Origin of the sequence: Agrobacterium sp. SORGH_AS 787 (genome assembly GCF_030819035.1) — a bacterium.
In the GTDB taxonomy this organism is placed as follows: Bacteria; Pseudomonadota; Alphaproteobacteria; order Rhizobiales; family Rhizobiaceae; genus Agrobacterium; species Agrobacterium larrymoorei_B.
Genome location: NZ_JAUTBG010000001.1, coordinates 590,001 through 647,671, shown reverse-complemented (window position 1 = coordinate 647,671; position 57,671 = coordinate 590,001). Strand labels below are relative to the sequence as shown.

Genomic DNA, 57,671 nt, shown 5'->3' with positions numbered 1-57,671 from the left:
AGGAGATTTAATGTCTGTAGCTACCCCCACGCGCGACGATTTCGCAGCCCTGCTCGAAGAGTCCTTTGCTTCCAACGATCTGGCCGAAGGCTACGTTGCCAAGGGCATCGTAACCGCCATCGAAAAGGATGTCGCGATCGTTGACGTTGGCCTCAAGGTCGAAGGCCGCGTTCCGCTCAAGGAATTCGGTGCGAAGTCCAAGGACGGCACGCTGAAAGTCGGCGACGAAGTCGAAGTTTATGTCGAGCGCATCGAAAACGCTCTGGGCGAAGCCGTTCTGTCGCGCGAGAAGGCTCGCCGCGAAGAGAGCTGGGTCAAGCTCGAAGCCAAGTTCGAAGCTGGCGAGCGCGTTGAAGGCGTTATCTTCAACCAGGTCAAGGGCGGCTTCACGGTCGATCTCGACGGCGCTGTTGCCTTCCTTCCGCGTTCGCAGGTCGACATTCGTCCGATCCGCGACGTCACCCCTCTGATGCACAATCCGCAGCCCTTCGAAATCCTCAAGATGGACAAGCGTCGCGGCAACATCGTTGTTTCGCGCCGTACGGTTCTCGAAGAGTCCCGTGCCGAGCAGCGTTCTGAAATCGTTCAGAACCTCGAAGAAGGCCAGGTTGTTGACGGCGTCGTCAAGAACATCACCGATTACGGTGCGTTCGTTGACCTCGGCGGCATCGACGGCCTGCTGCACGTCACCGACATGGCATGGCGCCGCGTCAACCATCCTTCGGAAATCCTCAACATTGGCCAGCAGGTCAAGGTTCAGATCATCCGCATCAACCAGGAAACCCACCGTATCTCGCTCGGCATGAAGCAGCTCGAGTCCGATCCGTGGGATGGCATCTCCGCCAAGTACCCGGTTGGCAAGAAGATCTCCGGTACGGTCACGAACATCACCGACTACGGTGCATTCGTCGAGCTGGAGCCGGGCATCGAAGGCCTGATCCACATTTCCGAAATGTCCTGGACCAAGAAGAACGTACATCCCGGCAAGATCCTGTCTACGAGCCAGGAAGTCGACGTTGTCGTTCTCGAAGTCGATCCGTCCAAGCGCCGTATTTCGCTCGGCCTCAAGCAGACGCTGGAAAACCCATGGCAGGCATTTGCCTACAGCCATCCGGCCGGCACTGAAGTTGAAGGCGAAGTCAAGAACAAGACCGAATTCGGCCTGTTCATCGGCCTCGAAGGCGATGTCGACGGCATGGTTCACCTGTCGGATCTCGACTGGAACCGTCCGGGCGAGCAGGTCATCGAAGAGTTCAACAAGGGCGACGTCGTCAAGGCTGTCGTTCTGGACGTTGACGTCGAGAAGGAGCGTATCTCTCTCGGTATCAAGCAGCTCGGCAAGGATTCCGTCGGCGAAGCTGCAACGTCTGGCGAACTGCGCAAGAACGCTGTCGTTTCCGCTGAAGTCATCGGCGTCAACGAAGGCGGCATCGAAGTGAAGCTCGTCAACCACGAAGACATCACTTCCTTCATCCGCCGCAACGACCTGGCACGCGATCGTGACGATCAGCGTCCTGAGCGTTTCTCGGTTGGTCAGGTTCTCGACGCCCGCGTCGTCAACTTCTCCAAGAAGGATCGCAAGGTCATGCTTTCGATCAAGGCTCTGGAAATCGCAGAAGAGAAGGAAGCCGTCGCTCAGTTCGGTTCGTCCGACTCCGGCGCTTCGCTCGGCGATATCCTTGGCGCGGCTCTGAAGAACCGCGGCGAGTAATCGTCAGCCTCTAAAGCTTAAAAGAACCCGCTGGAGCGATCCGGCGGGTTTTTTGTTGCCGTTCTTTCGGGCGAGAGAGGACAAGGCACGATCAATGCAATGCCTGCCAGCAGATCAGGCGAAGTTGCCCATGCGCAGATAGTAGGATTCGGCGTCACCAACCCGGCCATCTTCTCGCGCGCCATCCGAGACCGAATGATCGACCGGCTCATCATTGGCAGCCACGCGCTCTTCCTGGCCGGATGGATCGTCTGGATTGTTACGGCTCGCATCGTTCTGGTCGGCCTGGCCATTCCCGGCCTCTTCGCCAGCTTCGCCTTCGCTTCCCCCGTCAGAGGAGGGCCAGCGACCGCGCGGCGGTGCATCCTCATCACGCCTCTGCTCTTCAATCGGATAGTTGATGAACGGGAGCGGTGTGCCCGGCTTTGTCGCCAGCGAGGCGACGGCGGATTGAAGTGCCGCTTGCTCGAAGACAATGGTCTTTCCGTCGGTAGCGGCCAAGGCGCGTGCGGCTGCTTGCGCTTCCGGGCGCACAATCCCGTTTGGCGTCTCTTCATTTGGTAACCCGGCGGAATCGTCCTGCGTCTGTCTGGATGTTGTGGCCTGCTGCTTTTTTGTGGCCTCGGCATCGGAGGCTTCTTCGTGCGGTGGAATTGGCAGAGCGGACAATGTGCCCACGAGCGGATCGGCACGCTCAGGCACTCTACCCAAGAGGACGGCCAATAGCAGTTTCTCCATCTCCTGTGGGCTCGCACCATGAAGCTGCGCCGCGATCGTTGCCGCATCCGCTTTCGAGAACGGAGCAAGAGCAGCGTCATCCATTGCATCATTTGACATCATCATCGGTAGCTCTGCATTCGGAGGAGGAGCGATGGATGATCCGGCGTTGCCGGAGAAAGCGGCCTGCGCTTGGGTTGCGGGCGGCGAAGCTTGGGGGGCACCAGGGGCTGCGGGAATGGAGGCTGTGGCTGGCGTTGTACCTTGGGGACGGAGCGGTGTCTGCGCCGTTATTCTTGCTGACGCCTCTGTTGAGGTTTGAGCCGCGGTGGACGCCGGAGAGGACGTATCGTCGATGAGCTCCCCTGTCGGCGCCGGAGTGGTGGGCAACGGTTTGCCTGGTGGAGAGACGCTTTGGTCCGCTGTGAGCGGCGCTCGGGGGACTTGAAAGGCGGGTGGTGGCGCCTTGCTCGGCAGAAGAGTAAGGGCAGGGCTGTCCGGCAGGAGATCCTGAAGATAGGGCGGCAGTGTCACCTTCACGCCATCCTTCGATTGCCCGACACGGGCAAGCTCCAGCATCACGGCCAGCCTTGCGGCATTGGGTCCCGCGTTGTTTTTCAGAATGTCCAGCATGAGCGCAATCGTCATGCCCTTCAGCAACTTTCCGAGTTGCTGTTCCAGTGCAGCTTTCTGCGCCAACGGGAGAGATTGAAGCGCCGAGGTAAGACGGGTCACATAGGCTTCTGCATCTTCCCCTTCCAAACGCTCCATTCGCAGAAGCGAGCCCAGCACCTCTGTCAACACAGTCCCAGTGCGATGAAGTTCGGCTTCACCCGAGACAGCGCGCGCGGCGACGACCGGGGAGTTGGGCGAGGTATCAGAGATGGCCTGCGGGGCGGTTCGCTGACTGACTGGCGAACTGACCGCATCCTGCTTCTGCCCCGCAGTCTGCGAGGAAAGCTCTCCTGCTGTGACGGCACTGACGGGCGGCAACATGGCGCGCTCTTCCTTCGGTCCGAAGCGCGTTGATCCGCTGTCATCGCGTCGCAGCTTTGATGCTCAGGGATGCGCTCGAGCCTGTGCTCGTCATCCGCACCACCAGGGGATGATATCCGGAGCCCGTCTATCGAAGGGAACGGAGGAATCATGAGAGCAATCATGACCGCAAATTATTAATCGACCGCTAACCATAAGTGCGTCCTAATCAAAGCACTCAGTGTCGATACGAATGATCCTCAGCTATGGGCGAAGATGTCGGTATCGTCCCAGCCGAGAAGATCGAGCTTTGCGCGCGTGGGCAGGAAGGCGAAGCAGGCGGTTGCGTGGTCATAGCGGCCGTCACGGATCAGCCGGTAGGTCAGCTTGTCACGCAGGGCATGCAGGTGAAGAACATCGGACGCGGCATATTCGAGCTGTGCCGGGGAGAGCGTTTCGGCTGCCCAGTCGGAGGACTGCTGTGCCTTGGAGATGTCGATCTCCAGCATCTCTTTCAGATTGTCCTTCAGTCCGTGCCGATCCGTATAGGTGCGGCAGAGTCTGGAAGCGATCTTGGTGCAGAAGACCGGCGTTGTCGTCACGCCGAAGGTGTGGAACAGCACGGCGATATCGAAGCGGCCGTAATGGAATATTTTCTCGCGGCTTGGATCTTCCAGCATGGCGACGAGGTTTGGTGCCTCCTTCTGACCTGCGGCAATGCGCACCACGTCGGCCGTACCATCGCCAGGGGAGAGCTGAACGACGCAGAGGCGATCGCGACGCGGCACCAGACCCAGCGTTTCCGTATCTACAGCGATCGCACCCGTATAGCGGGCGGCATCGCTCGCAGAAATATCGCCCTCATGATAACGGATTTTGGCAGCCATTTGGTACTCCGGTGACGCGTCTTACAGTTCCGGCTATAGCGCAAAGCGCTGGCGGGCGATACCGCTTTTGGGTCCGGCGGTCTTGCCTCTTTGATGAGAGCCGGTTTAGGTTGCCCTTTCACATCCTTCCAGAGACGAAATTTCCCATATCCATGACCAAGAAAATCTACCTCGCCGGACCTGAGGTCTTTCTCTCCAACGCGCGCGACATGTTGGATGCCAAGGCAAAGCTTGCCCGCGAAGCCGGCTTCACGCCGCTGTCTCCCGGCGATCTGGAGATCCCGCCAGCCGAGACCAAAACCGGCCACGGCTGCAACATCAATGCCATCGACGAGCATATGATGCTCAAGGCAGACGCCATCATTGCCAACCTGACGCCCTTCCGGGGGATTGCCGCCGATGTCGGCACGAGCTTCGAGCTCGGCTTCATGTGCGCGCTCGGGAAGCCGGTATTCGCCTATACCAATATGGCGAAGAACCATTTTACCCGCATCCAGGATCATTACGATGGCGATGTCTCGTTGGGCGATGATGGACGTTACAGAGGACCCGACGGGCTTTCAGTCGAGAACTTCGACATGGTGGACAACCTCATGCTTCACGGCAGTATCCTGCGCCGCGGCGGCGCCGTTGTCGTCGGCGACGCGACGCCTGGGGACCTCTACACCGATCTTACAGCATTCAAAGAGTGCCTGAAGCTTGCTGCGGCAAAGCTTCTCTAAAACAGCACCATGACTCGGAGAGCAGATATGACAGCTACGATTCTCATCACAGGAGCGACCTCCGGCTTCGGCCTTTCCACCGCCCGCCTCTTTGCAAGCCATGGCTGGAAGGTCATTGGCACGGGCCGCCGGGCTGAGCGCCTGCAATCATTGAAAGATGATCTTGGATCGTCCTTCCACGGTTTGGCTTTCGACATCACGGATCAGGAGGCAATGCAATCGGCTTTTGCCGACCTGCCCCCGCAGTTTTCCGCAATCGACGTCCTCGTCAACAATGCCGGTCTGGCGCTTGGAACGGCACCTGCGCCGCAAGTGCCACTTCAGGATTGGCACACGATGGTCAACACCAATATCACAGGCCTGTTGAACATCACCCACCACCTGCTGCCAACCCTGATCGAGCGCAGGGGCATCGTCGTCAACCTCTCGTCGGTCGCCGCGAGCTGGCCCTATGCCGGTGGCAATGTCTATGCTGGCACCAAGGCATTCCTGCGCCAGTTTTCCCTCGGTCTCCGTTCCGACCTGCATGGCAAGGGTGTGCGTGTTACATCCATCGAGCCTGGTATGTGCGAAACCGAGTTCACGCTGGTGCGCACCGGCGGCAACCAGCAGGCGTCCGACACGCTGTATAAGGGCGTCAACCCACTTTTGCCGGAGGATATCGCCAATACCATTCACTGGGTGGTCTCCCAGCCGAAGCACGTCAACATCAACGCCATCGAGTTGATGCCGGTGAACCAATCCTTTGCAGGCTTCCAGGTCCATCGAGACGCGCAGTGATCAAAAAAACGTCATATTAATAGCAGTTATGCAATTCATGCATTGCTGCCCTGCGAGGGTCGCGCTTTTCAGTCCGGTATGACCAGAGTATATATTGATCATCGAAACGACGCACTCCTCCTCCCAGCGTCGCTCGATGTGGATTGGCGATACTCCTCCTCCCAATTGCCAATCAAGTTTAAAGCCTGCCGCACCTCCTCCCGCGGCAGGCTTTTTCTTTTCTGGATACCTCTCCTACATTTTGCTTTGCCTGCGGCGCGCGCGATCGCCGTCTCACAAGAGATGGTTTGCCGCATCTCGTGCTCACGGCGTCCCATCTCGTTGCCTATCGAAAATGTCACTCGGCTGCGGTTTTCAGGCACCCATCGATGATGGTGCGGATTTCCGCGCGGCAGGAGCCGCAATTGGTGCCAGCGTTAACTCGGGCGCCGACTGCCTCAACCGTGTGGCAACCTTCGCGGATCGCGCTGGTGATGTGGTTGATGCCCACATTGAAGCAGGAGCAGACGGTGGCACCGGGATCGGGTCGTCCGGCACCGGGCCTGCCAGCGACAAGCGCGAACCGGTTGCCCATATCCTCATGCCGCTCGTTCAACTGCGCGACAGCCCAGTTTCGCGCAACCGCGACCGGTTCGGCCGCGATGAAAAGCGCCGCCAGCAATTTGTCGCCATCGAAAAAGGCCAGCCGAATGTCACCGGTTCGATTGTCGGCATAACCAAGCGGCTCGATATGGGCATCGATCGCGAAGATGTCTCTGCTCCAGAAAATCCAGTCTTCCGGCACGGTGTCGAAGGCAAGCTCCAGACGATAACCGCCTTCGGCCTTGGCGAGAGCCCAATAGGCGCAATCCGGCTTTCGGGGAGCCATGGCACTCACCGCAAAGGCGTATGCCTTCGCAGGAAAGCGTCGCGCCGCAGCCGCGACGTTTTTCGATGCCGGCTGACCGGAATATGGATCGGTGGATGGCGGCACCAGCCTGTCGATCCGGGCATTGGCGGCGAACTGGTCATTCCAATGCATCGGTACGAAGAGGCTGCCGCGTGCCTGTCTGTCGGTGACGAGTGCGCGCAGGACCACCGCGCCGAGCGGGCTTTCAACCTGCACCAGATCGGCGCTCGCAATTCCAGCTGCCATGGCATCGCGTGGATGAAGCTCGACGAAGGGCTCGGCGAGGTGCGAAGACAGGCGGGCGCTTTTGCCTGTGCGTGTCATGGTGTGCCACTGGTCGCGAATCCGCCCGGTGTTCAAGGTCAGCGGGTAGTCGGCGGTGGTGCGGTTGGTCTGCGGCAGAGCCGTCGGGACGAAGCGTGCCTTTCCATCCACATGGAAAAATTTGCCATCTGAGAAGAAGCGCGTCGTGTTTAGTGTTTCGCCGGAAGGCTGAGGCCAGTTGAAAGGCGCCATGTCGTCATAGGCTTGTGGTTCCACATCGGAATAAGCGCCGATATCGAAGTCGCGCGTGCCATTGTTCTCGAAGGCCGAAAGACTTGCGTGCTCGGCGAAAATCTCTGCGGGACTGGAATAGGTAAAGGCCTCCGGCTGGCCCATGCGCTTGCCGACTTCGGCAAACTGCCACCAATCCGCCTTCGCTTCTCCGGGCGCGGCCAGATATCCGCGCTGGCGGGAAATCCGTCTTTCCGAATTGGTGACGGTGCCATCCTTCTCGCCCCAGCCGAGTGAAGGAAGCAATACATGGGCCTGGCGCGCGGTATCGGTCGTTGCCATAATGTCGGAGACGACGACGAAGGGACATTGCTTCAGCGCCGCTTCCACGGCCCCGGCATCGGGCATCGACACCACCGGGTTGGTCGCCATGATCCAGAGCGCCTTGATGCGACCATCGGCCACCGCCTGAAATAGATCGACGGCTTTGAGGCCGGGCTTATCGGCGATCGTCGGCGCTTGCCAGAAGCGCTGCACCCGGTCGCGATCCTCCGCGCTTTCGATCGCCATATGGGCGGCCAGCATATTGGCGAGACCACCCACCTCGCGCCCGCCCATGGCATTGGGCTGACCGGTCAGCGAAAACGGCCCCGCGCCGGGCTTGCCGATGCGGCCCGTCGCCAGATGACAGTTAATAATGGCGTTGACTTTGTCCGTACCACTGGACGACTGGTTGACGCCCTGGCTGTAGCAGGTGACGACTTTTTCGGTGCGCTCGAAAAGCTCATAGAAGCGGATGAGCTCCGCAAGGCTCAACCCCGTCGCTTCGACGATGCTCGCCAAGCTGACGTCAGACGCGGTTCGGACGGCTTCTTCGAAACCGAGCGTGTGGCTTTCGATATAGGCGGTGTCGAGCGTCGCGCCCTTGGCCAGATGCGCCAGCAGTCCGGTAAAAAGAGCCACATCGCCATCCGGTCTGATGGCAAGATGCATGTCCGCAATATCGCAGGTCATGGTGCGGCGAGGATCGATCACCACCACCTTCATCTCAGGCCGTTCGGCTTTGGCCGCTGCAAGGCGCTGATAGATGACCGGGTGGCACCAGGCGAGATTGGAACCGGTCAGGATGACGAGATCGGCGAGGAAGAGGTCTTCATAGAGGCCGGGAACGGTATCCGAGCCAAAGGCGCGGCGATGGCCTGCGACGGAGGACGACATGCAGAGCCGCGAATTGGTGTCGATATTGGCCGACCCGATAAAGCCCTTCATCAGCTTGTTGGCGAGATAATAGTCTTCGGTCAGCAATTGTCCGGACACGTAGAAGGCAACCGAATCCGATCCGTGCATTGCGATCGCTTCGGAAAATTTCGAGGCCACGAGGTCAAGCGCCTCATCCCAGTCCGCCCGTGCGCCATCGATCTGCGGATAAAGCAGCCGGTCTTCGAGATCGAGTGTTTCGCCAAGGGCCGATCCCTTGGAGCAGAGCCTGCCGTAATTGGCCGGATGCTCAGGATCGCCCTTCACCGACACGCCGCCAGCATCATCGATTTTCGCGATGACGCCGCAGCCGATGCCGCAGTAGGGACAGGTGGTCTTGACCTCGTGTGCCATGCTTACTCCGCAGCGATCATCGCGCTTTCAAGGGTGATGGAGAGGTTGCCTTCGATGTTGCGCACGGGGATGGTGCGCACAGCGCCTTCGTCGGCCCCTTGCGCCTTGCCGGTTTCAAGCGAAATGACCCAATTGTGCAGCGGGCAGGTCACGGACGTGCCATGGACGATGCCTTGAGAGAGCGGGCCGCCCTTGTGCGGGCAATGATCCTCGATGGCAAAAACCTCATTATCCGCCGTGCGGAAAACGGCGATCTTGCCGGAAGGTGTTTTGACGCAGCGGGCGCCGCGCAATGGAATGTCGGAAATATTGCCGATTTCGACCCAGTTCATCGTCGTCATCCTATCATCGGTTGAAGCTTGAGAGATGGGGCGACATCTCCTCCATGTCGCCCCATCCAGCGCTGTGCACCAAGGCCCTTAGGCCAAGCGGTCACTCTGCGGCTTGATTGAAACCGATGGTCGCCATCGGCTTGAACTCGTGCTTGTGTTCGCCCGAAACACGCTCCGACCATGGATCGACCTGCGCGAATTTCTGGCTGAAGACAAAGCGCTCGTAGAAGCCCTTGCGCTTGTCGGCATCGTCCATGATCTGGCGGCGGATCTCGTCATAGCCGATGCGCTTTGCCCATTTGTAGATACGCTCGAGATAGCGCGCCTGTTCACGGTACATCTGCGTCAGCGCCACGATATGCTCCAGCGCTTCATCCTCGGTCTTCACCAGCCCCAGAATTTCAGTCCCCTTGATGTCGAGGCCTGCGGCACCGGCAAAGTGGATTTCGAAGCCGGAATCCACGCAGATCACACCGATATCCTTGCACGTCGCCTCTGCGCAGTTGCGCGGACAGCCCGAGACGGCAAGCTTCAGCTTGGCTGGCGTCCAGGAGCCCCACATGAACTTCTCAATGCGAATGCCAAGCCCGGTGGAATCCTGCGTGCCAAAGCGGCACCATTGCTGGCCCACGCAGGTTTTGACGGTACGCAGGCCCTTGGCATAGGCCTGACCGGAAATGAAGCCGGCCTTGCCGAGATCGGCCCAGACGGCGGGCAGGTCTTCCTTCTCGATGCCGAGAAGGTCGATGCGCTGGCCGCCGGTGACCTTGACCAGCGGGATTTCGAACTTGTCGACCACGTCGGCAATGGCGCGCAGTTCGTTGGAATTGGTGACGCCGCCCCACATGCGCGGAACGACGGAATAAGTGCCGTCCTTCTGGATGTTGGCGTGAACGCGCTCATTGATGAAGCGGGACTGATAGTCATCCGCATATTCATCCGGCCAGTCGCAGACGAGGTAGTAGTTCAGCGCCGGACGACACTTGGCGCAGCCGCAGGAGGTCTTCCATTCCAGCTCCTGCATCACTGCGGGAATGGTCTTCAGCCCCTTGGCCTTGATCAGGCGGCGCACATCGTCATGGCCAAGATCGGTGCATTTGCACATGGGCTGGACGGCGGCAGGGTTGTAGCTGTCGCCGAGCGTCAGCGTCATCAACTGCTCGACAAGGCCGGTGCAATTGCCGCAAGAGGCCGAGGCCTTGGTATGGGCGCGCACATCGTCCAGCGAGGTCAGGCCCTTGCCGGTGATGGTGGAGGTGATTTTTCCCTTGCAAACGCCGTTGCAGCCGCAGATTTCCGCATCATCCGGCAAGGCTGCAACGGCCGCCATAGGGTCCAGAGGGGAGCCCCCCTGATAGGCCTGGCCAAAAATCAGTGTTTCGCGCATCTCGGCAATATCGGTGCCCTTCTTCATCAGATCGAAGAACCAGGAGCCATCCGAAGTCTCGCCATAGAGAACCGCGCCGATAATGCGGTTCTCCTTGAGGATCAGGCGCTTGTAGACGCCTGCCGTCGCATCGCGCAGCACGATTTCTTCACGGTCATCACCCTCGGCAAAATCGCCTGCGGAAAAGAGGTTGATGCCAGTGACCTTGAGCTTCGTGTTGGTGACGGAGCCATGATACTCGGACTGACCGCCGATCAGGCGGTCGGCCAGCACCTTGGCGCTTTCGTAAAGCGGTGCGACGAGACCATAACAAATGCCGCGATGCTCGGCGCATTCGCCAAGGGCGTAGATCGACGAGTCCGACGTCATCATGCCGTCGTCGACGACAATGCCGCGATTGACGGCTAGGCCCGCTTCCTTGGCGAGACCGGAGGCCGGGCGAATGCCGACCGCCATCACCACCATCGTGCCTTCAATGATGCGGCCGTCTTCGAGCTCGATGCCCTCGACCTTGTCTTCACCAAGAATGCGCTTGGTGTTGGCCTTGGTAATGATGTCGATGCCCCGTTCGGTCAGCGCCTTTTCCAGAAGATAGGCGGCCGCCGGATCAAGTTGGCGCTCCATGATCGTCGGCATCAGGTGGATGACGGTGACATCCATGCCTTGACGCTTCAAGCCATAGGCTGCTTCGAGACCAAGAAGACCGGCGCCAATCACGATGGCGCGGCCTTTGCCGCCGGCAATCTCCAGCATCTTCGTCACGTCATCGAGATCGCGGTAGGGAAGAACGCCGCGCAGTTGATGGCCGGGAACCGGGATGATGAAGGGCGAAGAGCCGGTGGCGATCACCAGCTTGTCGTAGGAGGCGGTGATGCCGTTTTCGCTGGTGACGGTTTTGCGCTCACGGTCGATCTGGCTGACTTTCGCTCCCTTGTGCAAGGTCACGCCGTGGGCCGCATACCAGTCGTCATTATGAATGACGATGTCTTCATAGGTCTTTTCGCCGGAGAGAACCGGGGAGAGCATGATGCGGTCGTAATTGACGCGCGGCTCGGCGTTGAAGATGGTAACGTCGAAGAGGCCGGGTGCGGTCTCGAAAAGGTTTTCCAGCATGCGGCCCGGCGCCATGCCGTTGCCGATGATGACCAATTTCTGGGGCGTTGTTTCGAACATGGGGTCTTACTCCGCAGCTTCGACGAAGCGGTGACGTTCGTAGAGGAACTTCAGCACAGCTTCGCGGCATTTGAGATAGGTTCGGTCGGATGCAAGCTCGATGCGGTTGCGTGGTCGCGCCAGTGGCACATCCAGGATTTCACCGATATGAGCGGCCGGGCCGTTGGTCATCATCACGATACGGTCGGAAAGCAGCACCGCCTCGTCCACGTCATGGGTGATCATGATCATCGTGTTGCCAAGCCGCGCATGAATTTCCATGACGGCATCCTGAAGATGGGCGCGGGTGAGCGCGTCCAGTGCACCGAACGGTTCATCCAGCAGCAGGATTTTCGGCTCCATCGCCAGCGCTCTGGCTATGCCGACGCGCTGCTTCATACCGCCGGAAATTTCAGCCGGCTTCTTGTCCTTGGCATGCGCCATCTGCACGAGGTCGAGATTGTGCATGACCCAATCATGGCGTTCGGCCTTGGATTTGGTGAAGCGGAAGACCTTCTCGACGCCGAGATTGACGTTTTCATAGACGGTGAGCCATGGCAGCAGGCTGTGGTTCTGGAAGACGACAGCACGCTCCGGCCCTGGCTCATTCACCTCGCGGTTCTCTAGCAGCACTGCGCCGGAGGACACTTTGGTCAGGCCGGCGATCAGGTTCAGCATGGTGGACTTGCCGCAGCCGGAATGGCCGATAACCGAGACGAATTCGCCCTTGTCGATGGTGAGGTTGATACCCTTCAATACCTCGGCGCGAGTGCCGCCCTTGTCGAAATATTTGTCGATGTGATCGAGCTTCAAATAGGCGTTCATGGAGAAATCCTCTTAGTTCGCTGCCGCGCCGCGGGTGATGACCTTGCCGATGGCGGCCACCAGCTTGTCGAGCACGAAGCCGACGACGCCGATGTAAGCGAGAGCGACGATGATGTCGGGCAGGCGGGATGAATTCCACGCGTCCCAGATGAAGAAGCCGATGCCTACTCCACCCGTCAGCATTTCAGCCGCGACGATGGCGAGCCATGAAAGGCCGACGCCGATGCGAAGACCGGTGAAGATGTAGGGCGCGGCCGATGGCAGCATGATCTTGTAGAAGAATTCGATCTGGTTCAGGCGCAGCACCTGAGCGACATTGCGGTAATCCTGGGGAATGTTGCGAACGCCGACCGCGGTGTTGATGATGACAGGCCAGATGGAGGTGATGAAGATGACAAAGATGGCCGACGGATTGCTGTCCTGAAAGGCAGCGAGCGACAACGGCAACCATGCGAGTGGCGGGACGGTGCGCAGCACCTGAAAGATCGGATCGAGGCCGCGCATCGCCCAGACGGACTGGCCGATGATGGCGCCGACGACGACACCAACGATTGCCGCAAGACCGAAACCATAGGCGACCCGTTCCAGCGAAACGAGGACGCGCCAGCCAAGGCCGATATCCTGAGAGCCATAATGGAAGAACGGATGGACGATAAGATCGTAGCTTTCCTCGAACACCTGGCTCGGAGGCGGCAGCGAAGCGCCGGGCGCCGAACAGAGTGCTTGCCAGAGGCCTAGCATGATCACCAGAACGACGAGCGGCGGGACGACGTTTCGCGTGATTGAAACAGCGATCTTGCGTGCGGAGAATACCGACGCCGGGCGGCGTGTCATGGCAATCACGGTGCCGCTCCTTGGCGTCGCGGCCTGGATGGCCGTGCTTTCTGTCTTGCGTGCGGTTGCGGTCATGGTCGGGTCCTGTTTCCGATAGGGTGTTGCACGGGTTGCTGGCTCCTGCGCCCGTGGCGAAGGAGCCAGGATCATCAAGAGGCGGCCTTGATCGAAAGGCTTGCGAGATAGGCGGACGGGTTTTCCGGATCGAAGACCTTGCCGTCGAAGAAGGTCTCCTTGCCGCGAGAGGTGGAGGCCGGAATATCGGCAGCCGCAACACCCAGATCCTTTGCGGCTGCGCGCCACAGGTCTTCTCGGTTCACCTGCGACACCAGCGCCTTGATGTCGGTATCGGGTGCGAACTTGCCCCAGCGGATATTCTCGGCAATGAACCAGCTGTCATGGCTCTGGAACGGATAGGATGCGGCGTCCTTCCAGAACTTCATGTAGAGATCGGTGCCATGGGCGACGCGGCCATTGCCGTAATTGATGTCGCCCTTCAAGCGACCGAGCACATCCTTCGGCGGAACGTTGAACCACTGGCGCTTGCCGAGAATGGTGGACATTTCTTCCTTGTTGTCCATGCTGTCGCACCATTGCTGGGCTTCCATCACGGCCATCAGCATGGCCTTGGCGGCGTTCGGGTTCTTCTCCACCCAGTCGGCGCGCATGCCGAGTGCCTTTTCGGGGTGACCCTTCCACAGTTCTCCGGTGGTACAGGCGGTAAAGCCGATGCCCTGGTTGACGAGCTGCTCGTTCCAGGGTTCGCCGACACAGAAGACGTCCATGTTGCCGACCTTCATATTGGCAACCATCTGCGGTGGCGGAACGACGATAGTGGAAACGTCCTTGTCCGGATCAATGCCGCCTGCTGCCAGCCAATAGCGGATCCATAGGTCATGCGTGCCGCCTGGGAACGTCATGGCCGCTTTGATCTCCTTACCGTCCGCCTTCTTCTTCTCGAAAGCAGCCTTGAGCTTGGCGGAGTCGAGCTGGACGCCGGTGTCGGAATATTCCTTGGCAACGGAGATGCCCTGGCTATCGAGATTGAGACGGGCGAGGATCGCCATTGGCACCGGCACGTTGTTCTGCGTGACCTTGCCGGTGTGCATGAGATAGGGCATCGGGGTCAGAATATGCGCACCGTCGATCCCGTTGGACGCACCGCCGAGAACGAGGTTGTCACGTGTTGCGCCCCACGAGGCCTGCTTTAAAACTTCGACGTCGGGCATGCCATGCTTGGCAAACAGACCCTTCTCAGAGGCGACGATCAGGGGCGCGGCGTCGGTCAGTGCAATGAAGCCGAGTTTTGCACCCTTAACTTCAGGTTCGGACGTGGCGGCGAAGGCGCCAGATGGGAAGGCTGTCCGCACGGCGGTAATCAGGGCGGCGGTTGCCGTTGTCTTCAGGATCGAGCGGCGGCTGATCGAACTGGAAAGCATTTTCTTCATGTCGCATGTTCCCCTTTGGCGGCCTCATGGCGCCCTATGATTTTCAAAGCCCAAAAACAAAAAAACGCCGCTCGGTTATGCGCCTTCGGAACGGGAGGAGGGTTCCGGGCTGCATACCTTGCGACGTCGATGTCGTTTGAAGAACGCTTGAGCGCGTCCCTGCTGCTCTGATCGCCGTTGACCTGAGCGTTTTATACCAAGCAAAGATCGTGCCAGTTTTTGCCGTTCTGCTTAGTCTATTGATAGTTATCGGCTTTTTTACTGTGTTGGATAATCAGTCGTTTATCGATCAAACAGTTTTAGGCTATTATTTAATCTCGGCGCCTGTGACCGGCATTAAAAATGCAGCAGTCTACCTTTCAAAACTCGCCAATACCAAAGCCGCTGATCGCCGAGTTCTTGACGGAAAAGCGCTCGACATAGGCAGGAATATCGGATGGATCGAAGGTTAAGCCATCCATGAAGCGCGTCGTAACACTGGGATCGTCGTCCTGAAGCGCGTGGTCGCCGCCGCCGAGTGCTGCTCGATAGAGATCCGGTCGATAGGCAGCTGACGCCGCCCTGGCGCCGTCCTGCGAAAACGCCGTCTGCCCCCAGCGGATCATCTGGCTATAAATCCAAAGTGCCTGGTTGGGGTGCGGGTAGTTGGCGCGATCGTCGTGAAACTGGAAGTAATTATCGATGACGCGCTGGTTTCCTTGGGCATCTATGTTGAACTCTCCCCCCAAAACCCGCCGCAGAATATGTTCGGGCGCGCCGATATAGCGTGGATCGGCAAGCGCCTCGCTCAAGGCGGGGCGATTTTCCAGCCTGTCGCACCAGCGCGCGGCCGCATCCATCGCCACGAGAAGTCGGGCTACGCTTTCCTGCTGGGTTTCCGCCCAATCCGGCCTCATGCCGATGACTTTCTCAGGGGCTGATGGCCATATGTCCTGCTTGACGGCAACGATCTGACCAACGCCGCGCTCGCATGCGATCATGTTCCACGGTGCACCGACGCAAAAGCCGTCGATCGCACCCGCCGCAAGTGCATCAGACGTGAGTGGTGGCGGCACGACGACCAGCTTCACATCCTTGTCCGGATGAATGCCTCCAGCCGCCAGCCAGTAACGAAACTCGTAATTATGCGAGGAGAAAGGATAGGTCATGCCGAGAGTCGGCATGGGTTCTCCGTTTGCGCGCATCGCATCCAGTACAGTCTTCAAGGCGCGGGCGTTGTCCAGCGCACCAGCCGTTGCAGAGACGCCGGTTGTCTCCCGCATACGGGTAAAAAGCGCCGTGGACAGCGTGATGGCATTGCCGCCACGCCCCAGAGAAAAGGGCGTGATCGTCGGAGAGGGGTTCGAGCCAAGACCGAGCATCGAGGCAACCGGCATGGGTGATAGCATGTGCGCAATATCGAACTGACGGAAGGCGAGGCGGTCGCGCACATTTGCCCAGGAGACATCCTTGACCAGATCGAGCTTCAGGCCTTCCTTTTCAGCAAAGCCGAATTCGGCGGCTGCGATCAGCACGGAGGCATCCACCAGCGGTATGAAGCCGGCTCTTAGCGTCCGCTGTCTGTCATTACCGACCGGTGCGGGTGCCGCGATACCGGATTGTTTCTCTGCAAGATCGTCCATGACCGTCATGCTATCGCTCCCTGTCCGGTGGCGGCCGTCACATCAATAGTCCGGCAGCCGTAACCACGCTCTGCGCGATCTCGGACAATTTCTTTTTCTCATTCATCGCCGTCTGGCGCAGCAGCGCGAAGGCTTCCTCTTCGGAAAGCCCGCGCATCTTCATCAGAATACCTTTGGCGCGCTCGACCACCTTGCGCTCTTCGAGCGCGGATTTCGCCTCGGCCAGTTCTCTTTGCAGGCGGCTGAAGGCGTTGAAGCGGCTTACCGCCATGTCGAGGATCGGCTTTACCCGTTCTTTCTTCAAGCCATCAACAATATAGGCGGAGACTCCGGCTTCGACCGCAGCCTCGATGGAGGCGGTGTCCGATCTGTCCACGAACATGGCGATGGGCCGGCTGACCGTGCGGGTCAGTTGAAACAGATGCTCCATCATGTCGCGATTGGGATTTTCAAGATCGATGACGATCACGTCCGGCTGCAGCGTCTCGATGGTGCGCGCAACGCCGTTGACCTCATGAATGACGGTGACCCGCAGATGGCCCGCTTCACGCAGGCCCTCCTCAATAATCGAGGCGCGGATTGCGTTTTCATCGATCACAAGAATGGTCAGGTCTCGAAGCGTCATGCGCGCATCAATGACGCAGCGCAGTGGAATTGGCAATCTTTTTCGGCAGGTCTAAAATTTAGGCAAATGCTGTTGAGCACAGCTTTCTTTGGTCGCCGTCATTCAGGCGCATGAGCGGTTCTTGACAAATATATGATGTTTGGAAAGGTTACTCGCATGAGTGCAGGGGCTGATTGGATTTACGAGGCGAACCCGGTCAATCGCAAGAATGCGGCTGAATCGGTATTTGAAGATTTGCGGTCGGCCATTGTGTCGGGCCGGCTGACGGTTGGCACGCGTCTGCCGTCGGAAACGCATCTTGCCGGTCGCTATGGCGTCAGCCGTCCCATCGTGCGCGAAGCCTTGCGTTCGCTTCAGACGCTCGGCATGACCCAGACGCGCACGGGTAGCGGCACCTTCGTGCTGACCGATTCTCCGCGCCACGAACTGCGTTATGGCGGCTATTCAGCCCGTGATTTGATGGAGGCGCGCCCGTTCATCGAGGTGCCTGCCGCCGGATGGGCAGCGCTTCGCCGCTCCGACGAGCAACTTTCCCGGATGATGAAGCTGTGTTCGGAAATGGATCAGCAGGAAGATTTGCACAAATGGGTGCTTCTCGACTGTGAGTTCCACAGTGCCATCGCAGAAGCGTCCGGCAATTCGCTGTTTGCCAAGGTCATTGCGGACGCGCGCGACAGCGTCAGCCAGCAATCAGGGCTATTGAACCTCATGGCACATCGCCGCGTGGCGTCGAATATCGAGCATCGCAAAATTGCCGAAGCCATCGAGGCAGGTTCAGAAGATGGCGCGCGTCAGGCAATGGAGGCCCATCTCGGCAAGGTCAAGCAGGCCGTCACCTCGATCATGGGTGATGACGCCCGATAATGCTTGGGGCGCGGCGTGCCAGAAGACATTGCGCACATCCGCCGGCGCCATCGTTTCGAATGTCTTCACGCTCTGCTCTGCGCTCTGCCTGCCTGTTCCTCCTGCAAGACGGGTGCGGCAATGTTCGCCAGCAATTCCGGCCTTAATGCTTCGATCACTTGTTCGGCGCTCATATAGCCTTTTTCAAGCACGACCTGCGGTACGGTCCGGCCGCTTGCGAGCGCCTCGCGCGCAACCTCTGTCGCGGCGTAATAGCCAATCAACGGGTTGAGCGCCGTCGCAAGGCCGATCGATTCTTCCAAGCGGCGAGCCATGATATCGACATTGGCGGTAATGCCGACGACGCAGCGTTCCGCCAGTGTCCGGCAGGCAGTGCCGAGTTGGGCAATACTGTCCGACAGCGCCCGGACGATGACGGGCTCGAAGGCGTTCAGCTGAAGCTGTCCACCTTCTGCCGCCATGGTGACGGTGATGTCGTTGCCGATGACCACGAAGGCCACCTGGTTGACGACTTCCGGGATCACAGGATTGACCTTGCCGGGCATGATGCTTGAGCCGGCTTGTGCGGCTGGGAGATTGATTTCGCCAATGCCAGCGCGAGGGCCAGAGGATAGCAGGCGCAGGTCGTTGCAGGTCTTGGAGAGTTTGACTGCGATGCGCTTCAATACGCCCGAGAGATGGACGAAAGCGCCGGGATCCTGCGTTGCCTCGATCAAGTCGCTCGCCGTCACCAGTGGTCGACCTGTCAGTTGCATGAGATGTTTGCAGGCAATCGCGGCATAACCGGCAGGGGCGTTGAGGCCTGTGCCGATCGCCGTGGCGCCCAGATTGATCTCATGCAGCAATGCTGCGGATTCAATCAGGCGAGCGCGGTCTTCCCCCAGCATCACGGCAAAGGTGCGGAATTCCTGGCCGAGGGTCATCGGCACGGCATCCTGCAATTGCGTGCGCCCGACTTTCAGAATGCCGTCGAACTCACGGGCCTTGGCCTCGAAGGCGTCCTGGAGCACGAGCATGGAAGCGGCCAGTTCATCGATGGATTCGATCAAGGCTATGTTGATCGCCGTCGGATAGGCATCGTTGGTCGACTGGCTGAGGTTCACGTGGTCGTTCGGGTGCAGCCGACTGTAGTCACCTTTTGCATATCCGAGAATTTCCAGCGCGCGGTTGGCGATCACCTCGTTGGCATTCATGTTGGTCGACGTTCCGGCCCCACCCTGAATAACATCGACGATGAATTGATCATGGAGGGCACCGCCGCGGATCTCGCGGCAGGCCTTGACGATGGCGTCCATGCGCTCCTGATCCAGCAGGCCCAGCTCATGGTTTGCCAGCGCAGCCGCCTCCTTCACAAAGGTCAGGCCGCGGATGAGATAGGGGTAGCGGCCGATCGTTGTCCCGGTGATCTGAAAATTCTCCGCCGCGCGCTGCGTATGCACACCCCAATAGGCTGTTTCCGGAATATCTTTTGGCCCGAGAAGATCGCGTTCCTGACGCATCGTGATCATGTCATCCTCCATGGTGATCCGATAAATCTGTAAAGCTGCTAGACAGATTTTTCTTGGTTTAGTCCTGTCCATGATGTAGGTCAATGGCCGGGGAGAGGGTTGACGGGCGCGCAGCCGGAAACTAAGGGGATTAAAAATCTGTCATGCAGCCTTACAGAACTGCTGTTTCGATTTCCAGGCGCTTTACCTTGTGAAGGGCATTCTTGCGTAAGGACAGAACGGGTCATTCATCAAGTCTATGGACGATAGCTCTGAGGGAGGAGCGACACCAGTGGATAAGGTAACTCAAGCACACCATGAACGTCAGGTCGAGGTCCAGGAGGATTTCGGCTATCATAAAGCACTCAAACCGCGCCAGATCCAGATGATCGCCATTGGCGGCGCGATCGGAACGGGGCTTTTCCTTGGGGCAGGCGGGCGCCTTGCCATTGCGGGTCCGGCTCTGATCTTCGTCTATGCAATCTGCGGCTTCTTCGCTTTTCTGGTGCTCAGAGCCCTTGGCGAATTGATCATGCACCGTCCGACCTCCGGCTCTTTCGTCTCCTATGCGCGTGAGTTCTACGGCGAGAAGATGGCCTTTGCCGTTGGTTGGATGTACTGGATGAACTGGGCGATGACCTCGGTTGCCGATGTGACGGCCGTCGCCCTCTACATGAATTTCTTCAAGCAATATGTGCCCTGGATGCAGGGCATCGACCAGTGGGTGTTTGCGCTCGGGGCGCTCATCATCGTGCTCGGTATGAACATGCTGTCGGTCAAGGTGTTCGGCGAACTGGAATTCTGGTTCAGCCTGATCAAAGTCCTGGCGCTGTTCACCTTCCTGATCGTCGGCGTCTACTTCGTCATTTTCGGAACGCCGATTGAAGGCCACGTCACCGGCTTCAGCCTGATTGCCGATAATGGCGGCTTCTTCCCCAACGGTATCCTGCCGGCCTTCGTCATCATTCAAGGTGTGCTCTTTGCCTATGCCTCCATCGAATTGATCGGCACGACCGCGGGTGAGACGGAAGATCCACGCAAGGTCATGCCGAAGGCAATCCGCACCGTCGTCTTCCGCCTTCTGGTTTTCTACGTCGGCTCAGTTCTGCTTCTTACGCTTCTCCTGCCCTACACGGCTTACAAGGCAGGCGAGAGCCCCTTCGTGACCTTCTTCGGCTCCATCGGTGTTGAAGGTGCAGACATCGTGATGAACCTCGTGGTGCTGACCGCTGTGCTGTCGTCGCTCAATGCCGGCCTTTACTCAACTGGTCGCATCCTGCATTCGATGGCAGTTTCCGGTTCTGCGCCGGCCGCGCTTGCGAGGATGAACAAGGCAGGGGTGCCCTATGGCGGTATTGCGGTAACGGCGGTCGTCACTGTGTTCGGCGTCATACTCAACGCCATTGTTCCTTCTGAAGCGTTTGAAATTGCGCTCAATCTTGCTGCACTTGGCATCATTTGCGCCTGGGGCGTCATCGTGTTATGCCAACTCAAGCTGTGGCATCTGTCCCGGCAGGGGAAGATGCAGCGTCCGGATTTCAGCATGTTTGGCGCGCCTTACACGGGCATTCTGACACTTGTCTTCCTGTTTGGCGTTCTGGTGCTGATGGCATTCGATTACCCCGCGGGCACATATACCGTTGGCTCTCTTATCGTCATCGCGCCGACTTTGGTGGGGGGATGGTATTTGATGCGTGGGCGTATCCAGCAATTGTCGAAAGCACAGGCGTCGAGTGACGCCGCTGCGCCGGGCCAGAGATGACCGTAAGCATTTCGACCGATCATCACGAAGGGCTGGTGGCGGTCATTGCCACCGGCGGAACCATCGCAAGTCAGCGTGACGAGACGGGCGCTGCCAAACCCTCGCTATCCGGGGAAAATCTGCTTTCAGGTCTTGGTGGCGAGATTTCCCTGAAGCCGGTTGAACTCATGGCGACGGATTCGTCCAGCCTGACGATTTCCGACATGCAGGCAATAAGCGATGCGGTGGCCAAAGAGCTTGCCGACCCGGCGGTTCGGGGTGTTGTGGTGCTGCACGGCACGGATGCCATGGAAGAAACATCTCTGCTCGTGCATCTACAGCACAGCTTGAGCAAACCGGTTATCTTCACGGGCGCCCAATTCACGGCTGACAATCCACAATCGGATGGGCCGGGAAATCTCCAGGCTGCGATTGCCGCCGCCGCTGACGCATCCAACAGCGATAAGGGCGTGCTGATTTCCTTCGGCGGTAAGTTGCTGACCGTCTGGGGGCTTTACAAGCGTTCGGCAGACGATCCGGATGCCTTTGATCTCGCAGACCCCGAGATCTGTCCTCAGAGCGCCACGCTGTCAGCGCCAGTCCACACTGTCCGCGTCGATATCGTCGCGATCTATCCCGGTTGCGAGGCTACTCATATCGATGCCAGCCTCGCGGCTGGCGCAAAAGGAATCGTTCTGTCCGCACTCGGCTCGGGCAACGCCAATGCCCGCATCGTGGAGGCCGTGCAGCGTTGTTGCGACAGGAACGTCCCGGTCGTCGTGTCCAGCCGCGTGCCCGTCGGGCGTCTTGTCGCCGGTTATGGCGGCGGTGGTGGTGGTCACGACATGGGCAATGTTGGAGCGGTGCATTCGACGACCTTGAGGCCAGGTCAGGCGAGAATTCTGTTGGCTTGCCTTCTTGCAGCGTCGGCCAGCCGTGATAACATTGCGCGCGCTTTCAACGATTTTTGCGATTGAAATTCATGGCCGGATAACACAGAAATGGCAAAAATGTGATCTCCGCGGAACCTATCCTGTTTCATCCTGTTAAGCATCAAGGGAAATTAATAGGGGGGCTTTTCATGGCGGTTACCGTCACTGCTGTCGCTCTGACGCTCATTGGGCTTGCGCTTTTCGGCTTCGGATCCCAACTCGTAATGCTTGGCGGCAGCGTGTATTATGCGCTCGCCGGGCTTGCCTTCATCATTACGGCAATTCTTCTTTTCAAGCGAAACAAGGCGGCGCTGCATTTTTACGCGCTCTTCGTGCTGGCGACACTCTGCTGGGCTCTCTGGGAAGTCGGTCTGGACTGGTGGCAGCTTGGGCCGCGTGGCGGCCTGATCATCGTGATTGGCATCTGGCTGCTGATGCCCTGGATCCGTAAGCCGCTCGGTTTTGTTAGTCCAACGGGCATTCGTTACGGAGCCAACGCCGTTCCGCTTCTTGCAGCCGTCGTCATTTCCATGGGCGTGGCCGCCGTCTCGATGACGCAGGACCCGCATGACCAGGAGGGCAATTTGCCCACGGAGGTCGTCAACAATGCGCCATCTTATGGAAACCCTGTTCCAGACGGCGAGTGGCATCAATATGGGCGGACCTCCTATGGACAGCGTTATTCGCCGCTGACACAGATCACCACCGCAAATGTCGGCGATCTGAAAGAGGCCTGGCGTTACCAGACCGGCGACGTCAAGCTTCCCGGCGACGTTGGCGAAACGACCTATCAGGTGACGCCGCTGAAGGTCGGCAAAACGCTTTACCTCTGCACACCGCACAATTGGGCGATCGCCATCGATGCGGCGACTGGCAAGGAAAAGTGGAAATACGATCCGAATGTTGGCCTCAATCCCAATCGTCAGCATCAGACATGCCGTGGCGTAACCTATTATGCCGACCCAACCGCTCAGGCAGGCGCGCAATGCGCCGCCCGCGTCTATCTCCCAACATCCGACGCTCGTCTCATCGCGCTCGACGCCGAAAACGGCCAGGTTTGCACGTCTTTTGCTGACCAGGGTGTTCTGCACCTGGAGACCGGCATGAAGTACAACCCGGCTGGCTACTACTATTCCACGTCGCCGCCCGCCATTGCCGGGAACAAGATCATCGTCGGTGGCGCAGTCAATGACAACTACTCCACCCAGGAACAGTCCGGCGTTATCCGCGCCTTCGACGTGAACAGCGGCGAGTTGCTGTGGAACTGGGATTCCGGAAACCCTACCCAGACCCAACCGCTTCCGCCGGGTCAGACCTATACGACCAACTCTCCCAACAGCTGGTCCGTATTCAGCGTCGATGAAGCGCTTGGGCTCGTCTACATTCCTTTGGGGAATCAAGTTCCAGACCAGCTCGGAATGGGTCGGAGCGAGAGTGTAGAGAAATACTCCTCGTCGATTGTGGCACTCGACGTAAACACCGGGCAGGACCGCTGGGTCCGGCAGACTGTGCATCACGACCTATGGGACATGGACGTGCCGGCACAACCGGTGCTGCTCGACATAACAAAGCCGGATGGCCAGTCTGTTCCCGCTCTCGTTGGGCCGACCAAGCAGGGCGATATCTATGTGCTGGACCGTCGGACGGGTGAACCGATCCTGCCGGTGACCGAAGAACCGGCACCCGGTGGCGCAATTCCGGAAGATTTCTCCGCGCCAACGCAGCCGACCTCTGCCTTGACGTTCAAGCCCGAGCCGCTGCAAGAAAAGAACATGTGGGGCGTCTCACTGTTCGATCAGCTCGCCTGCCGCATCAAGTTCCATCAGCTGAATTACGAAGGTCGCTACACGCCGCCGTCCTTGAAGGGTACGCTCGTTTATCCGGGCAACTTCGGTACCTTCAACTGGGGCAGTGTTGCGGTCGATCCCGAGCGCCAGGTGATGTTCGGAATGCCGACCTATCTTGCCTTCACCTCGCAGCTCATTCCGCGCGACAAAGTCCCGCCGAAGGGGCAGGATGAGAAGGGCAGTGAGCAGGGTCTGAACCGCAACGACGGCGCGCCCTATGCCGTGTTGATGGGCCCGTTCCTGAGCCCGATCGGCATCCCTTGCCAGGCGCCACCGTGGGGCTATGTCGCAGGAGCCGATCTCAGAACCGGCAAGGTTGCGTATAAGCACAAGAACGGCACTGTCTATGACATGACGCCACTGCCGCTTCCCTTCAGGGTCGGCGTGCCGGGTATCGGCGGCCCGATGATCACCAAGGGTGGCGTGGCCTTCCTCGGTGCAGCGGTCGACAACTATCTGCGCGCCTACGATCTGACCAGCGGAAAGCAGTTATGGGAGGCAAGATTGCCCGCGGGCGGGCAGGCCACGCCCATGACCTACGCTCTCGACGATGGCAAGCAATATGTCGTGATGGTTGCAGGCGGTCACGGATCGGTCGGCACGAAGCCTGGTGATTACGTCATCGCCTATACGCTCCCCTAACCGGAGCATTTCGTTAAAACCCTTGATGGCCGGGACTTGTTTCCGGCCATTTTGTTTCTCAAGCGCACGTTAATAGGCTTGTATTTGGTATGTAATAACATTACACGACGTCGCTTGACGGACCAGATCAAATAGGTCTATCTGGCTTATGACGGTTCCAAGCGAGAGATCGCGAGGAATAATAGGGAACACGGTGCGGGGATTGTCTCCAAGGCCGTGGCTGCCCCCGCAACTGTTAGCGGATTGTCGAGCACTCGTGACGCATTTACCTGCGTCGGGCCACTGCGAATCTATCGTGGGAAGGCGGGCAAGACGATCATCCGTGAGCCAGGAGACCTGCCGTCATAAGTTCATTCCAATGTCACGGGCGGGGATGCCCTGAACAGGAGACGTCATGATTGTTATTTGCGCCCTTCAGCGCTCACATCCATCTGTGTTTTTTCCTCGTTCTCGATCGTCTCACGCACGTTGCTGTCGAATGAGTGTTTCATTCGCGCTCACATGACGGCGTATGCCTTTGGCAACGTCGACGATTTCGGGGATTATCGAACCATGACATTTCACTTCACCGGCGCATTTCTCGCGGCGGCATTCGCTGCACTCTCGATGGTGCCGAACACGGCAGAGGCTGCGGAAACGACCTACCCTTTGACGCTGAAAAATTGCGGCAGGGACGTCACCTTCAAGCACGCGCCACAGCGCACCGTTTCTCTCGGTCAAAGCACCACGGAAATCCTTTATCTGTTGGGACTGGCCGATAGGGTTGTGGGAACGGCCGTCTGGATCGGACCCGTGATCAAGGGTTATGAAGAGGCCAACGCCAAGGTGGAGCGCCTCGCGGACAATGATCCGAGTTTTGAGAACGTTGTGGCGAAGAAGCCGGATCTCGTCACCGCACAGTTTCAATGGCATGTCGGTCCGGAAGGCATCGTTGCGAAGCCTGAGCAATTCGAAGAACTTGGGATTTCCGTATATACGTCGCCTGCGGATTGCACCGGAAAGGACAATTCGGGCGGTGGCGATGGCGTCAGAAGTTCTGTCTTCACCATGGACCAGATCTATCAAGAGGTCGCTGAACTCGCGCAAATCTTCAATGTCCAAGACCGAGGTGAGAAGCTCATCGCCGACCTGAAGGCCCGGGAAGAGGCTGCGCGTCAGAAGATCGCATCTATGGATGGCAAGCTCTCTGCCGTCTTCTGGTTCTCCAGCGCTGAACTGGATATCGATCCTTACGTCGCAGGCAAGAACGGTGCGCCCGGCTATATCATGTCAGCGCTCGGCATCAAAAATGTCATCGACAGCGAAGAGGAATGGCCCACAGTCGGCTGGGAAACCATCGCCAAATCCAATCCCAGCATCATCGTTGCGGGCAAGATGGACCGTCGCCGTTTTCCAGCTGACGATATCGCCGTGAAGCAGAAATTCCTGAAGGATGATCCGGTCACAAGCCTGATGCCGGCCGTCAAGAACAACCATATCGTCGTGATGGATGCACAGGCTATGAACCCGACGATCCGAACCATCGACGGCATTGAGGTGTTGGCCGACCAGATCGTTCAACTCGGCCTGGCGAAGTAAGCCTATGCCCCTTTCTTTGCTTTACGCCCGTGCTGCCGTCATTGCAGCCGGGTGCCTTTTGGTGGCGCTTTGGCTTGGCGCCTCCATTGGCGAAACCTCCATTCCGATGGAGGTTGTCGCCAAGACGGTCGCCAATCGCCTCTGGCATGCCGGATATCCGCTGGATGCCATCGATGAAGGCATTATCTGGAATTATCGTTTGAGCCGCGCCGTGGTCGCCGCCTGTTGTGGGGCAGCTCTCGCCGTGTCTGGGGTCGTGCTGCAATCCCTGTTGCGCAATCCGCTTGCTGACCCCTACATTCTCGGCATCTCCGCCGGGGCATCGACCGGCGCCGTCGGCGTCGCAATCCTTGGCCTGGGTGCTGGCGTGCTGACCATGCCTCTCGGTGCATTTCTCGGCGCGCTCCTCGCCTTTGCGCTTGTCAGCCTGCTGGCGCTCAGGGCTGGGCGGGGCAACAGCGCAATCATTCTGGCCGGCGTCGCCGGTTCGCAGTTGTTCAACGCGCTCACCTCTTTCATCGTCACCAAGGCTGCCAATGCTGAACAGGCCAGGGGCATCATGTTCTGGTTGCTCGGCAACCTGTCCGGCGTTCGCTGGACGGATGTCTCGCTTGCCCTTCCGATCGCCATTTTCGGCCTCGTTGTCTGCCTCTGGCATGCCCGGGCGCTGGACGCCTTTACCTTCGGAGCGGGATCGGCCGCTTCTCTAGGAGTACCCGTGCGTCGCGTCTATGTGGTGCTGACAGGCACCGCTGCGCTGATGACGGCGGTCATGGTCAGCATTGTCGGCTCGATCGGCTTTATTGGTCTCGTTATTCCCCATGCTGCACGCCTGGTCGTCGGCGTTTGCCACGGACGCCTGCTTCCGGCTGCCGCATTGATCGGCGCCATCTTCATGATCGGTGCCGATGTTCTTTCCCGCACCATCATCGCCGGCCAGGTTCTACCGATTGGCGTCATCACCGCACTGTTCGGTGCGCCCGCCTTCGCGCTTATCCTTTCGCAGCGGCGGAGGGTGGCATAATGCTTTCCGTGCGCAACCTAAGCTGGACAACGGGCGGTGTCGGCATCGTCAATAACATCAGCCTCGATCTTTCTGCTGGTGAATTTCTTGGCATCGTCGGGCCCAACGGATCTGGCAAGACGAGCCTCATGGCTATGCTTTCGGGCCTGAGAAAACCGCGCTCCGGCGAGGTCTTGCTGGACGGTAAGTCGATGAACCTTTTCCAGCGTCGTGATGTGGCGCGCCAGATCGCGCTTGTCGAGCAGCAGGCTGAGACACAGGAGCGCATCAGTGCTCGCCAGGCGGTGGAGCTTGGCCGTATTCCGCATAAGGGCGCCCTGTCTCCTTGGTCCCCTGAAGATGACGAGATTGTCGATCAGGCGTTGCGTAACGTCGATATGGAGGGTTTCGGGAGGCGCATGTGGCACACGCTTTCTGGCGGAGAGCGTCAACGTCTGCATATTGCCCGTGCTTTGGCACAGCAGCCGAAGATCCTGCTCCTGGACGAGCCGACCAATCATCTCGACATCGGCCACCAGATCGCACTTCTGCATCTGGTTCGCCAGCAGAGGTTAACCGTCGTTGCCGCTTTGCATGATCTCAATCACGCGGCGATGTTCTGTGACCGGATCGCTGTGCTCAAGGCGGGAGCGCTCGTTGCGATGGGTAGGCCCTGCAAGGTCCTGACCCCGGAACTCATCTTCGATGTGTTTGGCGTTCATGTCGATGTGGAACGAGAAGGCGAGGATGCCTGCCATATCCGCTATCGCGCGCCGGTCATGATCGAAACCCAATAAGGATATCACGATGAAATTGCTTCTCTCCATTGCTACGGCTACCGTCGTTTTGTCGATGAGTGCGGGTCTTGCCTTGGCGGAGACCGTGGAGGTCAGGATGCTCAATCAGGGTGAGAAGGGCTCGATGGTCTTCGAACCTGACTATCTTCATCTCCAGCCCGGCGACACGGTAAAGTTCATCGCCACGCATAAGAGCCACAATGCCGCGACCATCGACGGCATGGTTCCAGAGGGGGCGAAGGGTTTCAAGGGCAAGATCAACGAGGAGATTGAAGTCACTTTCGAACGGGACGGCTTCTACGGCATCAAATGCTCGCCGCATTTCGGTATGGGCATGGTCATGTTGATCAAGGTGGGCGAGACCAGTCTGCCGGAAAGCTATAGAAGCGTGGCCGTTCCCGCCCGCGCCAAGCCGCGCCTCGATGCTCTCTTTGCCGAGGCCGAGGCGGACCAAGGCAAGCCTTGAGCACGAGATAGGGATCAGGCGCACTTTTCAGAGGCGTCTGTGTGCAAAAGTCCGCTTTACGATCTTGAAGCGGAAGACACTCATCCTACATCTCCCTCAACCCGCTGGTCCGGGCCCCTCTGGTGAAAGTCCCGGCGCTTTCACGATGTCGGACCGTTTCCGACACCGCGCCGAGACTAAGAGGTCCGTTCATGCTCTCCGATATCGCCGCATGGTTCATTACGCTGCTCGTCGTCGATCCGCTTCAAGCCGAGATGCGCGAACAGCTGGATCGTGCAAATGCATCGACTGAAATTATCCAGCAATCGCAGCGATGCGTCGCAAGCCAGGCGCCGCAGCTTCTCAACCGCGCCGGCGAAGACCCGGCCTGGGCGATCGCCACCGTTGTCGGTTTTACCTTCGGCTGGACGTCACCGGCGCAATTGCTGGATAAGAGCGAACCGAATTGCGCAGCCGTTCTTGCCTTGCTGCAGGGCGGTGATGAAGGGGAAACTGAGGTCTAAGCTCCTACGCCTTAGATATTTTCGTTGCGCCAGCCCCTGTACCATTCGACGAAATGCTGGACGCCTGTTTCAACCGGCGTTTCCGGCGCATAGCCTGTGAGCGCTCGCAGCAGATCCGGCGAGGCATAGGTACGCGGCACGTCACCCTGTTGCATGGGCAGCATATTGCGGATGGCCTTCTGGCCGAGAACAGTCTCCACCGTTTCGACGAAGCGCATCAACTCGACAGGTTGGCCACCGCCAATATTGACCACGCGGAACGGTGCATGTTTCGACAGCGTATCGGTCACACCCTCTTCGGTGACGCGATTGTCTTCCGAAGGTGCTATATGGCTGAGGCGGATGATGCCTTCCACCAGATCGTCGATATAGGTAAAATCGCGGCTCATCTGGCCTTCGCCGTAAATATCGATCGGCTGACCCTTGAGGATGGCATCGACGAATTTGAAGAGCGCCATGTCGGGTCGGCCATAGGGACCGTATACCGTGAAAAAGCGGAAAGCCGTCGTCGGCACCTTATGCAGATGCGCATAACTATGCGCCATCAGTTCCATGGACTTCTTGGTGGCCGCATAGATCGTCATCGGCTCATCGGCACGGTCACTCTCGGCAAAGGGCACCTTCTCATTCGATCCGTAGATCGAGGAGGTCGAGGCGAGCAGGAGATGCTTTGGCTGAAGATTTTTCGCCAGCTCCAGAATATTCCACGAGCCGATGAGGTTGGAGTTCACATAGTCCTTCGGGCACTCGATGCTGTAGCGAACGCCCGCCTGCGCCGCGAGATGGATGATCACCTCCGGCTCGGCGAGGTCGGCTGCGCGGTTCAGCGCATCGGCATCTTCCAGCATGCCGATTTCAGCCTTGAAGCCGTTCGAACGCGCAAGGATCGCGTGCCGCTTTTCCTTCAGCGCGACATCGTAATATTGCGTCATCCCATCGAAGCCGACGACGAAGTGACCATCGTCCAGCAACCGCTTGGCGAGGTGAAAGCCGATGAAACCCGCCGTTCCGGTAATCAGATAACGCATGGGATGTGCAGACCTTCCGTTACTGTTCCGAGCGACCGATGCTCGAATAGGAGAAGCCATGGGCTGTGACTTCATCGGCGCGATAGATGTTGCGCAGGTCGACGAGGACGGGGCTCTTCATGATGCTTTTGAGACGGGCGAGATCGAGCGCGCGGAACTGGTTCCATTCGGTCACGATCACCAGCGCTTCGGCATCCTGCGCGGCCTCGTAGGGACCCTGGGCATAATCGATGCCCTCGATGAGCGGCTTGGCATTGGCCATGCCTTCCGGATCGTAGGCTGTGACTTTAGCGCCGGCATCCTGCAATGTCTGGATGACTGTGATCGCCGGGCTGTCGCGCATGTCGTCGGTATTCGGCTTGAAGGTCAATCCCAGAACGGCCACCTTTTTGCCGCGGATATCGCCGCCAGCGGCTGCGATCACCTTGCGGCCCATGGCGCGCTTGCGATTGTCGTTGACGGAAATCGTTGCCTCGATCAGACGAACCGGGCTGTCATAATCCTGCGCGGTCTTGGCGAGCGCCAGCGTATCCTTGGGGAAGCAGGAACCGCCATAACCCGGGCCTGCATGCAGGAATTTCGAGCCGATACGGCCATCGAGCCCGATACCCCGAGAGACGTCCTGCACATCGCCACCCACCTTTTCGCACAGATCGGCGATCTCGTTGATGAAGGTAATCTTCATCGCCAGGAAGGCGTTGGCGGCGTATTTGATCAGTTCGGATGTACGCCGCGTGGTGAAGAGCAGCGGCGACTGGTTGAGATAGAGTGGACGGTAAACTTCGGTCATCACCGGACGTGCGCGCTCGTCGGAAAGACCGACGACGATGCGGTCGGGACGCTTGAAGTCGTCGATGGCAGCACCTTCGCGCAGAAACTCCGGGTTGGATACGACAGCAAAATCTGCTGTCGGATTTTCTTCACGGATGATGCGCTCTACCTCGTCACCGGTGCCGACAGGCACGGTGGACTTGGTGACAATGACGGTAAAGCCGGTGATGGCGGCTGCGATTTCCTTTGCTGCGGCATAGACGTAACCGAGATCGGCATGGCCGTCACCGCGGCGCGATGGCGTGCCGACGGCGATGAACACGACATCCGCATCTGCCACAGCCGTTTTCAGCTCAGTGGTGAAGCTCAGGCGACCGGCCTTGGCATTGGTGGAAACGATGACATCGAGACCAGGCTCAAAAATCGGAATCTGGCCGTTCTTCAGCGCCTCGATCTTTTCCGGCATCTTGTCGACGCAGATCACGTCATGGCCGAAATCCGCAAAGCAGGCGCCAGACACCAAGCCGACATAACCGGAGCCGATCATCACAATACGCATTGAACAACCTTTCAGGGTGCGGGGCGGTCAAGCCCTTCCACAACTTCGATATCGTTTCTGGAGTTGGTATCTATCCGCCTTCGCTCCCAAGTCCAAGCTTACAGAGCGTTTTCAAGTGTAATTTCAAAATTTTGTTGCAAATGAATCAAACCAGACGACCCTTCCAGCCATTCAGTGTTAGACTTCCAAGTACCTCCATTCCGCAGGCATTCGATGACCGAAAACAATATCCTTCAGGAAATCGCTTTCTGGCTTTCTCGACAGGGCTACGAAGGCATGCCGGAGGAGGAGCTTCTCGCTGGATTTTGCGAACGCTGCAACGCGGCTGGTATCGCCATTTCCTCTGCTTTGATCCTGATGGACACGCTGCATCCGGATTTCGAGGGGCATGCGTTTCAGTGGGATAGCCGCGATGCCGTCGACCCGTCCAGCGTCTATGACTTCACCGATGAGGGTAAAGCGCGTGAGGCGTGGGAGAGTTCGGTATTCTTCCATCTTCTGAAAGAGAATGCCGAGGAAATCCGGCACCGATTGTTCCTCAATGAGGAGGCGAGCTTCTACAAGCTGGATGAGCTGCGCAATGCGGGCCATACGGACTACATCGCGTCCATCCATCGTTTCACGGAACGCGGCAGCATCGGGGAAATGAGTGCCTTTTATTCCCGCTGGCTCACCCGGCAGCCGGAGGGCTTTCATGACGATGAGCTGGCCGCACTGCGCATGCTGCTGCCGACGCTTGCGCTAGCAGTGAAGACGGCGTGCTGCATGCGCATCATCGAAACGATTACGGATGTCTATCTTGGCCGGGATGCCGGTCGCAAGGTGATGAGTGGCACGATCACAAGAGGAGAAGTCGAGCGGATCGAAGCGGTCCTGTGGTTTTCCGATCTTCGGGATTTTACCGGCATCTCAGACCGGGCGAAGCCAGACCAGATTATTCCTTTTCTCAATGACTATGCCAGTCTTGTCATCGATGCGATCCATGCGCATGGCGGCAGCGTGCTGAAGCTGATCGGAGATGGCGTTCTGGCGATCTTTCGAACCGGCAATCGGCAGGATGATTGCGCAGCGGCACTTGCCGCGGAAATGACGATGCGGACGCGCCTTTCCGTTCTAAACCACGAGCGTCAAGCAAAAGACCTCCCCGCCACCGATGTTTATCTCGGATTGCATGTCGGCGAGGTCTTTTATGGCAATATTGGGAGTCGAAGCAGGCTGGATTTCACCGTGGTCGGCCCGGCGGTCAATATGGTCAGCCGCATCGGAGGTCTCTGCACTTCCGTAGATCGCGATACGGTGATGTCGAGGGATTTTGTCGCCACCTGTCCTGAGGAGATGCAGGCGCTGATGGTCTCGCTTGGACGATATGCCTTGCGCGGCTTCGCAAGGGCGCATGAGCTTTTCACCATCGATCCCGAACTCTCTTGATAATGCATGAGCATATGACCGTTGCGGAAATGCCAGCGATACCGTTTTTATGCATTTTCGTCTTGTGACCGTGCAGCATGAGGCGTAGCCCTTGTAGTGAGGAGCCATCCACAATCCTGATCTGACGCGCATTCCATCGTGAGCGCAGACTGGCTCTGCCGTGTCTTTACCCATTCCAGTTCGGATTGTTCGCCATGCAAAAAGGTATTCTTCTCGGACTGCTCGCTTACGCCAGCTTTTCCTGGGGAGACGCCACCATCAAGTCACTCGGCTCGCAGGTTACAGTTTTTGAAATAGGCTTCTTCAGCATCCTGTCCTCCGCGGCCATCATCTTCTTCACCAAGCCACGGGAAGAACGGTGGCGCGAGTTCTGGCGCATGAGTAGGCCGTTTGCCGTGCATGGGCGCGCAATCTCCGGCCTGCTTGCCGGTATTCTCGGCATTTACGCCTTCACCACGCTGCCTTTGGCGGAAGCCTATGCGCTGATATTTCTATCGCCCCTGTTCGTGACCATCCTATCGGCCGTGGTGTTGAAGGAAGACATCGGGCTCTGGCGCTGGTCTGCCGTCTTTGCTGGCATCATCGGCGTGTTTCTCGTCGTGCGACCTGGCTTCAAGGCTCTGGAGCTCGGCCATCTGGCGGCGGTGGGTGTCGCTTTTCTGGCGGCGATGACGATCGTTATTTTGCGTTCGCTTGCCGGGCGCGAAAAGCGCACCTCGATCATGGGCGTTCTGCTCGTCTACGGCCTTACTTTCAACGGCCTTTTGGCCATTCCCTATTTTCACGTTCCGACCTTCCATCAGGTTGGCGCCTTTATCGTGATCGGCATTTGCACGGCGGTCGGCCAGATCACGTTGCTGACAGCAACGAAGATCGCGCCTGCCAGCCAGATCGCACCGTCACACTATTCGCAGATTCTCTGGGCCGTCGGGATCGGCGCTTTCTTCTTTGGAGAGTATCCGGACACGCTCGCAGTGTTCGGGCTAATCGTCATTGCCAGTGCCGGGCTTCTGACGATGATGCGAGAAAAGATCCGGCTCGGGACCGTGCGCTGGAACCCGTTTTTTCGCAATCGCCTGTAACGATGCCGGCTTGAGGATGTTCGGGCGCTATAGTGGCTTGCCGACCTGCTCCAAAAGCCAGGTCTGGAATGCCCGAGCGAGAACATTGTCCTGCCGCCCTTCGGGAAGTGCAATATGGTAGCTCTTGTCGGTCTTGAGCGGTACATCGAAAACCACAACAAGCTGGCCCGATGCCAACTCTGCCTCGATCAGATATTTGGGCAGAAGCGCGAAACCGAGGCCGCTGACGGCTGCTTCGATCAACATCGAGAACTGGTCGAAACGGCTCCCCCTATAGGCGCCTTCTGACGAGATACCGTTCATCTCGAACCAGTCCGTCCACAGCTTTGGGCGCGTCGTTACGTGGAGGAGGGGGCTGGTTAGGAGATCTGCATGGTTTGCTGGGGTGTATCTCGAAAGCACCGATCCTGCCGCGACCGGAACGATGACCTCGTTGCAAAGAAACGTGCAGGTGCCACGCGCCCAAACGGGTTGACCATAGTGAATTGCGATATCGAAGCTCTCTTCGTCGAAATCGAAAGGCTGGGATCGCGATCCAACGGTCAGGACTGTTTCCGGGTAGAGTGCCATGAACTTGTGCAGGCGCGGTGTCAGCCAGCGGCTGCCGAATGTGGGCAATGTGGCGACGGACAGCGAGGCGCTGGAGGTGCCAGCGGTAACGGCGCGCACCATCAACTGCTCGGACTGATGCAAGAGCTTCTGGACATCGGGCAGGAACTTGCGCCCTGCGTCGGAAAGCACCACGCGCCGCCGAATGCGTTCGAAGAGCAGCATACCGGTTTGCGCCTCGAGATCGCTGATCTGGCGACTGACAGCGCTTTGCGTCAGGTTCAGCTCTTCCGCCGCACGGGTGAAATTGCCGTGTCTTGCAGCACATTCGAAAGCTTGCAAGGTGACGATATCGGGCACCAGCCGTCTGCGCGTATCCATTCCTGCCTCGCATCAACACACCCGCTTTCCTCATTTGAAATGGGCGGTTCCAGACGTATATGATCTGGAAAGAGAATGAAATGGGTGGTTTGCCATCCGAGCCAATGCCTTGAGCCATCGCTTGCATGCTGCGAGACGACGTGGCGAAATCCTTGAGGGAGCCAGAATATGACCGCAACCAACGTCGACGTCGTCAAAGAAGCCGCTGCACTTCTTTCAAAGATGGGCGTTTCGTCCGCACTCTATCAGGGCGGCGACATGGCCTCCTTCAGCCCTGTCACCGGCGAACAGGTGGCAAGTCTCAAGACCGTTTCCCCCTCTGAGGTGGCAGACATCGTTGAGAAGGCGGATGTCGCGTTTCGGGCATGGCGTCTTGTTCCGGCACCCCGGCGCGGCGAGCTGATCCGGCTTTTGGGCGAGGAGCTGCGTGCTTTCAAGACTGATCTCGGTCGCCTCGTCTCGCTCGAAGCGGGCAAGATTCCCTCCGAAGGCCTTGGCGAAGTACAGGAAATGATCGACATCTGCGATTTCGCCGTCGGCCTTTCGCGCCAGCTCTACGGCCTGACGATTGCGACGGAACGCCCCGGCCACCGCATGATGGAAACCTGGCATCCACTCGGCGTCGTCGGCGTGATCTCTGCGTTCAACTTCCCCGTTGCGGTCTGGTCCTGGAATGCGGCTCTTGCCATCGTCTGCGGCAACTCCGTCGTTTGGAAGCCTTCGGAAAAGACGCCGCTGACGGCTCTCGCCGTGCAGGGTATTTTCGAGCGCGCGGTCGCCCGCTTCGGCGATGCCCCTGAAGGCCTCAGCCAGCTTTTGATTGGCGATCGCGCTGTGGGCGAAGCACTTGTCGATCACCCGAAGGTCCCGCTGGTCTCGGCCACAGGCTCGACGCGCATGGGCCGCGACGTCGGCCCGCGCCTTGCCAAGCGCTTTGCCCGTGCCATCCTCGAACTTGGCGGCAACAATGCCGGCATCGTCTGCCCATCGGCAGATCTCGACATGGCGCTGCGCGCCATCGCTTTCGGCGCCATGGGAACGGCTGGCCAGCGTTGCACGACCTTACGCCGCCTCTTCGTGCATGACAGCGTCTACGACCAGCTCGTGCCGCGTCTGAAGAAGGCCTATGCCTCGGTCTCCGTCGGCAATCCGCTGGAAACCTCCGCACTGGTCGGCCCGCTGGTCGATAAGGCCGCATTCGACGGCATGCAAAAGGCGCTCGCCGAGGCGAAGGCGCATGGTGGCGTGGTCGCCGGTGGCGAGCGCGTCGATACCGGTGCTGCCAATGGCTATTATGTAAAGCCCGCACTCGTGGAAATGCCCAAGCAGGTCGGCCCGGTTCTTGAGGAAACCTTCGCGCCTATCCTCTATGTGATGAAGTATTCCGATCTGGATTCCGCGATCGAGGAGCATAACGCCGTTGCCGCCGGTCTTTCATCCTCCATCTTCACGAAGGACCTTCAGGAGGCCGAACGTTTCCTCGCTGCCGATGGCTCGGATTGCGGTATCGCTAACGTTAATATCGGCACCTCCGGCGCTGAAATCGGCGGCGCATTCGGCGGTGAAAAGGAAACCGGCGGCGGCCGTGAATCCGGTTCGGACTCCTGGAAGGCCTATATGCGCCGCGCCACCAATACGGTGAACTACTCCAAGGCGCTGCCTCTGGCGCAGGGCGTTTCGTTCGACATCGAGTGAAAATCACCCGATTTAACATGACATGGATGGGCTGGCAGGACGTGTCCTGCCAGCCTTTTTCGTTCAGCCGATGGACATCAGGCTGGCGTTGCCGCCAGCAGCCGTCGTGTTGACGCTAACGGAGACTTCTTCCAGCAGCCAGTTGAGATTGTAGGCTTGGCTTACACCCTGTACCTCTTCCATTGATGCGGCTTGAACCAAAACGAGCGGCCCCTCAAGCGTGGCGATCCGGCTGTTGACGGCACGAACGCGATCCGCGTCACCCTCGACCAGCGCGCCCGCGAAGGGTCCAGCGGCCTGCCAGTTGGCGCTCCAAGAGAGACGGTTCTTGACTGAGGCTGGTAGCCCGGAGACTGCCTCCTCCAGGCCGCTATCCTTGTCGATAACGGCGGTGTTGCCGGTTGCCAAAGCTGCCGCTAGCTGGCGATAAAGCCCGTGGGTGGACACGGGTGCGAGCAGGACCTTGCCGCGTGGATGAAGCGCATAGATGTTGCGTTCTCCCACTGGGCCAGCAAGCTCCGTCTCGAAGCCAAGCGCGGACGACTGCGCAGAGGTTCTGGCCACTTCCGCGGCCTGCGTTTCGTTCTTGCCATCCAGCCATTGTGCGAGATCGAGAACCGCCTGATCCTTGTGCTGTACTGCGCGCTCCACCTCCGGGGCAACGCGTGTCAGCCTGCCGAGATAAAGTGGACCGCCTGCCTTGGGGCCGGTGCCGGAAAGGCCGCGGCCACCGAACGGCTGGACGCCCACGACAGCGCCGATGATGTTACGGTTCACGTAAAGATTGCCAACCTTCACCCGCGATAGAACATGCGCGATGGTGGCATCGAGGCGGGTGTGCAGACCAAAGGTCAGGCCGTAACCCGTTGCGTTGATATCGTCGATCAGCTGATCGAGCTTTTCGCGCTTGAAGCGGATGACATGCAGGACAGGACCGAAGACCTCGCGCTTCAGATCGGCAAGCGACTTCAGCTCTATGATGGTCGGCGGCACGAAGGTCCCATTCTGACTGTCACCGGCGAGCGCAATCTGCTCGATTGTGTTGCCGAGGCTACGCATGGCTTCGATGTGCTTTTCGATATTGTCCTTGGCTTCCGCGCTAATCACCGGGCCGACGTCGACCGAGAGTTGGTCGGTTCTGCCGATGCGCAACTCGTGCAGTGCGCCCTTCAGCATCGTCAGCGTCCGATCAGCGATATCGTCCTGGAGGCAGAGGACGCGCAGTGCCGAGCAGCGCTGGCCCGCGCTGTCGAACGCCGAAGCGATCACGTCTGCCACCACCTGCTCTGCTAGCGCGGAGGAGTCGACGATCATGGCGTTCTGGCCGCCCGTTTCGGCAATCAGTGGAATGGTACGGCCATCGCTTGAGACCCGTTCGGCAAGCTGTTTCTGGATCAGACGCGCCACCTCCGTCGAGCCGGTGAACATCACGCCAGCCGTTTGCGGCGCTGCGACGAGCTGCGCGCCCGTCTGTCCCGCACCCGGTAGAAGCTGCACGGCATCGGCAGGAACCCCGGCCTCGTGTAGAAGACGCACACCCTCTGCCGCGATCAGCGGTGTTTCTTCCGCAGGTTTTGCCAGAACCGGGTTGCCAGCCACCAGAGCCGCCGCGACCTGACCGATGAAGATGGCCAGCGGGAAGTTCCATGGGCTGATGCAGACGATCGGTCCGAGGGGCTGTTGCAGCAGGCCGAACGTGTTGCGGGCTTCGGCTGCATAGTAGCGTAGGAAGTCGATGGCTTCCCGCACTTCGGCAATTGCATTTGGTGCCGATTTTCCCGCCTCTCGCATGATGAGCCCGAGCAGCGTCGGCATTCTTGCCTGCATCAGGTCCGCTGCCTTTTCCAGGCAATAGGCGCGTGTCTCAACGCTGGACTGCGCCCAAGACGAGGCCGCTGCCACCGCCAGAGCCTTGGCGACATCCTCCTGCGTCGGCTCGATTACATAGCCGACCGTGTCATTGCGATCACCGGGATTGATGACCGGACGTGTCTCACCGGACGCATTTAGAGCCGCGGCCTTCCACTCCATCGTCACACTCTCGGAGAGTGCTGCGCTCAGTTCGGCGAGCGTGTTCTCATTGGCAAGGTCCAGGCCGCTGGAATTGATGCGCGTGCCGTAGAGGGCTTCCGGCTTGGCGATCTTGTCATGCTGGGCACCCGGGACAGGCATCGCCTTCACCACGGCGACAGGATCTTCCAGAAGAGAATCGACAGGGACCTTCGGATCGGCGATGCGATTGACGAAAGAGGAGTTGGCGCCATTTTCCAGCAGGCGGCGGACCAGATAGGCCAACAGGGTTTCATGGGTGCCGACCGGCGCATAGAAGCGGCACGGACGATCAAGGTTCTGCTTGCCGACGACCTCGCTGTAAAGCGGCTCTCCCATGCCATGCAGGCATTGAAACTCATAGTCGCCGATTTTGAAGTCCGGACCGGCCAGATGGTAGATCGTCGCCATCGACTGCGCATTGTGGGTGGCAAATTGTGGGAAGATGACGTCGCGCGCTGCCAGCAGCTTTCGGGCGCATGCGATATAAGAGACGTCCGTATGAACTTTGCGGGTGAAGACCGGAAAATCCTCCAGACCATCGAGTTGCGCGCGCTTGATCTCCGCGTCCCAATAGGCGCCCTTGACCAGACGTACCATGATGCGGCGGTTCGAGCGCCGCGCCAGATCGATAATGTAATCGAGCACGAACGGGCAGCGGCGGCCATAGGCCTGAACGACGAACCCAAGCCCCGACCAGTTGCCAAGATCGGTGTCCAGCGCCAGAGATTCCAGCAGATCTAGCGAAATCTCCAGGCGGTCGGCCTCTTCCGCGTCGATGTTCAATCCGATGTCGTAGCTCTTCGCCAGCACCATCAGCGACTTCACGCGAGGCAGAAGTTCCGCCATCACCCGCTCGGCTTGCGAGCGGGAATAGCGCGGATGGAGTGCGGAAAGCTTGATGGAAATCCCAGGGCCACCATAGACGCCGCGCCCGGCTGACGCCTTGCCGATGGCGTGGATCGCTTGTTCGTAATCGCGGTAATACCGCTCGGCATCCTTGGCGGTCGTCGCGGCTTCACCGAGCATGTCGTAGGAATACTGGAAGCCTTTGGCTTCAAGCGGTCTTGAGCGGCTGATGGCTTCTTCGATCGTCTGACCGGTGACAAATTGCTCGCCCATCATGCGCATCGCCATATCGACGCCACGGCGAATGACAGGCTCGCCAGCACGGGAGATCAACTTCGTCAGCGCTGCGGATAGGCCCTTGTCGTTGACGGTCGAGGTGAGCTTGCCAGTAATGACGAGACCCCAGGTCGCGGCGTTGACGAAGAGCGAACGACCGCCGCCAAGATGCGATTTCCAGTCGCCGGTGGCGATCTTGTCGCGGATCAACGCGTCGCGCGTCGCGGTGTCGGGAATACGCAACAGTGCTTCGGCCAGGCACATCAGCGCCACGCCTTCCTGGCTGGAGAGGGAATATTCTTGCACCAGTCCCTCGACACCTGTGCCCTTGGCCTTTGCTCGCAACGCTTCGATAAGCCGGCGTGCCGTCGAGCGGATCGTCTCCGCTTCCCTGTCGCTTACCGTCGCTGCTTCGAGAAGAGGAGCGAGGCATTCCGGTTCAGAGCGGCGATAGGCTGCGGTTATGGCCTGGCGGAGCGCGCTCGGCTCACTGACCTGCGGAGCGAAACGGTCAAAAATGCCTGCTGGCGCTATCGTCTCATTCAATGCAACGGTGGATGCAGTGCCCGCCATCGGTTCGGCCCTCGATTGGATCTAGAAAATAGGTGGTTCGGCGTTATCGCCTTCACGTGTCTGCGGACAGAATATCACTGCTCAGGAAATTGATATGGCCTTATTTTCATCGTAAAGAAGGAAATACGAACTTTTATTTTGTGTTTATGCAGGAAAACAGGATGATGAAAGTGCCAGAAGCAGGCGATCTGGATCACTTCGATATCAGGATCATGGAGGCGTTGAGCGAGGATGGGCGAATGTCTGTGCTGGAATTGTCGCGCCGTGTTGGGCTGTCGAAAACGCCCTGCCAGACTCGCCTGAAGCGCCTTGTCGATGAAGGCTACATTCTTGGATTTCGTGCATCTCTGAACGCAGCAAAACTTGGGCTGGAACACATCGCTTTCACCGAGGTCAAGCTTTCCGATACGAGAGAGAAGGCGTTGGATGAGTTCAATGCGGCGGTGCGCAAGATCAAGGAGGTGGAGGAGTGCCACATGATCGCCGGCGCGTTCGACTACCTGCTGAAGGTAAGAACGACAGACATCCGAAAATATCGACGGGTGCTTGGCGAGAAAATCTCAAGCCTGCCTTCGGTCGCGAATACATCGACCTTCGTTGTCATGGAATCCGTCAAGGATACGGGGATGTGACGGGCAGCGTTAGTGGGCCACCCGTCACATTATTGAACGCAATCAGCGAAGCGCCATTGCTGCCGTCACTGCGGTGGTCTGGGCGTCGGGACCGAATTCGTTTTCGTTTTCGATGCCGAGCAGTTCTTGCAGACGCATGCGGGCGCGGCTGACGCGGCTCTTGATCGTGCCGACGGGGCAACCGCAAATTTCTGCAGCCTCCTCATAGGCAAAGCCGGAAGCCCCGATCAGCAGAATCGCTTCGCGCTGATCATCCGGCAACTTTTCGAGGGCCTGGCGGAAATCATGCAGGTCGACCGAGCCATGCTGTTCCGGCGGGACGGACAGGCGCGAGGTATATGCACCGTCAGTATCCTGAACTTCACGACCGGACTTGCGGATCTGGCTGTAGAACTCGTTGCGTAGAATGGTCACGAGCCATGCGCGCATGTTCGTGCCGGGCTGGTAGCTTTCCTGCTTTGCCCAAGCTTTCATGATCGTATCTTGGACAAGATCGTCAGCGCGGTCGCGAGATCGAATGAGGGAGATAGCGAATGCACGCAGGTTCGGCAGCGCCGCCAGCATTTCGCGTTTAAAGTTGTGGCCGTTGGTTTCCGCGTCTTCTGTCATCATTCACCCGAAGCTTTCGATCTGCGCTCAGCCTCGTCAAGCTTTTCGAGAAGGTCGAGAAACTTGTCCGGGATACCTTCATCCTGGACAGCGTCGTAAAGTTCTCTCAATTTACGGGTGATGACCGCTCGTCCGGAGTCGGGCACGCTCGGGCCCACCCCGTTATCAGACGAATCCTGATCCGATTGAAACATGCTCATGAGTGCGGGTATTCCTTTTGTGACGCATTATAAATGCACGCACAAAAAAAACGTTCCAGGCCTGTGGAACTTTTTTTTCCGTTGGGCATTAATCCCGCAGGTTTGCGCTGCAGACCGCATGAACAGGGGAGAATTACATGTCCGTTTCTACACGCATTGCACCGCACCTGCCTTATCTCCGTAGGTTTGCGCGTGCCGTTTGCGGCTCTCAATCTACCGGCGACGCCTACGTGGCTGCTAGTCTCGAAGCGCTGATCGCCGATGTCAGCATCTTTCCGCAGACGAGCAGCGATCGTGTTTCGCTCTATCAATTGTTTGTCTCTATTTTTAGTTCCGTCACGATCAACATCAAGACGGATGAGAATTTGACCGGCTGGGAAAAGCGGGCGTCTGCCAACCTTTCCGCCGTTCCGGCTGTGCCGCGCCAGGCGTTTCTGTTGACGACCGTCGAAGAATTTTCCCCCTCCGAAGCTGCTGAAGTTCTTCAGGTTGCGGAAAGCGAAATCGGCAAGTTGATCGATGAGGCCGCGTCGGAAATCGCCCGTCAGGTTGCGACCGACATCATGATCATCGAAGACGAACCGTTGATCGCCATGGATATCGAGCAGATGGTCACCGATCTCGGTCACAACGTCACCGGTATCGCACGCACCCACAAGGAAGCGCTGGAACTCTTCCACCGCACTCAGCCGAAGATGATTCTCGCGGACATCCAGCTCGCAGACGGCAGCTCCGGTCTCGACGCGATGAAGGACATCCTCCAGATGACGTCTCTTCCCGTCATCTTCATCACCGCCTTCCCTGAGCGTCTGCTGACGGGTGAGCGGCCTGAGCCGACCTTCCTCGTGACCAAGCCGTTCAATCCCGATATGGTCAAGGCCCTGATCAGTCAGGCTCTGTTCTTTAATGAAAGTTCACGTGTTGCCGCGTAATCCATGCTGAGTGTCGTCATGTCCAGCAACTCTTACGGCTGCTGGGCGTTTGACGCAGGAATGGTCGGCGCCGGTGGTTTGCCGCTCGACGTCGTTTTCCGCTAGGAGATCAAATTGCATCGGCTCGCGTGGCACAACAGGGACCGGAACGAGGGTGAATTGCACGATTCGCTGGTGTTGGCTTTGCTCGACTCCGGCGAAACTGTGATGCTGCAAGACCGTGACCGGGACTATATCTTCATCGCCAATCTGCCGGATGTTTGGAACCTCCCGACTGAGCGGGAGAACGAGCCAACGGATGTCAACATCTTCGGCAAGGAACTTGCTCAGCGTCTGTCAGAGTTGAAGAAGGACCTGAATGCTGCTGGCAGCCGCGGCACCCTAGAGGTCATGGCTGGAAAGGACAGGATATTTCAGTTCCATGTCTATTCCACGGTCAATATGTCCGGCCAAAGGGTATTAAAGACGACGATCCGCGAGGTCACAGTCGAGCGCCGCCGCGAGCAGTTGCTACGCTCCCTGCTGCGCGAGGTCAGTCACCGTTCGAAAAATCTTCTGGCGATCATCCAGAGCCTTTCGGCACAGACGGCACGGTTCAGCTTCACCAAGGAAGATTTCTTAAGGAAATTCCGGGGACGGCTGCATGCGTTGGCACAATCCCAGGATCTGATCACCGATTCCGATTGGCGCGGAGCGGAAATTTTCGAGTTGTTGAAACAGCAATCGGATCTCTACCTTCCGGAATATCCCCATCTGATACAGATGAAGGGTGAGAACCTCCTGCTCAATCCGAACGGTGCTCTTTATGTAGGGCTGGCCTTCCACGAATTGGTGGTCAATACCGTCAGCCACAGCCCCAACCTCGCGCTTCACCTACCCATCACGCTGGAGTGCCGGCGCGAGGAGGATTTTTTCGAAGTGAGTTGGAGCGAACCCCTCTCTCAAGATGATCTGTTAGCGTCGCAAGACAGCGACCGGCGAAGCAATTTCGGTAGCGTGGTTCTGGAAAAGGTCGTGCCCGCGGCTCTCGCCGGCGAGGCTCGGTATGATGTGTCGGCAAGCGACATCGGATATACGCTCCGTTTCCCAGCACCTGCCGCTTCCTGACGCGGCAGGCTTCTCGGCGTGAAGAACGTCAGGCTGTCTGCCGTCACGAGATGTTTTCAAGAAGTGAGTTGAAGAGTGGAAGCGTATGGGAGACGTCCCATCGCCTTTCAGGCTCGACTTCGTGGACGATCAATGTCCGTCCGTCAGTGAGCCCAAAAAGAAAAGCACGGCTCGGGGGAGAGCCGTGCTATTCAGGGGCAGGTTTTCAGGGGCAAAACCTGCTGCGCCGGGCCTCTAGGCGGGGACGGGGAAATGGCCTGGCGTGCTTGAAAAACGTACACAGTCTTTCTTGGTTCCAACTCATTCAAGATATTTTACGCATTCTCTGCGCCAGCATTTCTTTTCTGCAGCCGCTTCACCGGCGCCGTCATCGTCCACGTAAATCCGGTTTCTGCGTAATCTGTTGATACAGTGGCAGAAAACGCGCTCTCTGCGTGTCGCTTTATGATCGTCGAGCCAAATCCACGACGGGAAGGCTGGCTTGCCGGCGGACCACCCTTTTCGATCCACTCCATCGTCAACATATCGTGATCGGAGGGGTCGAGAGCCCAGTGAAGGCGCACGCGTCCTTCCTTAACAGAGAGCGCGCCATACTTGATTGAGTTGGTGCTGAGCTCGTGAAGGATGAGGCCAAGATTCTGCGCCGCCTCCGGCGAAAGCAGAAAATCCTCGCCTGATACCGTCACCTGGTCCGCTGTCGAGCCGAACACCTCAAGGTGACCTTTGACCAGACGGTGGATTGGCAGACCCTCCCATTGGACTTCAGCCAGTGCCGAGATCGACATAGCGAGACCACGAAGTCTGTGATCGACCTCCTTCTGTAATTCGGGAACTGTTGTGTTCTCCCGCGCCAACTGGCGCATCATGGCTTGCACCAGCGTCAACATGTTTTTGGATCGATGAACCAGTTCGTGCAAGATCAGCTGGTTGCGATCTTCCGCCTGGCTGCGGTCGAAAGACGCGTTGGAGAGCGCCACACCGACCTGGTTGAGTTCCTTGACATTGGTTTCAACGCGCGACACGATTTCGCCTGCGCCAATGCGTTCTGCAACATCCACGAGCTGTTTGACGGACTGCCGCAATTGCCGGCCGACGAGGTAGGTGCCGAAGACTGCGACCAGTACGATGAAGAGGCTGCCGATCAACATTTGTCGCCAGGTGCTTCGCAGGGCCGAGTCGCTTCGGTCTATCGCCCCGGCCACCACGGCCTTCCAAGGCCAGCCGGGAAGTTGGGCATAGGCATAGATATTGTTATGCGTATCAGTAAAGCTACCGCTGAATGCGGACATGTCGGCCGCCAGCTGTGCAGGCTCGTAGATCTTGCCGGGTGTTGCCTGTTCCATATTGCTGGAAATCACCACGCGCTCGCCGCTGTCGAGCAAAGTTGCCGACCATCCAGCCGGGATCGCATCCATAGAAATCAGGCTCGAAAGATCTCGCGCGGCTTGGGTAACGATCAATACGTCGCCGGCGGCTGCGAGCTGACGGGGCAGGGGGAGGGTGACTGTGAACACCCACTCCTTCCGATTGTTGGCGTAGAAGATGTTCGAAAGCATGATCCGCTTGGCATCGATCGCCTCCTGTATATGGGCGTCGGCTGGGACCTGACCCAGAGGCTGCCCATAGGGCACACGCGTATTGACCTTCTGGACGCCGTCGCGCGTGGCGACCACCACGTAGATGTTTCGCCTGCGCAGGCTTTCACTGACACGCTGATGAAAGCTGGCAAGATCTCCGTCTTCCAACTCTGGAAACTGCGCGAGGAGATTAAGCGTGGTGCTCAGTTCCTGAAGACGCCGCTCGATGTTTCGGCTGATGGCACGGGCATCGTCGACAGCTTCACGCTGCAAATCTTCCCGCTCATCCGCTTCCAGCCGCAGCATCAGATAACCGGCGAAGATAATCAGCGGTAGGGTCACCAGCGTCGTCATGATGACGATGTAGGTACCGATCGATGCTGTAGGAGACAGTCTGGCGAAGAATGCTCGAAACCTGGAAATTGTCACGCCCTTAAACGTCCATGAATGTCAGCTTTTATGCTGAATTGCGTATAGATAATACCTGTCTAATTTGGCGGCACAATGCCGTTCGTTGCGGCAGAGAGGGATATCTATAGGCTTTTTTCTCCTTTCACCCTTTGTTGATCAGGGCGAAAAACCCGGAACCAATTTCGCGGCCGTCTCGTTTGCTCGGCGAACAGGTTGAAGAAAAGGACGGATGAACTGTCCCCAGCCAGTTTAGTTTTACGACGATGAAAGGAAGGTACGATATGAAAAAGACATTGACCCTTATCGCGACGGCCGCCCTCATGGGTTCAACAGCGTTCGCACCGCTCGCCATCGCCCAGGACGCAACTCAGCCTGCACCAAGCACGACGGCACCTGCAAGCCCGAACGCTGCACCGGCAACCCCGGTCATGCCGACAACGCCTGGTGCAACCGACACGTCCGCTAACGCTGGCACCGCATCCGGCTCCTACCTGACGGAGCAGGCAGCCAACCAGATCAGCGCCAATGACTACATCGGTAACTCGGTCTACACTTCTGCCGACGAGAGCATCGGTAACGTGACCAACCTTATCCTCGAAGAAAACGGCGGCATCGTTGCGGCTGTGGTCGGTGTGGGTGGCTTCCTCGGAATCGGCGCCAAGGACGTCGCCGTCCCGATGGACAAGATTACCGTAACCCGAGACACCGGTAACGGTACCATTCGTCTGACGACGACTGAAACCGCTGAATCGCTGAAGGCAGCGCCTGAGTTCATGACCTTGAAGGACAAGAACGCGAATGCAAGCACCACGGCGCCGGCGGCAACCGACACCACGCAGACGGGTGCCACCAAGCCCTAATCCTGTTACGGGAGAGGAGCGAGAGGCAGCTTGACGCTGTTTCTCAGAACACCGGCCTCATTGGGGCCGGTGTTTTTTTGCGTCGCGTTGAGGTCAGCGCTCCGCGTTATGGGTCGAGTGCCAGCGCCATGCGGAAGAAATGATGTCCTCCAGCGTATAGCGCGGTTCCCATCCCAGAACGTCCCGCGCCTTGTCGTTGTTGGCGACAAGTGTGGTGGAGTCGCCTTCGCGCCGCTCGGCAAACTCCACGGGAAACGGGCGGCCTGAGACTTTCGAAATCGCGTTGAGCAACTCCTTGACAGTCGTTCCGGTCCCGGTGCCGAGGTTGAGTTCTACGGTCTTTCCACCAGACAAAAGATAGTCCACCGCCCTGACATGGGCATCGGCGAGATCGAGAATGTGGATATAGTCGCGCACGCAGGTGCCGTCGCGCGTGTCATAATCCGTGCCAAACACTTTGAAACCCTGGCGACGTCCAAGTGCTGCCTCGATCGCGAGTGGGATGGCATGCGTTTCCGGCTTGTGCCATTCTCCAATGCGGCCCTCAAAGTCAGCACCCGCCGCGTTGAAATAGCGCAACATCACAGAGTTTAAATCCTTATAGGTGCTGAAATCCTTGAGCGCCTGCTCCACGATCCATTTGGTTCTGCCGTAGGGATTGATGGGAGCCTGGGGATGGCCTTCATCCAGCGGAACACGTTCGGGCAAACCATAGGTCGCGCATGTGGATGAAAAGACGAAAGCCTTCACGCCCGCGTCCATCGTCGCGGACAATAGAGTCAGGGCCCCAATGACGTTGTTGTCGTAAAAGGCGACCGGGTTCTTGACCGATTCACCGACCTCGATCAGCGCTGCGAAGTGAAGAACCGCCTCCGGTTGATGCTTGGCGAAGACCTCGTCCAGCCTCGCCCTATCGCGAATATCCCCTTGCTCGAATGGTCCCCAGCGCACGAACTCTTCATGGCCATTGGAGAGATTGTCGAAAACGACAGGTTCGTAGCCGCGCTCTGCAAGCAACAGGCAGGTGTGGGAGCCAATATATCCGGCCCCGCCGACAACGAGAACTTTCTTCCGCATCCAACATCCTTTCGTAAAGCGACTGTTGGAGACTGCGTATCATTTTGACGGAAGAAGGGTAGGGGGAATTTTTTGGAAAGAACTGCAAAGGTCAATGCGCGCGTCCCTTGCAAACTGCGGGACGCGCGTAATGATTTTACTTTTTACGAATTGTCGTGCGTGTGGTGATGAAACCAAGCGCCATGGCAATCAGCAGTGTTGTGAACGGGCGTTTTCCGAGAGCGCCGGCTGCCATCGCCTCAACCGCCAACGGCGCCGTTGCAAGCGGGGACACCACCGGCGCACGGCGATAAGCCGTCGGGCGACGAAGGAGCGCCAGCCAAACCAGCATGATCACACCCAGCAGGAAAGCGACGCCAGCAATGACCAAAGCGGCCGGGCCAGCGCCAATTTCCTTAGCAAGATAGATGGATCCCCCAATGCCGCCAGCGATGACGGCAATCAGGAAGAAAAAGCCAGCAAGCACTCTCAGCACGATGCCGGTTTTTATCCGGCGCGTGACGAAAGTGCCTTCCCGCTGTGTGTCGCCCAGATAGAGCAAAAATGCTTGAAGCATGTTTGCGCCTTATCGACGCGTAACAAGGGCAAGAAGGAAACCGGTTGCGACCGCGATGCCGAGAGACTGAAGCGGGTTGCGCTGAACCTGGTAGACCAGGTTGTCGTTCAGCGTCTGAATTTCGTCGCGAACCGCGTGAACGGTCTGCTCAGACTTCGCCATTGCGTCGTCAGCAACGCGAGATGCCTGTGCCTTGACCTCGTGGGAAACGCCAACGCCAAGTGCCTTGACGCTCTTTGCAAGGTTGGAAAGGTCGTCACGCAGCTGCGACAGCTGTGCCGACACATCCTCGGCCTCAGCGCTATTGAGGGTTTCGCGTACCTTGTCTTCCACGTTGCGAACGCTTGCCATGTTCAATCCTTCTCTAAGGTGTCAAAATGCGCCTGATCTCAAAACGTAGGGCTTAGAGTTTTGTTCCCGCAATTTGCGAAAACTCGTCAGAGAATCTTTTCAATTGTTTTCAACAGGTTTGTTTTCCTGTCACAAGCATCATATAAGGCCCGGAAAATGATCGTATGATCTCTATCAATGGGACGATGTGACTGGCCGATGCTGCAAACACCTTACTACCTGATCGACAAGACCAAGCTTCTCCGCAACATGGAGAAGATTGCCTATGTGCGCGAAAAATCGGGCGCCAAGGCTCTTCTCGCGCTCAAGTGCTTTGCCACATGGTCGGTCTTCGATTTTATGGCTGAGTTTATGGACGGCACGACGTCGTCCTCGCTCTACGAGGTGCGACTGGGACACGAAAAGTTCGGCGGCGAAACGCACGCCTATTCCGTCGCCTATGCCGATTACGAGATCGATGAGGTCGTATCCCATGCCGACAAGATCATCTTCAACTCCGTAGGGCAGCTTGAACGCTTCGCCGACAAGGCGTCCGGCATCGTTCGTGGCCTTCGCCTCAATCCGCAGGTGAGTTCTTCCACTTTCGATCTCGCAGACCCCGCTCGCCCTTTCAGCCGTCTCGGCGAATGGGATGTGGCGAAGGTTGAAAAGGTCATGGACCGCATTTCCGGTTTCATGATCCATAACAACTGCGAAAACAATGATTTCGGCCTCTTCGACAAGATGCTTGGCCAGATCGAGGAAAAGTTCGGCTCGCTTCTGTCTAAGGCCGAGTGGGTCAGCCTCGGTGGCGGCATTCATTTTACAGGCGAGAACTACCCACTCGACCAGTTCTGCGACCGCCTCAAGCAGTTTTCTGAAAAATATGGCGTGCAGGTCTATCTTGAGCCCGGCGAAGCATCGATCACCAAGAGCACGACGCTGGAAGTCTCTGTTCTCGACACGCTGTTCAATGGCAAGAACCTCGCCATTGTCGATAGCTCCATCGAAGCCCATATGCTGGATCTCTTGATCTATCGCGAGAACGCCAAGATCTCGCCCAACGAAGGCGATCATTCCTATATGGTATGCGGCAAGTCCTGCCTCGCAGGCGATGTCTTCGGCGAGTTCAAGTTCTCAAACGAGTTGAAGGTCGGCGATCGCGTCTCTTTCCAGGATGCAGCGGGCTATACGATGGTCAAGAAGAACTGGTTCAACGGTGTGAAGATGCCGGCGATCGCCATCAAGGAACTGGACGGCAGCATTCGAACCGTCCGTGAATTCGACTTTGTCGACTATCAGCAAAGTCTGTCGTAACAGCGCGCTTTGAAAGGCGCATGTAGCACTCATTCTCAACAAGCCATCCCTGCGGGGAAAAGGAGGCATCACCTGAAATGAAGAAGAACGTTCTCATCATCGGCGCCGGTGGCGTAGCACAGGTCGTGGCGCATAAGTGCGCCCAGAATAGCGATGTATTGGGAGACATTCATATTGCGTCACGCACTGTCGATAAGTGCCGCAAGATTGTCGAATCCGTACGTGAAAAGAAGAGCCTCAAGACAGAGGTGAAACTGGAAGCCCATGCGCTGGACGCCATGGATATTGAGGCCACAACGGCCTTGATAGAGAAGACGGGCGTCCAGATCGTCATCAACGTCGGTTCGGCCTTCGTCAACATGTCCGTTCTTCAGGCCTGCATGGACACAGGTGTTGCCTATATGGATACCGCGATCCACGAGGATCCGACAAAGATTTGCGAGACGCCACCGTGGTACGGAAACTACGAATGGAAGCGTGCCGCCGAATGCAAGGACAAGGGCGTCACCGCCATCCTCGGCGTCGGCTTCGATCCCGGTGTGGTCAATGCCTATGCGCGTCTGGCCAAGGATGAGTATTTCGACAAGGTGACTTCGGTCGATATCGTCGATATCAATGCCGGTAGCCATGGCCGCTGGTTCTCGACCAACTTCGACCCGGAAATCAACTTCCGTGAATTCACCGGCGTGGTCTATTCCTGGCAGAACGGCCAGTGGCAGACAAACCAGATGTTCGAAGTCGGACAGGAATTTGACCTGCCAGTCGTTGGCAAGCAGAAGGCCTATATGACGGGCCATGATGAAGTGCACTCGCTTTCCAAGAACATGGATGGCGCGGATGTTCGTTTCTGGATGGGCTTTGGCGACCATTACATCAACGTCTTCACCGTTCTGAAGAATCTTGGTCTCCTGTCCGAAAAGCCGGTCAAGACGGCTGAAGGTCTGGAAGTGGTTCCGCTCAAGGTGGTCAAGGCCGTGCTGCCCGATCCGTCTTCACTGGCGCCCGACTATGTCGGCAAGACCTGCATTGGCGATATCGTCAAGGGTACGAAGGACGGCAAGGAGCGCGAAGTCTTCATTTACAACGTGGCTGACCACAAGGAAGCCTACGAAGAAGTCGGCTCGCAGGGCATCTCCTACACGGCTGGCGTTCCGCCGGTCGCAGCAGCGATGCTGATTGCCACAGGTGAATGGGACGTGAAGCAGATGGCGAATGTCGAAGAACTTCCGCCGCAGCCGTTCCTCAACCTTTTGAACAAGATCGGCTTGCCGAGCCGGATCAAGGACGAAAACGGCGATCGCGCTTTGACGTTCTAAAGCGTCACCCGCCCGCAAAACGCTGCTCAGTCTTGCGCAGCGTGCGTCTTGTCAGTCGATACGATAAAGCCCCGCTCTGCTTGAACGGGGCTTTTTTATGCAGGCTGGAGTATCTGAAGAGCTGACGTGTTCTGAGGCCTTTATTGGGTCGCAGACTTCTTGGCGCGTGTCTTGGGTTTGGTTGTCTCGGGAGTGATGGAAGCCGCTTTGACTTCGCCCTTTTTGCGGTGCGCGGGCTTGGTCGCCTTCGTGCTCTGCAGCAGAGTGAATTCCTTTTTCGCCTGCTCCCAGTGCTCGGCATCACGACCGTGCGGGCGGCCTTCGCTCTCCCAAAGCGTATAAGCCCGCTTGCTGATCCACTCTTGTTCTGAAACCTGCATGTCTATCTCCTGGCGTAACACTTAACCCGTTACGGGCTGTCTGCATGGTCCAGCGGCAACGCTGGACAGGAATGAGTCGCGGTCTTCTATGGCTCCAGAGCGACATGCGTCCTTTTGAATGTACTAAGGACACCTCTCACTCTCTAAATCTACGCATCGTGCTTTTCCGAAAATCGATTCCGATTTTCGCGCCGATGTTGTAGTAGATGCCACGATTCGGCAGTCGGTCAAGTCAATTTGCTGCGTCGCAATAGGCAGCATTTTTTGTTTCTCTAAGATACTCAATACGCTTCGCGGTGCCCTGTCTTCCCTCCCTTCGATAAATGTCGTGTGATCGAGTAACGGCATCCGAACTCTGCTAAAACAGGTTTGGAAGTGCGACATGCGAAATAATTTTGGCGATGCAATAAGAGGGGCTCGGAGGCCGGCATAAACCGCGGATTTGGAGCCGGAGCGTCAATAGATCTGTTCTTTATGGCCTCATGGGAAGCCACCTCATGCGGTCGTGTCCAAAACGTTACTCGCCCGTACTGCAAGCCACATCCAATATCGACGCGGTTGCTCTCCGAGCTTCAGGGTTCAGCTTTTGCCAGCGCGTGGGTTTAGAGGTCCGCCGGAAAATTACTGCGAAAAGAGCGGTCAGGGGAGATGAACATTCTCAAGATGGATGGGCCTGAGGTTCACGGTTCCTCGCGGAGGCTATGTTCCTTCTCTATTCTCCGCCTCCAATGAAATTCATAGGGGCTTACATGAAACGGATTGCGCTTATTGGCGCTGCACTTGCTGCTTTGATTTCCACCAGCGTCTCCGCTGAGGAGCCGAAGACGCTCCTCAACGCATCCTACGATGTCGCGCGTGAGCTATTTGCGGCTGAAAACGCAGCCTTTGTCAAAACCCATCCGGGCGTGACGATTGACCAATCCCACGCCGGCACCTCCAAGCAAGCCCGCGCCATCGTTGAAGGTCTGGCCGCAGATGTCGTGACCTTCAATCAGGTCACGGATATCGATTTCCTTGTAAAGCAGGGTTTTGTGTCCGCCGACTGGCAGAAGGATTTCCCCAACGACGCATCACCCTTCTACTCCTTCCCGTCCTTTCTGGTGCGCAAGGGCAATCCCAAGAATATCAAGGACTGGGATGATCTCGTTCGTGATGACGTGAAGATCGTCTTCCCGAACCCGAAGACGTCCGGCAATGCGCGCTATACCTATTTGGCCGCTGTCGCTTTCGCCAATGAGAAATTCAATGGCGACCAGGCCAAGGTCGATGAATTCATCAAGAAGATCTTCGCCAACGTCCCTGTCTTCGATACCGGAGGCCGCGCCGCCACGACCACCTTCGTCGAGCGTGAGATCGGCGACGTTCTGATTACCTTTGAGGCCGAGACCCGCGGCATTGCCAAGCAGTACGGCACGGACAAATTCGAAGGCGTGGTGCCGTCCGTCAGCCTGCTTTCCGAATTCCCGGTCGCGGTCGTCGACAAGGTCGTGGACAAGCGTGGCTCCCGCGAATTGGCAAAGTCTTACCTCGACTTCCTCTATACCGAGCAAGGCCAGCGCATCGCCGCCGAGTTCGGCCATCGCGTTCACAATGAAAAGGTGGCGGCCGAGTTCAAGGACCAGTTCCCCAGCATTCGCCTTGTCAACGTCAATGATGTTTTCGGCGGCTGGGACAAGATCCAGAAAGAACATTTCGCCTCTGGCGGAAAACTGGATGCGCTTTACGGCAATCGCTAATCGTTCTATGGCACGAATAGACATCGACCCGGCGGGATACCCGCCGGGTCGATTTTTGATCTTGTGTCTCTCCATTTGTGCCGAGAAACAGGACCTTCGCTGATGCAAAGGGGGAAGATTTGAAACGCAATGTCCTGCCGGGCCTCAAATTGTCTCTCGGCGTCACGCTGCTTTACGTCGGCATCATCGTCGTCCTTCCCCTTGCAGCACTCGTTTTTAAGGCTGCAAGCCTTGGACCGGCGGAATACTGGAGCATCATATCGTCTCCGCGAGCCGTCGCGAGCTACCGCGTCACGGTTCTTTGCGCGCTGGCGGCCACGCTCTTCAACGTCATTTTCGGCCTCGCCCTTGCTTGGGTGCTGACGCGCTATCGCTTTGCTGGCTGGCGCCTCGTCGATGCGATCGTAGATTTGCCCTTCGCGTTACCGACGGCGGTGGCGGGAATAGCGCTGACGGCGCTCTTTGCCGGAAACGGCTGGTTCGGTTCCGTTCTGGCTGAAGTCGGAATAAAGGTTGCTTACACGCCGCTCGGCATCATCGTGGCGATGGCCTTCACCAGTCTACCCTTCATCGTTCGTACCGTGCAGCCCGTGCTTGAAGATCTCGACCCTGCATTGGAAGAAGCCGCCCAGTCGCTCGGTGGATCGGATCTCGAGATTTTCCGCAAGGTCATCCTGCCGCTTTTGACGCCGGCACTTCTTGCCGGCCTGTCGCTCTCCTTTGCTCGCAGCCTCGGCGAATTCGGCGCCATCATCTTCATTGCCGGCAATCAACCCTTTTCGACCGAAATTACCTCCTTGCTGATCTTCATCCGGCTGGAGGAATATGATTATCAGGCGGCTGCTGCGATCGCATCCGTCCTGCTGATCACAGCATTCCTGATGCTGGCGCTCACCAATTATCTACAGTCGCGTGCTTTGCGCTATACGGTGAGGAGCTAGAGGATGAGCGCTGTTTCCTCCCGTCGCAAGCCGCCGCGGGTCGGCGATACTCCTTGGGTGCGTCGCAGCCTGATCGCCTTCGTCCTGATTATCGGGGCATTCCTGGTAGTGGCGCCTCTGCTGGTCATTGCTGTTGAGGCTTTTTCCCAGGGCCTGAAGACCTATGCTGCGACTATCACCCATCCCGATACACGTCACGCGATCATGCTGACGGTGGTCACGGCGCTGATTGCGGTGCCAATCAACACGTTGTTCGGTGTCGCAGCCGCCTGGGCGATCACCAAGTTCGACTTCTGGGGCAAGCGTTTCCTGCTGGTGATCGTGGAAATTCCCTTCTCTATATCGCCCATCGTTGCCGGCGTTGCCTATCTCTTCGTCTATGGCTTACAGGGTCTTTTCGGGCCCTTGCTCGATGCCTACGAGATCAAGATACTCTTTGCTCTGCCTGGCATCGTCATCGCCTCGATGTTCGTCACTGCTCCATTCGTTGCCCGTGAGTTGATCCCGCTGATGCAGGCGCAGGGACGCGACTTGGAAGAGGCGGCAACCTCTCTCGGCGCATCTGGCTGGCGCACCTTCATCTCCGTGACGCTGCCCAACATCAAATGGGCGCTGCTCTATGGCGTCGTGCTGTGCAACGCCCGCGTGATGGGCGAATTCGGCGCTGTTTCCATCGTGTCAGGCAATATTCGTGGCCAGACAAATACGCTGCCGCTGCATATCGAGCTTCTATATCACGATTATCAGGCTGCGGGCGCCTTTGCCTCCGCCTCCATTCTAGCGGCGCTTGCCGTTGTTACGATCATCGCCAAAGTCGCATTGGAGCGGCGCGGGGCAGGTCGCGGCCGTAAAAAGCTTAGCGCCGTAAACGCCGCCGCCACGGAGACGAGTTCATGAAAATCCGCCTGCAGAATGTCGTCAAAACCTTCGACACGTTTCGTGCCGTACGGGATGTCTCGCTCGATATTGAAAGCGGCGAATTGCTGGCGCTTCTCGGCCCTTCCGGCTCCGGCAAGACGACGATCCTGCGTATGGTGGCCGGGCTCGAATATACCGATGGTGGCCACATCTATTTCGGCGAGACGGATGCAACGAATATTCCCGTCCGCGATCGCGGTGTCGGCTTCGTCTTCCAGCACTACGCTCTATTTCCGCATATGACGCTGAACGAGAATATCGCCTTCGGGATGACAGTGTCACGCGTCAAGCGGAGCCGCACCGAAATCGACGCCCGGGTTCAGGAGTTGTTGCGGCTGGTAAGGCTTGAGGGGTTGGGCGATAGGTTCCCTGCGCAGATTTCCGGTGGGCAAAGGCAACGCGTCGCCTTGGCACGCGCACTTTCCGTCGATCCGAAGGTTCTATTGCTCGATGAGCCATTCGGGGCGCTGGACGCAAATGTGCGGCGCGACTTGCGCCGTTGGCTTCGCGAGATCCACGACGAGTTGGGGATCACCACGATTTTTGTCACACACGATCAGGAAGAGGCGCTCGATCTTGCGGATCGCGTCGTCATCCTCAATCAGGGTGAAATCATTCAGCAGGGCACGCCGAAAGAGGTCTGCCGCCAGCCGAACAGTGCCTTCGTCATGACTTTTCTGGGAGATACCAACAAGGTTTCCGGTGTTGCGAAGAACGGCAAGGTCTATGTCGGAGACACTGAGGTTCAGTTTGCCTATGGTCAGGCGGACGGACCTGTCGAAATCTATGCTCGACCCGCGGATCTGGAATGGGAGGATCTGCATGATGGGATTCCCGCGCAAGTCACCCGTGTTCTGGATAGGGCAGGGGAGCGGCGTGTGATCGCCACGACGAAAGAAGGCGATCTCCTCGAATTCGATGTACCACCGGAATCGTCGGTGGAAGCCGGAGATCACGGCCATGTCGTCATTCGCCGCGCCAAGATTTTTCCCGCAGCCAATCGCGCTTAATGTCGCTCCGCTTAGGTGTGACGGCACCGAGCAAAAATCTTACTAAAGCATGTCGCGCAAAAGTGTGCAGCGGTTTTGCGATATCGACATGCGATACCAAAGAGCTAAAGCGTATGAGCGAATCTGAAAGATCGCGACACGCTTTATCGGCTGGCGACCTGCTCGCCCTTGCCGTCGATATTCAGAAGGGTGTCGATACGACGCCGCTCATCCGAGAAGCGTGCGAGTGCCTGGCCGGACAAGGATTTACCGCCGGGCAGGCGAACCTTCATCGCATCCACTTTGGTGCCGTTGACGATCAACTCGTAATGCAGGTGCGCGCCCGTCGAAAGACCGGTAGAGCCGACATAGCCGATCACCTGGCCCTGCGTCACGCGCGCGCCTTCCACAACACCCTTTGCAATGGCGCTCTGGTGGTTGTAGGAGGAAACGTAGCCATTGGCATGGCGGATCAAAGTTTGGTTTCCGTAACCGGATGCCCATCCTGCCTTTTCGACGATGCCGTTACCCGTGGCAATGATCGGCGTACCGCGTGGAGCCGCCCAGTCGGTGCCTGTATGCATACGGCTGAAGCGCAGAACCGGGTGACGGCGCATGCCGAAACCGGATGTCATGCGACCGTTCGGTACAGGATTGCGCAGCAGGAACTGGCGGATACTTTTGCCCTCGCCATCGAAGTAATCGATGCTGCCATCTTCCGGATTCTGGAAACGGTAGAAACGTGTCTGGTTATCGCCGAACTTGGCGTTGACATACAGCAATTCGGATTGTTCGGTGGCCTTGCCATCCGGTCCTTCGACCGAGAAGAAGGCCTCAAGAGAATCCGACGGTTTCAGCTGTGCCTGGAAATCGACGCTGCTCGCCAAAAGCTTGATGAGCTGCGATATCATGTTCTGGTTCATACCATAGGCAAGAGCGGCGCGATAAACGCCATCATAAACCCGCGGCAAATCGCGATTGGCTGTCATCGGCGCATTACCGCCGTCGAACGCTGTCGCTACTGCATCGAGTTGAGGCGGTTCGCTTGCAGCGACAAATGTCTTCTTGTCGTTTGCAGCCACCGTCACGACGTGACGGTTCTTTCTATACAGGCTGGCGCGAACGATATCGCTCTTCTCATCATCCTGCAAAATGCCGATGCGCAGAACGTCACCCGCCTGGACATCCGGCGTTCCGTTAACGGATGCCAAGGCTGCGGCGGTCTGTTTGGCTTGTTCCTTGGAATAGCCTGCACCGAAAAGGGCGGCCTCCATCGTCTGATTTTGCCGCACGGGAATGACATCGTCGGCATATTCAGGCAGCTTTACCGTCGGCGCCTGGGGTGTCGACACGGACATGTTCTGTTCAACGACGCGGGCCGAAAGCCCTGCGGTAATATCCACATCCTCATCCGCTTCGAAACGGCGGGGGTCGATATAGTAGAGAGCGGCAAGCTGTTCGTTGCCGTCCGTCAGGATAGAACCGTTGGAACGGACCGCTTCTTCCACCTCATCGAAGCTCATCGCTCCGGCATAGGCGAAGGGGCTGTGCTTGGTCGGGAAGGGAACTGATTTCAGGCTCACTTCCGATTCCACTTCGGACCCGTAGATCGTACCGGTTTTGCTCGCCCCAGCAGCTTCAGGCTCATCGTCGGTGGCAAAGATGTTGAGC

General features: G+C 58.1%; 47 protein-coding genes, 1 pseudogene and 1 riboswitch (1 of these 49 only partly in view). Of the genes and pseudogenes, 25 read left to right on the top strand and 23 right to left on the bottom strand.

The annotated features are described in order from the left end of the window. The first annotated feature begins 10 nt into the window (after window positions 1-10). A complete protein-coding gene (gene rpsA, locus QE435_RS02760) occupies window positions 11-1,711 on the top strand; it encodes a 30S ribosomal protein S1 (protein ID WP_062427705.1) in 1,701 nt (566 codons plus the stop codon). Window positions 1,712-1,825: 114 nt separating this feature from the next. Here rpsA and QE435_RS02755 read toward each other — a convergent pair whose 3' ends face one another. Both QE435_RS02755 and QE435_RS02750 read right to left on the bottom strand, forming a co-directional pair. Next, window positions 1,826-3,424 carry a hypothetical protein gene (locus QE435_RS02755; RefSeq protein ID WP_349040156.1) on the bottom strand — a complete coding sequence of 533 codons (1,599 nt, stop codon included), beginning with the start codon at window positions 3,422-3,424 and terminating at the stop codon, window positions 1,826-1,828. Between the two features lie 239 nt (window positions 3,425-3,663). Then, window positions 3,664-4,290 (bottom strand): ribonuclease D, encoded by a 627-nt coding sequence (locus QE435_RS02750; RefSeq protein ID WP_306929621.1) that lies wholly within the window; start codon window positions 4,288-4,290, stop codon window positions 3,664-3,666. A gap of 152 nt (window positions 4,291-4,442) precedes the next feature. On the opposite strand from QE435_RS02750, the gene QE435_RS02745 reads away from it, so the two are divergent. Both QE435_RS02745 and QE435_RS02740 read left to right on the top strand, forming a co-directional pair. Beyond that, complete coding sequence (locus QE435_RS02745; RefSeq protein WP_349040155.1) at window positions 4,443-5,012, top strand: nucleoside 2-deoxyribosyltransferase; 570 nt, start codon at window positions 4,443-4,445, stop codon at window positions 5,010-5,012. Between the two features lie 27 nt (window positions 5,013-5,039). Further along, window positions 5,040-5,792, top strand: coding sequence for an SDR family oxidoreductase (locus tag QE435_RS02740; RefSeq protein WP_349040154.1), 753 nt, complete (start codon window positions 5,040-5,042; stop codon window positions 5,790-5,792). A gap of 337 nt (window positions 5,793-6,129) precedes the next feature. On the opposite strand, the gene QE435_RS02735 is transcribed toward QE435_RS02740, so the two are convergent. The 8 genes from QE435_RS02735 to QE435_RS02700 form a co-directional block, all read right to left on the bottom strand. Beyond that, window positions 6,130-8,787, bottom strand: a complete 2,658-nt coding sequence (locus QE435_RS02735; protein WP_349040153.1) for a molybdopterin-dependent oxidoreductase — start codon at window positions 8,785-8,787, stop codon at window positions 6,130-6,132. Window positions 8,788-8,789: 2 nt separating this feature from the next. Continuing rightward, the gene (gene nirD, locus QE435_RS02730) at window positions 8,790-9,119 is read right to left on the bottom strand and encodes a nitrite reductase small subunit NirD (RefSeq protein WP_306929624.1); all 330 of its coding nucleotides are present in this window, start codon (window positions 9,117-9,119) and stop codon (window positions 8,790-8,792) included. 100 nt (window positions 9,120-9,219) lie between these two features. Next, window positions 9,220-11,679, bottom strand: coding sequence for a nitrite reductase large subunit NirB (gene nirB / locus QE435_RS02725; protein WP_349040152.1), 2,460 nt, complete (start codon window positions 11,677-11,679; stop codon window positions 9,220-9,222). 6 nt (window positions 11,680-11,685) lie between these two features. Then, the gene (locus QE435_RS02720; RefSeq protein WP_306929626.1) at window positions 11,686-12,483 is read right to left on the bottom strand and encodes an ABC transporter ATP-binding protein; all 798 of its coding nucleotides are present in this window, start codon (window positions 12,481-12,483) and stop codon (window positions 11,686-11,688) included. A 12-nt stretch (window positions 12,484-12,495) separates the two neighbouring features. Then, window positions 12,496-13,392, bottom strand: coding sequence for a nitrate ABC transporter permease (ntrB, locus tag QE435_RS02715; protein WP_306929627.1), 897 nt, complete (start codon window positions 13,390-13,392; stop codon window positions 12,496-12,498). 74 nt (window positions 13,393-13,466) lie between these two features. Further along, window positions 13,467-14,765, bottom strand: a complete 1,299-nt coding sequence (locus QE435_RS02710; protein WP_349040151.1) for a CmpA/NrtA family ABC transporter substrate-binding protein — start codon at window positions 14,763-14,765, stop codon at window positions 13,467-13,469. Between the two features lie 359 nt (window positions 14,766-15,124). Continuing rightward, a complete protein-coding gene (locus tag QE435_RS02705; protein ID WP_349040150.1) occupies window positions 15,125-16,396 on the bottom strand; it encodes a CmpA/NrtA family ABC transporter substrate-binding protein in 1,272 nt (423 codons plus the stop codon). A gap of 28 nt (window positions 16,397-16,424) precedes the next feature. After that, window positions 16,425-17,012: an ANTAR domain-containing response regulator gene (locus QE435_RS02700; RefSeq protein WP_306929631.1), complete on the bottom strand. Its 588-nt coding sequence runs from the start codon at window positions 17,010-17,012 to the stop codon at window positions 16,425-16,427. Window positions 17,013-17,168: 156 nt separating this feature from the next. Between QE435_RS02700 and QE435_RS02695 the strand changes: the two genes are divergently transcribed. Next, the gene (locus QE435_RS02695) at window positions 17,169-17,876 is read left to right on the top strand and encodes a FadR/GntR family transcriptional regulator (protein WP_306929633.1); all 708 of its coding nucleotides are present in this window, start codon (window positions 17,169-17,171) and stop codon (window positions 17,874-17,876) included. Between the two features lie 65 nt (window positions 17,877-17,941). Here the strand turns inward: QE435_RS02695 and QE435_RS02690 are convergent, their stop codons facing one another. Then, the gene (locus QE435_RS02690; RefSeq protein ID WP_349040149.1) at window positions 17,942-19,396 is read right to left on the bottom strand and encodes an aspartate ammonia-lyase; all 1,455 of its coding nucleotides are present in this window, start codon (window positions 19,394-19,396) and stop codon (window positions 17,942-17,944) included. A gap of 226 nt (window positions 19,397-19,622) precedes the next feature. On the opposite strand from QE435_RS02690, the gene QE435_RS02685 reads away from it, so the two are divergent. The 8 genes and pseudogenes from QE435_RS02685 (at window position 19,623) to QE435_RS02650 (ending at window position 28,872) form a co-directional block, all read left to right on the top strand. Beyond that, on the top strand, window positions 19,623-21,125 hold the full coding sequence (locus QE435_RS02685; protein WP_349040148.1) for an amino acid permease: 1,503 nt from the start codon (window positions 19,623-19,625) through the stop codon (window positions 21,123-21,125). Further along, a complete protein-coding gene (locus QE435_RS02680) occupies window positions 21,122-22,081 on the top strand; it encodes an asparaginase domain-containing protein (RefSeq protein ID WP_349040147.1) in 960 nt (319 codons plus the stop codon). The genes QE435_RS02685 and QE435_RS02680 overlap by 4 nt, the downstream gene beginning before the upstream one ends. A 104-nt stretch (window positions 22,082-22,185) precedes the next feature. Then, entirely contained in the window at window positions 22,186-24,525 is a 2,340-nt protein-coding gene (locus tag QE435_RS02675) for a glucose/quinate/shikimate family membrane-bound PQQ-dependent dehydrogenase (protein WP_349040146.1), read from the top strand. A gap of 135 nt (window positions 24,526-24,660) precedes the next feature. Then, window positions 24,661-24,884, top strand: a riboswitch (cobalamin riboswitch). 259 nt (window positions 24,885-25,143) lie between these two features. Next, window positions 25,144-26,103: pseudogene (locus QE435_RS02670) on the top strand (ABC transporter substrate-binding protein); the annotation flags it as partial. Between the two features lie 4 nt (window positions 26,104-26,107). Next, entirely contained in the window at window positions 26,108-27,127 is a 1,020-nt protein-coding gene (locus tag QE435_RS02665) for an iron ABC transporter permease (RefSeq protein ID WP_349040145.1), read from the top strand. After that, window positions 27,124-27,903, top strand: a complete 780-nt coding sequence (locus QE435_RS02660; RefSeq protein ID WP_349041116.1) for an ABC transporter ATP-binding protein — start codon at window positions 27,124-27,126, stop codon at window positions 27,901-27,903. Before QE435_RS02665 ends, QE435_RS02660 begins: the two co-directional genes overlap by 4 nt. 55 nt (window positions 27,904-27,958) lie before the next feature. After that, window positions 27,959-28,369: a pseudoazurin gene (locus QE435_RS02655; protein ID WP_349041115.1), complete on the top strand. Its 411-nt coding sequence runs from the start codon at window positions 27,959-27,961 to the stop codon at window positions 28,367-28,369. A gap of 191 nt (window positions 28,370-28,560) precedes the next feature. Next, the gene (locus QE435_RS02650; protein ID WP_349040144.1) at window positions 28,561-28,872 is read left to right on the top strand and encodes a hypothetical protein; all 312 of its coding nucleotides are present in this window, start codon (window positions 28,561-28,563) and stop codon (window positions 28,870-28,872) included. Window positions 28,873-28,883: 11 nt separating this feature from the next. Here QE435_RS02650 and QE435_RS02645 read toward each other — a convergent pair whose 3' ends face one another. Further along, complete coding sequence (locus QE435_RS02645) at window positions 28,884-29,900, bottom strand: NAD-dependent epimerase (protein ID WP_349040143.1); 1,017 nt, start codon at window positions 29,898-29,900, stop codon at window positions 28,884-28,886. A gap of 19 nt (window positions 29,901-29,919) precedes the next feature. Next, complete coding sequence (locus tag QE435_RS02640; protein WP_309769388.1) at window positions 29,920-31,230, bottom strand: UDP-glucose/GDP-mannose dehydrogenase family protein; 1,311 nt, start codon at window positions 31,228-31,230, stop codon at window positions 29,920-29,922. Window positions 31,231-31,443: 213 nt separating this feature from the next. Here QE435_RS02640 and QE435_RS02635 point away from each other — a divergent pair, with 213 nt between their 5' ends. Both QE435_RS02635 and QE435_RS02630 read left to right on the top strand, forming a co-directional pair. Continuing rightward, the gene (locus QE435_RS02635) at window positions 31,444-32,658 is read left to right on the top strand and encodes an adenylate/guanylate cyclase domain-containing protein (protein ID WP_349040142.1); all 1,215 of its coding nucleotides are present in this window, start codon (window positions 31,444-31,446) and stop codon (window positions 32,656-32,658) included. Between the two features lie 194 nt (window positions 32,659-32,852). Continuing rightward, entirely contained in the window at window positions 32,853-33,740 is an 888-nt protein-coding gene (locus QE435_RS02630) for a DMT family transporter (protein ID WP_349040141.1), read from the top strand. Window positions 33,741-33,767: 27 nt separating this feature from the next. Here QE435_RS02630 and QE435_RS02625 read toward each other — a convergent pair whose 3' ends face one another. Continuing rightward, on the bottom strand, window positions 33,768-34,670 hold the full coding sequence (locus tag QE435_RS02625; RefSeq protein WP_349040140.1) for a LysR family transcriptional regulator: 903 nt from the start codon (window positions 34,668-34,670) through the stop codon (window positions 33,768-33,770). 168 nt (window positions 34,671-34,838) lie between these two features. On the opposite strand from QE435_RS02625, the gene QE435_RS02620 reads away from it, so the two are divergent. Further along, window positions 34,839-36,365 carry an aldehyde dehydrogenase family protein gene (locus QE435_RS02620; RefSeq protein ID WP_349040139.1) on the top strand — a complete coding sequence of 509 codons (1,527 nt, stop codon included), beginning with the start codon at window positions 34,839-34,841 and terminating at the stop codon, window positions 36,363-36,365. Window positions 36,366-36,428: 63 nt separating this feature from the next. On the opposite strand, the gene putA is transcribed toward QE435_RS02620, so the two are convergent. Continuing rightward, a complete protein-coding gene (gene putA / locus QE435_RS02615; RefSeq protein WP_349040138.1) occupies window positions 36,429-40,112 on the bottom strand; it encodes a trifunctional transcriptional regulator/proline dehydrogenase/L-glutamate gamma-semialdehyde dehydrogenase in 3,684 nt (1,227 codons plus the stop codon). A 161-nt stretch (window positions 40,113-40,273) separates the two neighbouring features. Here putA and QE435_RS02610 point away from each other — a divergent pair, with 161 nt between their 5' ends. Next, on the top strand, window positions 40,274-40,744 hold the full coding sequence (locus QE435_RS02610) for an Lrp/AsnC ligand binding domain-containing protein (RefSeq protein WP_306929658.1): 471 nt from the start codon (window positions 40,274-40,276) through the stop codon (window positions 40,742-40,744). Between the two features lie 42 nt (window positions 40,745-40,786). Here QE435_RS02610 and QE435_RS02605 read toward each other — a convergent pair whose 3' ends face one another. After that, on the bottom strand, window positions 40,787-41,356 hold the full coding sequence (locus QE435_RS02605) for a sigma-70 family RNA polymerase sigma factor (protein WP_306929660.1): 570 nt from the start codon (window positions 41,354-41,356) through the stop codon (window positions 40,787-40,789). Then, window positions 41,353-41,553, bottom strand: coding sequence for a NepR family anti-sigma factor (locus tag QE435_RS02600; protein ID WP_306929662.1), 201 nt, complete (start codon window positions 41,551-41,553; stop codon window positions 41,353-41,355). The genes QE435_RS02605 and QE435_RS02600 overlap by 4 nt, the downstream gene beginning before the upstream one ends. A 137-nt stretch (window positions 41,554-41,690) precedes the next feature. Here QE435_RS02600 and QE435_RS02595 point away from each other — a divergent pair, with 137 nt between their 5' ends. Together QE435_RS02595 and QE435_RS02590 are read left to right on the top strand one after the other, a co-directional pair. Continuing rightward, entirely contained in the window at window positions 41,691-42,485 is a 795-nt protein-coding gene (locus QE435_RS02595; RefSeq protein ID WP_306929663.1) for a response regulator, read from the top strand. A gap of 114 nt (window positions 42,486-42,599) precedes the next feature. Next, window positions 42,600-43,592, top strand: a complete 993-nt coding sequence (locus tag QE435_RS02590) for a sensor histidine kinase (protein ID WP_349040137.1) — start codon at window positions 42,600-42,602, stop codon at window positions 43,590-43,592. 314 nt (window positions 43,593-43,906) lie between these two features. Here QE435_RS02590 and QE435_RS02585 read toward each other — a convergent pair whose 3' ends face one another. After that, window positions 43,907-45,598 carry an HWE histidine kinase domain-containing protein gene (locus QE435_RS02585; protein ID WP_349040136.1) on the bottom strand — a complete coding sequence of 564 codons (1,692 nt, stop codon included), beginning with the start codon at window positions 45,596-45,598 and terminating at the stop codon, window positions 43,907-43,909. Between the two features lie 263 nt (window positions 45,599-45,861). On the opposite strand from QE435_RS02585, the gene QE435_RS02580 reads away from it, so the two are divergent. After that, window positions 45,862-46,440: a PRC-barrel domain-containing protein gene (locus QE435_RS02580; protein ID WP_349040135.1), complete on the top strand. Its 579-nt coding sequence runs from the start codon at window positions 45,862-45,864 to the stop codon at window positions 46,438-46,440. Between the two features lie 93 nt (window positions 46,441-46,533). On the opposite strand, the gene galE is transcribed toward QE435_RS02580, so the two are convergent. From galE to QE435_RS02565, 3 genes are all read right to left on the bottom strand, one after another. Next, window positions 46,534-47,517 carry a UDP-glucose 4-epimerase GalE gene (galE, locus tag QE435_RS02575; RefSeq protein ID WP_306929670.1) on the bottom strand — a complete coding sequence of 328 codons (984 nt, stop codon included), beginning with the start codon at window positions 47,515-47,517 and terminating at the stop codon, window positions 46,534-46,536. Between the two features lie 136 nt (window positions 47,518-47,653). Next, entirely contained in the window at window positions 47,654-48,073 is a 420-nt protein-coding gene (locus QE435_RS02570; protein WP_306929671.1) for a hypothetical protein, read from the bottom strand. 9 nt (window positions 48,074-48,082) lie between these two features. Then, a complete protein-coding gene (locus tag QE435_RS02565) occupies window positions 48,083-48,424 on the bottom strand; it encodes a DUF883 family protein (protein ID WP_112360601.1) in 342 nt (113 codons plus the stop codon). A gap of 198 nt (window positions 48,425-48,622) precedes the next feature. Between QE435_RS02565 and nspC the strand changes: the two genes are divergently transcribed. Next, the gene (nspC, locus tag QE435_RS02560; RefSeq protein WP_349040134.1) at window positions 48,623-49,720 is read left to right on the top strand and encodes a carboxynorspermidine decarboxylase; all 1,098 of its coding nucleotides are present in this window, start codon (window positions 48,623-48,625) and stop codon (window positions 49,718-49,720) included. 77 nt (window positions 49,721-49,797) lie between these two features. Next, window positions 49,798-51,036 carry a saccharopine dehydrogenase family protein gene (locus QE435_RS02555; RefSeq protein WP_349040133.1) on the top strand — a complete coding sequence of 413 codons (1,239 nt, stop codon included), beginning with the start codon at window positions 49,798-49,800 and terminating at the stop codon, window positions 51,034-51,036. A gap of 140 nt (window positions 51,037-51,176) precedes the next feature. Here QE435_RS02555 and QE435_RS02550 read toward each other — a convergent pair whose 3' ends face one another. Then, entirely contained in the window at window positions 51,177-51,416 is a 240-nt protein-coding gene (locus tag QE435_RS02550) for a DUF2934 domain-containing protein (RefSeq protein WP_349040132.1), read from the bottom strand. 749 nt (window positions 51,417-52,165) lie between these two features. Here QE435_RS02550 and cysP point away from each other — a divergent pair. The 4 genes from cysP (at window position 52,166) to QE435_RS02530 (ending at window position 56,021) form a co-directional block, all read left to right on the top strand. Further along, window positions 52,166-53,152: a thiosulfate ABC transporter substrate-binding protein CysP gene (cysP, locus tag QE435_RS02545; protein ID WP_349040131.1), complete on the top strand. Its 987-nt coding sequence runs from the start codon at window positions 52,166-52,168 to the stop codon at window positions 53,150-53,152. Window positions 53,153-53,271: 119 nt separating this feature from the next. Further along, window positions 53,272-54,093 (top strand): sulfate ABC transporter permease subunit CysT, encoded by an 822-nt coding sequence (gene cysT / locus QE435_RS02540; RefSeq protein ID WP_349040130.1) that lies wholly within the window; start codon window positions 53,272-53,274, stop codon window positions 54,091-54,093. A gap of 3 nt (window positions 54,094-54,096) precedes the next feature. After that, a complete protein-coding gene (cysW, locus tag QE435_RS02535) occupies window positions 54,097-54,990 on the top strand; it encodes a sulfate ABC transporter permease subunit CysW (RefSeq protein ID WP_349040129.1) in 894 nt (297 codons plus the stop codon). Beyond that, complete coding sequence (locus tag QE435_RS02530; protein ID WP_349040128.1) at window positions 54,987-56,021, top strand: sulfate/molybdate ABC transporter ATP-binding protein; 1,035 nt, start codon at window positions 54,987-54,989, stop codon at window positions 56,019-56,021. The genes cysW and QE435_RS02530 overlap by 4 nt, the downstream gene beginning before the upstream one ends. Before the next feature lie 143 nt (window positions 56,022-56,164). Here QE435_RS02530 and QE435_RS02525 read toward each other — a convergent pair whose 3' ends face one another. Further along, on the bottom strand, window positions 56,165-57,671 hold the 3' portion of the coding sequence (locus QE435_RS02525; RefSeq protein ID WP_309769368.1) for a M23 family metallopeptidase. Its footprint extends 434 nt past the window's final position; 1,507 of the gene's 1,941 nt are visible here — the last part of the coding sequence; its start codon lies off the right edge, out of view; the stop codon is at window positions 56,165-56,167.

Excerpts from the sequence above, each read along its gene's own strand:
- nirB (WP_349040152.1), bottom strand. The coding sequence starts at position 11,679 with ATGTTCGAAACAACGCCCCAGAAATTGGTCATCATCGGCAACGGCATG.
- QE435_RS02635 (WP_349040142.1), top strand. The coding sequence starts at position 31,444 with ATGACCGAAAACAATATCCTTCAGGAAATCGCTTTCTGGCTTTCTCGA.
- QE435_RS02665 (WP_349040145.1), top strand. The coding sequence starts at position 26,108 with ATGCCCCTTTCTTTGCTTTACGCCCGTGCTGCCGTCATTGCAGCCGGG.
- QE435_RS02605 (WP_306929660.1), bottom strand. The coding sequence starts at position 41,356 with ATGATGACAGAAGACGCGGAAACCAACGGCCACAACTTTAAACGCGAA.
- QE435_RS02740 (WP_349040154.1), top strand. The coding sequence starts at position 5,040 with ATGACAGCTACGATTCTCATCACAGGAGCGACCTCCGGCTTCGGCCTT.
- putA (WP_349040138.1), bottom strand. The coding sequence starts at position 40,112 with ATGGCGGGCACTGCATCCACCGTTGCATTGAATGAGACGATAGCGCCA.
- QE435_RS02630 (WP_349040141.1), top strand. The coding sequence starts at position 32,853 with ATGCAAAAAGGTATTCTTCTCGGACTGCTCGCTTACGCCAGCTTTTCC.
- ntrB (WP_306929627.1), bottom strand. The coding sequence starts at position 13,392 with ATGACCGCAACCGCACGCAAGACAGAAAGCACGGCCATCCAGGCCGCG.
- galE (WP_306929670.1), bottom strand. The coding sequence starts at position 47,517 with ATGCGGAAGAAAGTTCTCGTTGTCGGCGGGGCCGGATATATTGGCTCC.
- QE435_RS02595 (WP_306929663.1), top strand. The coding sequence starts at position 41,691 with ATGTCCGTTTCTACACGCATTGCACCGCACCTGCCTTATCTCCGTAGG.
- QE435_RS02735 (WP_349040153.1), bottom strand. The coding sequence starts at position 8,787 with ATGGCACACGAGGTCAAGACCACCTGTCCCTACTGCGGCATCGGCTGC.
- QE435_RS02645 (WP_349040143.1), bottom strand. The coding sequence starts at position 29,900 with ATGCGTTATCTGATTACCGGAACGGCGGGTTTCATCGGCTTTCACCTC.
- QE435_RS02720 (WP_306929626.1), bottom strand. The coding sequence starts at position 12,483 with ATGAACGCCTATTTGAAGCTCGATCACATCGACAAATATTTCGACAAG.
- nspC (WP_349040134.1), top strand. The coding sequence starts at position 48,623 with ATGCTGCAAACACCTTACTACCTGATCGACAAGACCAAGCTTCTCCGC.
- QE435_RS02580 (WP_349040135.1), top strand. The coding sequence starts at position 45,862 with ATGAAAAAGACATTGACCCTTATCGCGACGGCCGCCCTCATGGGTTCA.
- QE435_RS02705 (WP_349040150.1), bottom strand. The coding sequence starts at position 16,396 with ATGACGGTCATGGACGATCTTGCAGAGAAACAATCCGGTATCGCGGCA.
- QE435_RS02695 (WP_306929633.1), top strand. The coding sequence starts at position 17,169 with ATGAGTGCAGGGGCTGATTGGATTTACGAGGCGAACCCGGTCAATCGC.
- nirD (WP_306929624.1), bottom strand. The coding sequence starts at position 9,119 with ATGAACTGGGTCGAAATCGGCAATATTTCCGACATTCCATTGCGCGGC.
- QE435_RS02555 (WP_349040133.1), top strand. The coding sequence starts at position 49,798 with ATGAAGAAGAACGTTCTCATCATCGGCGCCGGTGGCGTAGCACAGGTC.
- QE435_RS02750 (WP_306929621.1), bottom strand. The coding sequence starts at position 4,290 with ATGGCTGCCAAAATCCGTTATCATGAGGGCGATATTTCTGCGAGCGAT.
- QE435_RS02650 (WP_349040144.1), top strand. The coding sequence starts at position 28,561 with ATGCTCTCCGATATCGCCGCATGGTTCATTACGCTGCTCGTCGTCGAT.
- QE435_RS02530 (WP_349040128.1), top strand. The coding sequence starts at position 54,987 with ATGAAAATCCGCCTGCAGAATGTCGTCAAAACCTTCGACACGTTTCGT.
- QE435_RS02600 (WP_306929662.1), bottom strand. The coding sequence starts at position 41,553 with ATGAGCATGTTTCAATCGGATCAGGATTCGTCTGATAACGGGGTGGGC.
- QE435_RS02685 (WP_349040148.1), top strand. The coding sequence starts at position 19,623 with ATGGACGATAGCTCTGAGGGAGGAGCGACACCAGTGGATAAGGTAACT.
- QE435_RS02570 (WP_306929671.1), bottom strand. The coding sequence starts at position 48,073 with ATGCTTCAAGCATTTTTGCTCTATCTGGGCGACACACAGCGGGAAGGC.
- QE435_RS02610 (WP_306929658.1), top strand. The coding sequence starts at position 40,274 with ATGATGAAAGTGCCAGAAGCAGGCGATCTGGATCACTTCGATATCAGG.
- QE435_RS02690 (WP_349040149.1), bottom strand. The coding sequence starts at position 19,396 with ATGGAGGATGACATGATCACGATGCGTCAGGAACGCGATCTTCTCGGG.
- QE435_RS02640 (WP_309769388.1), bottom strand. The coding sequence starts at position 31,230 with ATGCGTATTGTGATGATCGGCTCCGGTTATGTCGGCTTGGTGTCTGGC.
- QE435_RS02755 (WP_349040156.1), bottom strand. The coding sequence starts at position 3,424 with ATGTTGCCGCCCGTCAGTGCCGTCACAGCAGGAGAGCTTTCCTCGCAG.
- QE435_RS02745 (WP_349040155.1), top strand. The coding sequence starts at position 4,443 with ATGACCAAGAAAATCTACCTCGCCGGACCTGAGGTCTTTCTCTCCAAC.
- QE435_RS02655 (WP_349041115.1), top strand. The coding sequence starts at position 27,959 with ATGAGTGCGGGTCTTGCCTTGGCGGAGACCGTGGAGGTCAGGATGCTC.
- QE435_RS02565 (WP_112360601.1), bottom strand. The coding sequence starts at position 48,424 with ATGGCAAGCGTTCGCAACGTGGAAGACAAGGTACGCGAAACCCTCAAT.
- cysP (WP_349040131.1), top strand. The coding sequence starts at position 52,166 with ATGAAACGGATTGCGCTTATTGGCGCTGCACTTGCTGCTTTGATTTCC.
- QE435_RS02625 (WP_349040140.1), bottom strand. The coding sequence starts at position 34,670 with ATGGATACGCGCAGACGGCTGGTGCCCGATATCGTCACCTTGCAAGCT.
- QE435_RS02700 (WP_306929631.1), bottom strand. The coding sequence starts at position 17,012 with ATGACGCTTCGAGACCTGACCATTCTTGTGATCGATGAAAACGCAATC.
- QE435_RS02550 (WP_349040132.1), bottom strand. The coding sequence starts at position 51,416 with ATGCAGGTTTCAGAACAAGAGTGGATCAGCAAGCGGGCTTATACGCTT.
- cysW (WP_349040129.1), top strand. The coding sequence starts at position 54,097 with ATGAGCGCTGTTTCCTCCCGTCGCAAGCCGCCGCGGGTCGGCGATACT.
- QE435_RS02675 (WP_349040146.1), top strand. The coding sequence starts at position 22,186 with ATGGCGGTTACCGTCACTGCTGTCGCTCTGACGCTCATTGGGCTTGCG.
- QE435_RS02620 (WP_349040139.1), top strand. The coding sequence starts at position 34,839 with ATGACCGCAACCAACGTCGACGTCGTCAAAGAAGCCGCTGCACTTCTT.
- rpsA (WP_062427705.1), top strand. The coding sequence starts at position 11 with ATGTCTGTAGCTACCCCCACGCGCGACGATTTCGCAGCCCTGCTCGAA.
- QE435_RS02680 (WP_349040147.1), top strand. The coding sequence starts at position 21,122 with ATGACCGTAAGCATTTCGACCGATCATCACGAAGGGCTGGTGGCGGTC.
- QE435_RS02710 (WP_349040151.1), bottom strand. The coding sequence starts at position 14,765 with ATGAAGAAAATGCTTTCCAGTTCGATCAGCCGCCGCTCGATCCTGAAG.